The sequence below is a fragment of the Alteromonas sp. S015 genome, from assembly GCF_036864485.1.
Lineage (GTDB): Bacteria > Pseudomonadota > Gammaproteobacteria > Enterobacterales > Alteromonadaceae > Alteromonas.
In genome coordinates this window covers 288,356-346,026 of the sequence record NZ_JAZETO010000001.1, presented here as the reverse complement: position 1 = coordinate 346,026, position 57,671 = coordinate 288,356, and the positions used below count along the sequence as shown (strand labels likewise).

General features: G+C 44.4%; 50 protein-coding genes (2 of these 50 running past the window's edge). 25 read left to right on the top strand and 25 right to left on the bottom strand.

Annotated features, from left to right (window positions below):
• From thrS to V7R42_RS01415, 8 genes are all read left to right on the top strand, one after another.
• Window positions 1-1,249: the 3' portion of a threonine--tRNA ligase gene (thrS, locus tag V7R42_RS01450; protein WP_334018466.1), read on the top strand. 668 nt of this gene lie to the left of the window's left edge; only the last 1,249 of its 1,917 coding nucleotides appear in the window; its start codon lies beyond the left edge, outside the window; it ends in the stop codon at window positions 1,247-1,249.
• A gap of 111 nt (window positions 1,250-1,360) precedes the next feature.
• Entirely contained in the window at window positions 1,361-1,900 is a 540-nt protein-coding gene (infC, locus tag V7R42_RS01445; protein ID WP_334018941.1) for a translation initiation factor IF-3, read from the top strand.
• A gap of 118 nt (window positions 1,901-2,018) precedes the next feature.
• A complete protein-coding gene (gene rpmI / locus V7R42_RS01440; RefSeq protein ID WP_012518091.1) occupies window positions 2,019-2,216 on the top strand; it encodes a 50S ribosomal protein L35 in 198 nt (65 codons plus the stop codon).
• An 18-nt stretch (window positions 2,217-2,234) separates the two neighbouring features.
• A complete protein-coding gene (rplT, locus tag V7R42_RS01435) occupies window positions 2,235-2,591 on the top strand; it encodes a 50S ribosomal protein L20 (protein WP_012518092.1) in 357 nt (118 codons plus the stop codon).
• Between the two features lie 270 nt (window positions 2,592-2,861).
• Entirely contained in the window at window positions 2,862-3,842 is a 981-nt protein-coding gene (gene pheS, locus V7R42_RS01430) for a phenylalanine--tRNA ligase subunit alpha (protein WP_012518127.1), read from the top strand.
• A 14-nt stretch (window positions 3,843-3,856) separates the two neighbouring features.
• A complete protein-coding gene (gene pheT / locus V7R42_RS01425) occupies window positions 3,857-6,244 on the top strand; it encodes a phenylalanine--tRNA ligase subunit beta (RefSeq protein ID WP_334018465.1) in 2,388 nt (795 codons plus the stop codon).
• Window positions 6,245-6,247: 3 nt separating this feature from the next.
• Entirely contained in the window at window positions 6,248-6,547 is a 300-nt protein-coding gene (gene ihfA, locus V7R42_RS01420; protein WP_014949129.1) for an integration host factor subunit alpha, read from the top strand.
• 114 nt (window positions 6,548-6,661) lie between these two features.
• Window positions 6,662-7,207: a hypothetical protein gene (locus V7R42_RS01415; RefSeq protein ID WP_334018464.1), complete on the top strand. Its 546-nt coding sequence runs from the start codon at window positions 6,662-6,664 to the stop codon at window positions 7,205-7,207.
• A 28-nt stretch (window positions 7,208-7,235) separates the two neighbouring features.
• Here V7R42_RS01415 and ybaK read toward each other — a convergent pair whose 3' ends face one another.
• Window positions 7,236-7,706 carry a Cys-tRNA(Pro) deacylase gene (ybaK, locus tag V7R42_RS01410; protein ID WP_334018463.1) on the bottom strand — a complete coding sequence of 157 codons (471 nt, stop codon included), beginning with the start codon at window positions 7,704-7,706 and terminating at the stop codon, window positions 7,236-7,238.
• Complete coding sequence (locus tag V7R42_RS01405) at window positions 7,703-10,105, bottom strand: penicillin acylase family protein (protein WP_334018462.1); 2,403 nt, start codon at window positions 10,103-10,105, stop codon at window positions 7,703-7,705. Before V7R42_RS01405 ends, ybaK begins: the two co-directional genes overlap by 4 nt.
• Before the next feature lie 98 nt (window positions 10,106-10,203).
• Between V7R42_RS01405 and nagZ the strand changes: the two genes are divergently transcribed.
• A complete protein-coding gene (nagZ, locus tag V7R42_RS01400) occupies window positions 10,204-11,214 on the top strand; it encodes a beta-N-acetylhexosaminidase (RefSeq protein ID WP_334018940.1) in 1,011 nt (336 codons plus the stop codon).
• A gap of 29 nt (window positions 11,215-11,243) precedes the next feature.
• On the opposite strand, the gene V7R42_RS01395 is transcribed toward nagZ, so the two are convergent.
• The 4 genes from V7R42_RS01395 to V7R42_RS01380 all read right to left on the bottom strand — a co-directional run bounded on the left by V7R42_RS01395 (window position 11,244) and on the right by V7R42_RS01380 (window position 17,752).
• Window positions 11,244-11,759 (bottom strand): cob(I)yrinic acid a,c-diamide adenosyltransferase, encoded by a 516-nt coding sequence (locus tag V7R42_RS01395; protein ID WP_334018461.1) that lies wholly within the window; start codon window positions 11,757-11,759, stop codon window positions 11,244-11,246.
• Window positions 11,760-11,841: 82 nt separating this feature from the next.
• Window positions 11,842-13,593: a CsiV family protein gene (locus V7R42_RS01390; protein WP_334018460.1), complete on the bottom strand. Its 1,752-nt coding sequence runs from the start codon at window positions 13,591-13,593 to the stop codon at window positions 11,842-11,844.
• Between the two features lies 1 nt (window position 13,594).
• Window positions 13,595-17,092: a transcription-repair coupling factor gene (gene mfd, locus V7R42_RS01385; protein WP_334018459.1), complete on the bottom strand. Its 3,498-nt coding sequence runs from the start codon at window positions 17,090-17,092 to the stop codon at window positions 13,595-13,597.
• Window positions 17,093-17,149: 57 nt separating this feature from the next.
• Window positions 17,150-17,752: a PilZ domain-containing protein gene (locus tag V7R42_RS01380; protein ID WP_334018458.1), complete on the bottom strand. Its 603-nt coding sequence runs from the start codon at window positions 17,750-17,752 to the stop codon at window positions 17,150-17,152.
• 192 nt (window positions 17,753-17,944) lie between these two features.
• On the opposite strand from V7R42_RS01380, the gene V7R42_RS01375 reads away from it, so the two are divergent.
• Both V7R42_RS01375 and V7R42_RS01370 read left to right on the top strand, forming a co-directional pair.
• Window positions 17,945-19,255 (top strand): lipoprotein-releasing ABC transporter permease subunit, encoded by a 1,311-nt coding sequence (locus V7R42_RS01375; RefSeq protein ID WP_334018457.1) that lies wholly within the window; start codon window positions 17,945-17,947, stop codon window positions 19,253-19,255.
• Window positions 19,256-19,332: 77 nt separating this feature from the next.
• Window positions 19,333-19,896, top strand: coding sequence for a phosphoribosyltransferase (locus V7R42_RS01370; protein WP_334018456.1), 564 nt, complete (start codon window positions 19,333-19,335; stop codon window positions 19,894-19,896).
• Between the two features lie 24 nt (window positions 19,897-19,920).
• On the opposite strand, the gene V7R42_RS01365 is transcribed toward V7R42_RS01370, so the two are convergent.
• The 5 genes from V7R42_RS01365 to V7R42_RS01345 form a co-directional block, all read right to left on the bottom strand.
• Window positions 19,921-21,363, bottom strand: a complete 1,443-nt coding sequence (locus V7R42_RS01365; protein WP_334018455.1) for a sensor histidine kinase — start codon at window positions 21,361-21,363, stop codon at window positions 19,921-19,923.
• On the bottom strand, window positions 21,360-22,535 hold the full coding sequence (locus V7R42_RS01360; protein ID WP_334018454.1) for an FIST signal transduction protein: 1,176 nt from the start codon (window positions 22,533-22,535) through the stop codon (window positions 21,360-21,362). The genes V7R42_RS01365 and V7R42_RS01360 overlap by 4 nt, the downstream gene beginning before the upstream one ends.
• 112 nt (window positions 22,536-22,647) lie before the next feature.
• Complete coding sequence (locus V7R42_RS01355; protein ID WP_334018453.1) at window positions 22,648-23,289, bottom strand: energy-coupling factor ABC transporter permease; 642 nt, start codon at window positions 23,287-23,289, stop codon at window positions 22,648-22,650.
• Window positions 23,290-23,332: 43 nt separating this feature from the next.
• A complete protein-coding gene (xthA, locus tag V7R42_RS01350) occupies window positions 23,333-24,142 on the bottom strand; it encodes an exodeoxyribonuclease III (RefSeq protein ID WP_334018452.1) in 810 nt (269 codons plus the stop codon).
• 183 nt (window positions 24,143-24,325) lie between these two features.
• The gene (locus V7R42_RS01345) at window positions 24,326-25,057 is read right to left on the bottom strand and encodes a hypothetical protein (protein ID WP_334018451.1); all 732 of its coding nucleotides are present in this window, start codon (window positions 25,055-25,057) and stop codon (window positions 24,326-24,328) included.
• A 310-nt stretch (window positions 25,058-25,367) separates the two neighbouring features.
• Between V7R42_RS01345 and V7R42_RS01340 the strand changes: the two genes are divergently transcribed.
• Together V7R42_RS01340 and V7R42_RS01335 are read left to right on the top strand one after the other, a co-directional pair.
• On the top strand, window positions 25,368-25,763 hold the full coding sequence (locus tag V7R42_RS01340) for a DUF2750 domain-containing protein (RefSeq protein ID WP_334018450.1): 396 nt from the start codon (window positions 25,368-25,370) through the stop codon (window positions 25,761-25,763).
• A gap of 16 nt (window positions 25,764-25,779) precedes the next feature.
• Window positions 25,780-26,172: a SufE family protein gene (locus V7R42_RS01335; RefSeq protein WP_334018449.1), complete on the top strand. Its 393-nt coding sequence runs from the start codon at window positions 25,780-25,782 to the stop codon at window positions 26,170-26,172.
• Window positions 26,173-26,193: 21 nt separating this feature from the next.
• Here the strand turns inward: V7R42_RS01335 and V7R42_RS01330 are convergent, their stop codons facing one another.
• Complete coding sequence (locus V7R42_RS01330) at window positions 26,194-27,483, bottom strand: glycosyltransferase (protein ID WP_334018448.1); 1,290 nt, start codon at window positions 27,481-27,483, stop codon at window positions 26,194-26,196.
• Between the two features lie 488 nt (window positions 27,484-27,971).
• Between V7R42_RS01330 and V7R42_RS01325 the strand changes: the two genes are divergently transcribed.
• Window positions 27,972-28,817, top strand: a complete 846-nt coding sequence (locus V7R42_RS01325) for an HDOD domain-containing protein (protein ID WP_334018447.1) — start codon at window positions 27,972-27,974, stop codon at window positions 28,815-28,817.
• A gap of 38 nt (window positions 28,818-28,855) precedes the next feature.
• On the opposite strand, the gene V7R42_RS01320 is transcribed toward V7R42_RS01325, so the two are convergent.
• Entirely contained in the window at window positions 28,856-29,671 is an 816-nt protein-coding gene (locus V7R42_RS01320) for an acyl-CoA thioesterase (RefSeq protein WP_334018446.1), read from the bottom strand.
• Window positions 29,672-29,840: 169 nt separating this feature from the next.
• On the opposite strand from V7R42_RS01320, the gene V7R42_RS01315 reads away from it, so the two are divergent.
• Window positions 29,841-31,163, top strand: a complete 1,323-nt coding sequence (locus V7R42_RS01315) for a spinster family MFS transporter (RefSeq protein WP_334018445.1) — start codon at window positions 29,841-29,843, stop codon at window positions 31,161-31,163.
• A 70-nt stretch (window positions 31,164-31,233) separates the two neighbouring features.
• The gene (locus tag V7R42_RS01310; RefSeq protein ID WP_334018444.1) at window positions 31,234-32,046 is read left to right on the top strand and encodes an alpha/beta fold hydrolase; all 813 of its coding nucleotides are present in this window, start codon (window positions 31,234-31,236) and stop codon (window positions 32,044-32,046) included.
• Between the two features lie 69 nt (window positions 32,047-32,115).
• On the opposite strand, the gene glgC is transcribed toward V7R42_RS01310, so the two are convergent.
• Window positions 32,116-33,402, bottom strand: a complete 1,287-nt coding sequence (glgC, locus tag V7R42_RS01305) for a glucose-1-phosphate adenylyltransferase (protein WP_334018443.1) — start codon at window positions 33,400-33,402, stop codon at window positions 32,116-32,118.
• A 759-nt stretch (window positions 33,403-34,161) separates the two neighbouring features.
• Between glgC and V7R42_RS01300 the strand changes: the two genes are divergently transcribed.
• Window positions 34,162-34,695, top strand: coding sequence for an SRPBCC family protein (locus tag V7R42_RS01300; RefSeq protein ID WP_334018442.1), 534 nt, complete (start codon window positions 34,162-34,164; stop codon window positions 34,693-34,695).
• A 76-nt stretch (window positions 34,696-34,771) separates the two neighbouring features.
• Window positions 34,772-35,926, top strand: coding sequence for an MFS transporter (locus V7R42_RS01295; RefSeq protein ID WP_334018441.1), 1,155 nt, complete (start codon window positions 34,772-34,774; stop codon window positions 35,924-35,926).
• Here V7R42_RS01295 and V7R42_RS01290 read toward each other — a convergent pair.
• The 7 genes from V7R42_RS01290 to V7R42_RS01260 all read right to left on the bottom strand — a co-directional run bounded on the left by V7R42_RS01290 (window position 35,913) and on the right by V7R42_RS01260 (window position 44,441).
• Entirely contained in the window at window positions 35,913-36,911 is a 999-nt protein-coding gene (locus tag V7R42_RS01290) for a transposase (protein WP_334018440.1), read from the bottom strand. The two genes, V7R42_RS01295 and V7R42_RS01290, sit on opposite strands and share 14 nt — an antisense overlap.
• A 372-nt stretch (window positions 36,912-37,283) precedes the next feature.
• Entirely contained in the window at window positions 37,284-38,180 is an 897-nt protein-coding gene (locus V7R42_RS01285) for a hydroxymethylglutaryl-CoA lyase (RefSeq protein ID WP_334018439.1), read from the bottom strand.
• A 4-nt stretch (window positions 38,181-38,184) separates the two neighbouring features.
• Window positions 38,185-40,203: an acetyl/propionyl/methylcrotonyl-CoA carboxylase subunit alpha gene (locus tag V7R42_RS01280; RefSeq protein WP_334018438.1), complete on the bottom strand. Its 2,019-nt coding sequence runs from the start codon at window positions 40,201-40,203 to the stop codon at window positions 38,185-38,187.
• Entirely contained in the window at window positions 40,193-40,993 is an 801-nt protein-coding gene (locus tag V7R42_RS01275) for an enoyl-CoA hydratase/isomerase family protein (protein ID WP_334018437.1), read from the bottom strand. Before V7R42_RS01275 ends, V7R42_RS01280 begins: the two co-directional genes overlap by 11 nt.
• An 11-nt stretch (window positions 40,994-41,004) precedes the next feature.
• Window positions 41,005-42,612 carry a carboxyl transferase domain-containing protein gene (locus V7R42_RS01270; protein WP_334018436.1) on the bottom strand — a complete coding sequence of 536 codons (1,608 nt, stop codon included), beginning with the start codon at window positions 42,610-42,612 and terminating at the stop codon, window positions 41,005-41,007.
• Between the two features lie 255 nt (window positions 42,613-42,867).
• Window positions 42,868-44,037: an isovaleryl-CoA dehydrogenase gene (locus V7R42_RS01265; RefSeq protein ID WP_334018435.1), complete on the bottom strand. Its 1,170-nt coding sequence runs from the start codon at window positions 44,035-44,037 to the stop codon at window positions 42,868-42,870.
• A complete protein-coding gene (locus V7R42_RS01260) occupies window positions 44,034-44,441 on the bottom strand; it encodes a MerR family transcriptional regulator (protein WP_334018434.1) in 408 nt (135 codons plus the stop codon). Before V7R42_RS01260 ends, V7R42_RS01265 begins: the two co-directional genes overlap by 4 nt.
• 351 nt (window positions 44,442-44,792) lie before the next feature.
• On the opposite strand from V7R42_RS01260, the gene V7R42_RS01255 reads away from it, so the two are divergent.
• From V7R42_RS01255 to V7R42_RS01235, 5 genes are all read left to right on the top strand, one after another.
• The gene (locus tag V7R42_RS01255) at window positions 44,793-45,968 is read left to right on the top strand and encodes a thiolase family protein (protein ID WP_334018433.1); all 1,176 of its coding nucleotides are present in this window, start codon (window positions 44,793-44,795) and stop codon (window positions 45,966-45,968) included.
• A gap of 95 nt (window positions 45,969-46,063) precedes the next feature.
• Window positions 46,064-47,131, top strand: coding sequence for an alpha/beta hydrolase family protein (locus tag V7R42_RS01250; protein WP_334018432.1), 1,068 nt, complete (start codon window positions 46,064-46,066; stop codon window positions 47,129-47,131).
• The gene (kynU, locus tag V7R42_RS01245) at window positions 47,121-48,356 is read left to right on the top strand and encodes a kynureninase (RefSeq protein ID WP_334018431.1); all 1,236 of its coding nucleotides are present in this window, start codon (window positions 47,121-47,123) and stop codon (window positions 48,354-48,356) included. Before V7R42_RS01250 ends, kynU begins: the two co-directional genes overlap by 11 nt.
• Before the next feature lie 99 nt (window positions 48,357-48,455).
• Complete coding sequence (locus V7R42_RS01240; protein ID WP_334018430.1) at window positions 48,456-49,010, top strand: transporter substrate-binding domain-containing protein; 555 nt, start codon at window positions 48,456-48,458, stop codon at window positions 49,008-49,010.
• 36 nt (window positions 49,011-49,046) lie between these two features.
• Window positions 49,047-49,892 (top strand): transporter substrate-binding domain-containing diguanylate cyclase, encoded by an 846-nt coding sequence (locus V7R42_RS01235; protein ID WP_334018429.1) that lies wholly within the window; start codon window positions 49,047-49,049, stop codon window positions 49,890-49,892.
• Window positions 49,893-49,911: 19 nt separating this feature from the next.
• On the opposite strand, the gene V7R42_RS01230 is transcribed toward V7R42_RS01235, so the two are convergent.
• A complete protein-coding gene (locus V7R42_RS01230) occupies window positions 49,912-51,567 on the bottom strand; it encodes a DUF342 domain-containing protein (RefSeq protein WP_334018428.1) in 1,656 nt (551 codons plus the stop codon).
• Between the two features lie 127 nt (window positions 51,568-51,694).
• Window positions 51,695-53,125 carry an exodeoxyribonuclease I gene (sbcB, locus tag V7R42_RS01225; protein WP_334018427.1) on the bottom strand — a complete coding sequence of 477 codons (1,431 nt, stop codon included), beginning with the start codon at window positions 53,123-53,125 and terminating at the stop codon, window positions 51,695-51,697.
• A gap of 463 nt (window positions 53,126-53,588) precedes the next feature.
• On the opposite strand from sbcB, the gene V7R42_RS01220 reads away from it, so the two are divergent.
• Window positions 53,589-54,656, top strand: a complete 1,068-nt coding sequence (locus V7R42_RS01220) for an isoaspartyl peptidase/L-asparaginase family protein (RefSeq protein WP_334018426.1) — start codon at window positions 53,589-53,591, stop codon at window positions 54,654-54,656.
• 181 nt (window positions 54,657-54,837) lie between these two features.
• Window positions 54,838-55,257 (top strand): CBS domain-containing protein, encoded by a 420-nt coding sequence (locus tag V7R42_RS01215; RefSeq protein WP_334018425.1) that lies wholly within the window; start codon window positions 54,838-54,840, stop codon window positions 55,255-55,257.
• Between the two features lie 64 nt (window positions 55,258-55,321).
• Here V7R42_RS01215 and V7R42_RS01210 read toward each other — a convergent pair whose 3' ends face one another.
• Window positions 55,322-57,496 (bottom strand): phytase, encoded by a 2,175-nt coding sequence (locus tag V7R42_RS01210; protein ID WP_334018424.1) that lies wholly within the window; start codon window positions 57,494-57,496, stop codon window positions 55,322-55,324.
• An 8-nt stretch (window positions 57,497-57,504) separates the two neighbouring features.
• On the bottom strand, window positions 57,505-57,671 hold the end of the coding sequence (locus V7R42_RS01205) for a metallophosphoesterase (protein WP_334018423.1). 949 nt of this gene lie beyond the right edge of the window; only the last 167 of its 1,116 coding nucleotides appear in the window; its start codon lies beyond the right edge, outside the window — the gene reads right to left on this strand; it ends in the stop codon at window positions 57,505-57,507.

Here is a 57,671-nt window from a genome sequence, read left to right as displayed (position 1 = left end):
GGCAGATAAAAAGCAGCTTAAGTCTTACCTACAGCGCTTAGAAGAAGCTGAAAAGCGCGACCACCGTAAAATTGGTAAAGCACTTAATCTTTTCCATTGGCAAGAAGAAGCACCAGGTATGGTGTTTTGGCACAACGATGGTTGGTCAATTTATACCGAGCTAGAAAGCTACGTGCGAAAGAAGCTTCGTGAATATGGTTATGACGAAGTTAAAGGCCCATTAATGATGGACCGCTCGCTTTGGGAAAAATCAGGTCACTGGGACAAGTACGCTGAAAACATGTTCACTACTGAATCTGAAAAGCGTGAATATGCCGTTAAGCCAATGAACTGCCCAGGCCACGTACAGATCTTCAACCAAGGTTTAAAATCCTACCGCGATCTTCCTCTTCGTATGGCGGAGTTTGGCTGCTGTCACCGTAACGAACCATCGGGTGCACTACACGGCCTAATGCGTGTTCGTGGCTTTACGCAAGACGATGCTCACATTTTCTGTACTGAAGAACAGATCCTAGAAGAGGTGAGTGGCTGTATTAAGATGGTGTATGAGACATATGCTGCTTTTGGTTTCGAAAATATCAAGGTTAAGCTGTCTACTCGCCCAGAAAAGCGTGTAGGTGCTGACGAAATTTGGGACAAATCAGAAGCTGCGCTTGCAGAAGCACTTAAAGCCAATGGCATCGAGTTCGATTATCAGCCTGGAGAAGGTGCGTTCTACGGACCTAAAATTGAGTTTACGCTGCACGATTGTCTAGACCGTGCATGGCAGTGCGGGACTGTACAGCTAGACTTTTCGATGCCAGGTCGTTTGGGTTCTAGCTATGTTGCTGAAGATGGCGAACGTAAAGTGCCGGTAATGATTCACCGCGCTATTTTGGGGTCATTAGAACGCTTTATTGGTATTTTGACTGAGGAATTTGCAGGTTTCTTCCCACTTTGGTTGGCACCTCAGCAGGTTATAGTAATGAATATTACCGATAAACAAGCTGATTATGCTTCAGATTGTGTAAAAAAACTGCAGGATTTAGGTTTTAGAGCAAAGTCTGACTTGCGTAATGAGAAGATCGGCTTTAAAATCCGCGAGCACACTTTGAAGCGTATTCCGTATATGCTTGTTGTGGGCGATAAAGAAATGGAAGCGGGCGAAGTAGCAGTGCGCTCTCGTCGCGGCGACGACCTAGGCAAAATGCCTCTGGAAGACTTTATTGCCATGGCTCAACAAGAAGTTGTAGAAAAGACGATTAAATAGTTGAGCAATTTGTGTATAATGCACAATTAAGGTGTCTGCTTTAGGGTTTACTTTAGGTCAATCGACCTACCTGAAGCAGACAAAAGAATTAAATGTTTGGAGGAATAGCACATTAAAGGCGCTAACAACAAGGCTCAGGGCGATAAAGCCCGCATTAACGATGAGATTAAAGCCAGAGAAGTAAGACTAATTGGCAAAGACGGTGAACAGGTTGGTGTGGTTTCTTTAGTAGAAGCAACGCGTAACGCAGAAGAAGCGGGCCTAGATCTAGTAGAAATCAGTCCGAATGCCGAGCCGCCAGTCTGTAAAGTTATGGACTATGGCAAATTCCTCTTCGAAAAAAGTAAAGCTCAAAAAGAGCAGAAGAAAAAACAGAAGCAAATTCAGGTCAAGGAGATTAAATTTCGCCCTGGCACTGATGAAGGCGATTACCAGGTCAAACTGCGCAACCTGCGTCGCTTTCTTGAAGGTGGTGATAAAGCCAAAGTTACGATCCGCTTCCGCGGTCGTGAAATGGCGCACCAAGACATCGGTATCGATCTACTAAATCGCGTTAAAACTGATTTAGAAGATATCGCTACATGCGAGTCTTTCCCACGCCGTGTGGAAGGCCGCCAGATGATCATGGTGCTAGCCCCAAATAAGAAGTAGTAACGGTCTAAAGTTTCAAGGAATCTGCACCCTTGAACACCTTGCTGCTAAACATTAACCGGTATGAAGTGACTGCAACACGAAAAATACCGATATTAAACAATGCGGAGTTTTAGCAATGCCTAAAATGAAAACTGTAAGCGGTGCCGCCAAACGTTTTAAGAAAACGGGTTCTGGCCGCTTTAAAAGCAAACAGTCTCACTTACGTCACATTCTGACTAAGAAGAGCTCTAAGCGTAAACGTCACCTTCGTGGCAAAAAACTGGTTCATGACTCTGATACCAAATTGGTTCAGCGCATGTTGCCTTACGTATAAGACTTAGGAGACTGATTAATGGCTAGAGTAAAACGCGGCACTATCGCACGTGCTCGTCACAAAAAAGTCCTCAAGCAGGCAAAAGGTTATTACGGCGCACGTTCACGTGTATATCGCGTAGCGGTACAAGCTGTAACTAAAGCTGGTCAATATGCTTACCGTGACCGTCGTCAGCGCAAACGTCAATTCCGTCAACTATGGATTGCACGTATTAACGCTGCTGCTCGTCAAAATGGTATGTCATACAGCCGTTTCATTAACGGTTTGAAGAAAGCGTCTGTTGAAATCGATCGTAAGATCCTTGCCGACATCGCAGTACATGACAAAGCAGCTTTCAGCGCACTAGTCGAAGCGGCTAAAGGCGCATTAGCTTAATTATTAACTAATTAAGTTTAAGTTCTTTCGGAGAAAGGCGAGCAGGAAGCTCGCCTTTTTCTTTTCTATTTCCCCAAAGCTGCTTTGCAGGCACAATCCCACCTCTAAATTTCATTTTTTACTAGAAAATTTGTCAATATCAGTCATCTAGGCTAGCCCTTATATCAGTCACTCGTGTAAACTATCGCTTTTATTTCAGGCAAGCCTAAGCGCACAGAATACTTCTTCCTATGCTTTGGCCATGCAGTCATCATGTAAATTGAGGAAAACATGGAGCTTGACGCTATTATCAATCAGGCACAGAGTCAGATTGACGCTGCACAAGATGCAGCCACATTAGACCAAGTTAGGGTCGAATTCATGGGTAAGAAAGGTAAACTTACCGACTTACTTAAAGGGCTTGGAAAGTTATCGAACGAAGAACGTCCTGCCGCAGGCCAAAAGATTAACCAAGCTAAGCAAGTTATTCAGCAAGCTATATCTGCAAAAGGTGAATTTTTACGCACAGAAGAGCTAAACAAAAAGCTAGCAGAGGAAGCGGTAGATGTAACTTTGCCTGGTCGTACAGAAAAGCCAGGAAACTTACACCCGGTAAGCCGCACAATTGCGCGTATTGAATCTTTCTTTGGCGAGCTTGGCTTTTCAGTTAAAACGGGCCCTGAAATTGAAGATGGTTTTCACAACTTCGACGCTCTGAACATTCCTGCGAATCACCCAGCGCGTGCTGACCACGATACCTTTTACTTCAATCCAGATATGATGCTTCGAACGCAAACCTCTGGTGTTCAAATCCGCACCATGGAAGCAGAAAAACCGCCGCTACGTATTATCTCGCCAGGGCGCGTGTATCGTAACGACTACGACCAAACACACACGCCTATGTTCCACCAAGTGGAAGGTTTGATGGTTGATAAGAATGTTAGCTTTACCGATCTTAAAGGTATTTTGCACGACTTTTTACATCACTTCTTTGAAGAGTCACTGGAAATTCGCTTCCGTCCGTCTTATTTCCCGTTTACCGAGCCGTCAGCTGAAGTAGACGTAATGGGTAAAAACGGTCAGTGGCTCGAAGTATTGGGCTGCGGCATGGTGCACCCAAATGTACTTAAAGCTGTGGGCATTGACCCAGAAGAGTACACCGGTTTTGCCTTTGGTATGGGCGTAGAGCGCTTAACTATGCTTCGTTATGGTGTTAACGACTTGCGCGCGTTCTTTGAAAACGATCTTCGTTTCCTTAAGCAGTTCAACTAAGGCAGAGAGTACACATGAAATTCAGTGAAAAATGGTTAAGAGAGTGGGTTAACCCATCGCTGTCGGCACATGAGCTGTCTGAACAGTTGAGCATGGCTGGCCTTGAAGTAGACGGTGTTGAGCCAGTAGCAGGCGATTTTAAAGGCGTGTTAGTTGGTGAAGTGGTTGAGTGCGGTCAGCACCCTAACGCCGATAAACTACGCGTAACTAAAATAAACGTGGGTGGCGATGAACTACTTGATATCGTTTGTGGCGCGCCTAATTGTCGTCAGGGCATTAGAGTCGCAGTCGCTGTTGTTGGCGCTGTATTGCCGGGTGACTTTAAAATTAAAAAAGCGAAGCTGCGCGGTGAACCGTCATTCGGCATGCTATGTAGCTTCTCTGAGCTAGGCATTAGCGATGACCATGACGGTATAATCGAGCTTCCAGCCGATGCACCAATTGGCGCAGACATTCGCGATTACCTTGGTCTTGATGACAACGCCATCGAAGTAGACTTAACACCAAACCGCGCAGACTGCTTGGGTATTCGCGGTATTGCCCGAGAAGTTGGCGTTTTAAATAACCTTGACGTTTGCGAACCTGAAGTGGCAACGGTAGATGCGACTATTGATGACAAATTATCAATTACGTTAAGCGCTGACGGCGCATGCCCACGTTATTTGGGCCGTGTGGTTAAAGGCGTTAATGTTAAAGCGGCATCGCCGTTGTGGTTAGTTGAAAAGCTACGTCGTTGCGGTATTCGCAGCATAGACCCTATTGTAGATGTGACTAATTTTGTATTGCTAGAGCTTGGTCAGCCAATGCACGCGTTTAATCTTGCCAGCATTGAAGGCAACATTAACGTGCGTCTGGCGAACGATGGCGAAGCCCTAACGCTACTTGACGAAACCGAGGCTAAGTTGCAAAGCAATACTTTAGTTATTGCTGATGACAACAAAGCGTTAGCAATAGCGGGTATTTTCGGCGGCCTACACTCTGGTGTGACGACTGATACTCAAGACATTTTGCTTGAAAGTGCCTTCTTTAGCCGTGATGCGATTATGGGCCGTGCCCGTCAGTACGGTTTACATACCGATGCGTCGCACCGTTACGAGCGTGGTGTAGACCCACAGCTTCAGCGTAAAGCCATGGAGCGCGCTACTGCACTGGTTCTTGAAATTTGTGGTGGTGAAGCTGGCCCTGTTGTTGAAGCGGTGTCTGAAGACAAGCTACCTAAGCAAGCTACGGTTACGCTTCGTCGCGAACGTTTGTCTCGCGTACTAGGCATTAGCATTGATGATGCAAAAGTAACGGAAATGCTTAACCGCCTTGGTTTAGACGTAACGCAAACTGAAGCAGGCTGGGAAGCGGTTGCCCCAAGCTATCGTTTCGATATTTCAATTGAAGAAGATTTGATTGAAGAAATTGCGCGCGTATACGGCTACAACAATATTCCAAACGTGGCACCAAAAGCAACCTTGGCAATGCTTCCTTCGCAAGAAGCTAAGCTACCGTTAAACACTATGAAGTCGTTACTTCTTAGCCGTGGCTACAATGAAGCAATTACCTATTCGTTTGTTGACCCTAAAATTCAAAACGCATTATTCCCAGACGTAAAAGGTATGGTACTACCACACCCAATCTCATCTGATATGTCGGTAATGCGCGTAAGTTTATGGCCGGGTTTGCTAGGCGCGACTGCGTATAATCAGAAGCGTCAGCAACAACGTGTTCGCATGTTTGAAACCGGATTACGCTTTATTCCTCAACAAGATGCGCCAAATGGTGTATTGCAACAGCAAGTAATTGGTGGTGTAGTAGCAGGGCGTCGTAATGAAGAACACTGGGACTTGGGCGACAGCCCAGTTGATTTCTTCGATGCTAAAGCAGACGTTGAGGCGTTATTGGCACTTACGGGTAGGACCGGCGAGTTTCAATTCGTCACAGGGCAGCATAGTGCGCTACACCCTGGTATGACGGCAAAAATTTTGCTTAATGATGAAGAAGTTGGCTATATTGGTGCTATACACCCGCAGTTCACTAAACCGCTTGGTGTTAACGGCCGCGTATTTGTGTTCGAACTTGTGGTAGATGCCATTACCGACCGCAAACTACCGTCAGCTGTACCAGTATCGCGCTTCCCATCGAATCGCCGTGATATTGCTATTACGGTAAAAGATGAAGTGCGTGTAGGGAATGTTCTTTCTTACATAGAAAATATTGGCGTAAATCAACTAGTTGCTCTAAACTTGTTCGATGAGTACAAAGGCAAGGGAATTGAGCCTGGCTATAAGAGCCTTGCTTTGTCACTTCATTTACAAGATCCGGATAAAACCTTGGAAGAAGCTGAAATTCAGCAAGCTGTAGATACTGTGGTTAAAGGTCTGGAATCTGAGTTTGGGGCCGCGTTAAGAGAGTAAACTATGGCATTGACCAAAGCCGAGATGGCTGAACACCTATTCGAGAAACTAGGCATTAACAAGCGTGATGCGAAGGATCTGGTAGAGCTTTTTTTCGAAGAGATTAAAGGCGCTCTGGAATCTGGTGAGCAAGTAAAACTGTCAGGTTTTGGCAACTTTGACCTGCGTGATAAAAATGAACGTCCTGGCCGCAATCCAAAAACCGGTGAAGACATTCCAATTAAAGCACGTCGTGTGGTTACATTCCGCCCGGGTCAAAAATTGAAAAGCCGAGTTGAAAACTCAGCACCTGTCGACCAATAATCTTTAGGTCGCTACAATACTGAAAAAGAGCGGGTTCTCTCGCTCTTTTTGTATTGCCTCTTTTCTACAGTGTTTTCACACTGGTTTTCTAATGGCATTTCTTTGGAGGAAAGTGTGAAAAAAGCACTTGTCGTTCTTGCTTTTATTGTTGTCGCAACGTTTTCATGGTTTAGCTATTTATCGCTAGATGCAGACGAACGAGATCACGTCGCAGCGCAAGTTCCGTTAATTACAGTCATGGAAATTCTTCATGCAAGCGATTTACAGGAAGGCGTAAAGCAAGCTGTCGCAGAAGGAAAATTCGAAGCAGTGGATTCTTGGATGGCCCAAGCAATCGAAGTAGGGCAGGCCGGCAATCTATCAGCTGAAGACATGGACTACCTAGCTTCAGAAACCGCGAAGGATTACGTATTATTTAATGCTAAACGTCAGCTATATAATGAAGCATTTGAAGCGCGCTATTACTCGCTGGAAGAGGTAGAAACGCTTAAGGAGCAATACCCCGAAGCCAAAGACTTGTTTTCTCGCACTGATGCACTTATTGAAAAGCGTGATGCAATTATTCAACAAATCGCTGTAGCTATTGCGGGTAAAGAACAGCCTGATGAAGCCGCGCTAAAAGAAGCGCGCGAGCAGTGGTTAGCTCAGGCTAGCAAGTAGTCGAGCGGCGCACTATCTCATACGTTGTTCAATCTACGGAAATATCTGCAAACTTAGCGTTAGTAAGCGTAGCTAAATCAGCAGGCGCGAGTGCCACTTCCAAGCCTCGCTTTCCAGCGCTTACGTGCATAGTAGCAAGGTCTTCAGCGCTTTTATGAATTACGCTAGTTAACCGCTTTTTCTGCCCTAGCGGGCTTACACCACCAAGCACGTAGCCTGTTGCCACCATTACTGCATTTTCTTGCGCCATTTCTACCTTTTTTACACCTAGCGCTTTGGCCATTTTCTTTTCGCTAAGCTTAGTGTTTACAGGGACTACGGCCACGGCAAGCTTGTTATTGTCAGTACTTACTACTAAGGTTTTAAACACGCTATCCGCGTCAAGGTTAAGCTTTTCAACAGCCTCTAGTCCGTAAGACACAGCGTTCGCGTCGTGTTCATATTTCAAGACGCTATGAGCTACACGCTTTTTAGTAAGTAACGTAATTGCAGGCGTCATTCGGCCTCTTTTTTGTAAAATGTTCGGCTATATATCGGCTCACTGGGTAGCAAAGGTGTCGCTGCGTGTGTCGCATAGTCGTCGAAACCCGCTGCAAAAAACGTTGAAAGTGGGTGGCCAGATTGTCCACCAGGTAGCGTTAAAATGGCATCCTCTAAATGACCCGGGCTGACGAAAAATCGCTCAGAGGCGCCGAAGCTAGGTGCCTGTACGGCGGGCATATACGTATCGCCAAATCCTTCGACTTGCTGCATCTTTAACATGTTACCAACAAGCGGAATTTGATCAGCAAAAGGATGTTTAACAGAAAGTGCGTTCACCTTGCCCCAGGCTAATGTTTCCATATTAGCTTCCACTGGTGAATATTCGTCTAGTAACTGGTGTTTGGCGCGCCTGTAGGCGTCTACAAGTAACTCGTCGAAGCTTTCAGTATCGCTAGGTAGCCAAGAGTCAGGCTGGCTATGGATAAGTTGCCACACAGCAGGTTCAATGCCACGTAAGAGTGAACGGCTGTTTACACCTTGATGGTCTAACGCTGAAAGTACGCCGCCAAATAAAGTTTGTACCACTTCCTGCCTAAAATATTTTACCAAGGTGTAGCCAACTGAATCTTCACAAGCGCATTCCCCCCAAGTGTTTAAATAAGCAAGGTCCGGCTTAAATTCGATATCTTGCATGTTGAGCAGCCCATACAAAAGGTGCTGCCAAGGAATAAGAAAACGGGCATGATTGTCTAACTGAACGGCGTAAAAGTCAGTTTCACTAAAGGTGTCCTTTTCGAATAAGCGGTCTCTTATTTGTTGTCCGCGAGCACCGAGCGCATAACCACCGTCACCCCAGACTTTGAAGTCCTCAGCCGAAATTACTCTGGCATTTGCAGTCCATATTCTTCCCATATCGGGGTTTAAAACCATGGGGAGCTTTAATGCACGCTCTGGCGGTCTATTCACTGCTTCTTTCTCTTTTATGGCAGTAAATGAAGCCTGTTGTCTTTCCATAACCGCACCACCAGGAAGCCATACAGCGTTACCGCTTTCATCAACAATAACGAGGTTTTGCGTTGGGATAGCTATGCGTTGTCCTATCTTTATTGCTGTTTGAACATTTTTGGCAGTGCCGAAATTGATAATGTTTAAATTGGCGGCAAACGGATGATGCGCTACCCAATTAAGTGCATAGCGCCTTCCATTAAGTTCTTTAACTGGCCCATACTTGCTTACTTCAAACTCATTCGTGTGTTCACCTTCAGGTAAAGGAATACGCTCAGTTACCGTGCTTGTGGGCGTTGTTTCGTCTAACTCAATCCAATCCACATTGTCTAAATTTGCATTGGTAAAACCCCAAGCGATATGGCCGTTGGTGCCTACTACTATGCCAGGAATGCCCGGTAAGGAAACCCCGGTTACTTGCAAATTGCTGCCCGATTCCTGATAGTTTAGCTGAGCGCGGTACCAGATGATGGGAACTCGCAAGCCCAAATGCATGTCGTTCGCTAACAGGCCTGCGCCTGTCGCAGTGTGATCCCCGGTCACCGCCCAGTTATTGCTACCTATATCAGGAAGTTCAATACCGTTATATTGTGCACGGGTAATCGCTGTATTGTTGCTATCGTTTACGTGTTTTGTTGTCGTGTTCTCAGGCTCTTGCTCTAAACTTTCGTCGTTACTATCTTCTGGTGAATGAGTAACTGAACGCAGCGATACAGGGTAGTCTGGAATAGGTGCTTCAAGCTGCGGTATCTCGCTGGCATCTAACGCTGCCTGATAATTGCTTGGCTGAGTAATGAAGCGGTAAACATCGTTCCCAAACGTTGAAAGCAGCGCTTCTCTTGCTAAATCAAGCTCTATTTGGCTACCTTGCAAATCCAAATACATGCTGTAAATAACAAGAATACTGTCGGTGGGTCGCCATTGTTTTATATCGACGCCTGTAGCTAGGTATTCAAAAGGTGGCAATGTAAACTCAGATAATGCGTCATTTACGCCATGAGCGTAGCGCACTAATAACTCTTGCTGTTTTGATGGAAGGTTGTTAAATGCGGCTTTTGCACGTTTTTCGAATTGGTGAAAGCGGGCTTTTTTATCAACATCCAGAGCAATGTCACCTACCCATTGTGATAAACTGCCTGATGCAGCGCGGCGCTGAAGATCCATTTGAAAGAAACGATCTTGCGCATGGGCAAAGCCTAATGCATAGGCTGCATCAAAAATATCATTTGCTTTTATGACAGCGTGTCCTAATTGGTCACGACTTAATTCAGTGGGCGAATTTACGTGATAGGTGGCGCTATTTCCGTCAAGTGCGGGCAAACTCATACGAAGCGAGGTGTACAATCCTAGTACCGTCAAAAAAAGCAGTGCTAAAACACTTAAAACCAACCACTTGAACCAATTTATCACGTGTAAAACTCCCTATTTTTCTCTATCCTAACCATAGAACATGCAAATTTGAAGTGATGTTTTATGACACATACTAAGGCGGTACCGTGGGGCCACTAATGTTGGATTGTCAGGCCGAAGAACTTCTGCCTGAAGAAAAGGAAAAGTTAACGCACCCAGTGGTGGGTGGCGTCATCTTATTTAGCCGCAACTATCATGATAAACGTCAGCTTTCTGCGCTCATTCAAGAGATCAGACGCTTTGCTAAGCGCCCAGTTTTGGTCGCTGTCGATCATGAAGGCGGCCGTGTTCAGCGCTTTCGTGAAGGCTTTACTGCCATACCAGCAATGGGCGATATTTTAAAGCAGGCAGAGGGTCAGAGTGAAAGTGCCGCGTATGCGAAGGCCTGTGGGCTGGTATTAGCGTATGAACTTAAATCCTTAAACATTGATTTTAGCTTTGCGCCGGTACTTGATATTAATGGGTTTTCTCAAGTTATTGGCGACAGGGCGTTTGCTGACAACGCAAGCGAAGTCATACGCCTTGCTACCCACCTTATTCAAGGGTTAAAAGCCGTAAATATGCCAGCTATTGGAAAACACTTTCCCGGGCATGGTAGCGTGGCACCAGATTCACACATAGCTCTACCAGTGGACGAGCGCGATTTCGATGACATACGCAGTACCGATATGGTGGTGTTTGAGCGCTTAATTGAGCGTGCATTGCTTGACGGCGTTATGCCTGCCCATGTTATTTATAATCAGGTGTGCGATAAGCCCTCGGGTTTCTCAATTAAATGGCTGCAGAATATACTTAAACAGGATTTAGGCTTCGGCGGCGCAGTATTTTCTGATGACTTGTCTATGTACGGCGCAAGTGTTGCAGGGAGTTACGTTGAACGTGCTGAGGCAGCGTTGGAAGCAGGTTGCGATATGGTGCTTGCTTGCAACAACCCACAGGGGACTGAGAGTATTCTTGATGGATTGGAGACGCGCTTTGCTAACCCAGTTATCAACGATTTACAAAAGCAGGAGCGCGTTATGGCGCTTTACGGGCATAGTATGCCAATAGGGCTCAATGATAAATACAACAGTGCAGTTGAGCTGGTGAAGCGATTAAGCGAACGGTAGTTTTTATTACTTTCGTTTTCATATAGGTTTTATACGGGGGGTTCTTCTACGCCGGCTTCTACATTCATGAGGCGCGCAAAAGTGAAAAGAAAATCGCTCAAGCGATTTAAGTAAGCATGGATTACTTCTGGCACGTCATAATGTTTAGATAGGCTAATGACCGCACGCTCAGCCCGGCGGCATACAGCGCGACAAACATGAGCCTGCGCAGAAGCTTTGCTCCCGCCAGGTAGTACAAACGACGTATTCGGCGGCATTTGAAGGGTAATATCGTCAATCAGGCGTTCTAGGGTCTCGATATCCGTTTGTGTCAGCGTTGAGCTTGCTGAAATAGCAAAGCCAGCTTGAAACAGGTTGCGCTGAATGTCATGAAGTATGGGCTTATGTTTAGTTGCTACATACGCCGCCAGTAAACCAATGTGGCTATTGAGTTCGTCCATATCGCCGTAGCTCTTTACCACTAAATCGTCTTTATCAACACGTACGGCTTTGTCAGCGTAAATTTGCGTGCTGCCCTTGTCACCAGTTCGAGTGTAAATCTTCATAAAAACCTAAATCTCTCTATCAATCGCAAATGTTGTTTTTTGTATTTAAAACCAAAGCACTTACACTAAGCGTTTACTCAAATCACTCGCTAACGTCAGGGCGGCTGTAGCGACGAATTTGTACTACAAAACCAAACAGCGGGTGGTCGAAATAATGCAGTTGCGTACTGATTACACGTCTTTGCTCAGCTAACGGAACTGAAACCAGTTTGTACTCTGTCGATGGCGTCATACGGGGCGTAGCAGCATTACCAGAGCTATCATCTTCGCTGCTAAAGTAGCTTAGTGGCACAGGCTGGCGAAAAAACATCTCACCATCGACATGAAGGTAGGGCACGCGGTTGATATATTTGAGAAACACTTTGATAGTGCCGTCAATTTCCCAAATAGGTGTTCTTAACGAAACATCGGTAGTGTCATCTTCACCTTGATCTACAATCATTGGTGTGTCTAGCGCTTTGAATGCGCCATATTCTATAGCTTGCGGATTCGACAGTCGGCGGTCCAAATCGGCAAAAACATCTGAAACAGCAATAAATTGGTTAGCGCCTTGCGTTGCAGCTTTATCAGCTTCAAAGGCAGTACTTACATCACTTAGGCTGTTTTCATCTTTGCTCGATGTATTTTTATAGGCATCATTATCAGTAAGAGCGGAGGTGGAGCCGTAACCAAACTCTGGAGCGGAATCGTCAGTTTCATTGTTTACATTATCAACGTGTTTTGGAGCTCGCATATCACCGTTCAAGTCAAACTGCTGCGCGTAGTTTTGCCCACCATAAAGACGCACGTTGAAAGCTTTGTTCTTACCAAACATAACTGGCTGACGCCAGGTTGCGTGAAACAAACGTTCTAGCTCGCGATTAGAACGTATTTGGCGAGAAATAGAAGACAGTGCTTGTTGATCACTGGTAAGCAGATGCGCTTTTGAAGCCATCGGCCAGTCGTGCCCCTCAATAATAATAGGTAAACTTACTGGAGTGGGTAGCCTGTTATCAGGCTTATCCACCTTCCATACGATTACCGGCTGAAGCGCGCTGTTTCTAGACTTAATTTCGCTTGCCGAAACGTCTGATTTTAGTTTGTCGTCACTTGGACCAACAATATTCATTGCAGTGGTTACTTCTGCGCTAAGCCACGGCTTGGCTTCTTCACAGTACTTAAATGCAGGCACCGTGACAGGGGATGTGTCTTTTACGCCAAAGAATGACGTCCAATAGCTGGCGATGGTTGCAGCATCAGGAGCGGAAGTGACGTCGTCAGTAATACTCTCTTCATTTGCGTAGCCAAGGCTATCGCTATAGTCGGAGCCTGTTGAAGAATAAGTAGCGCCATACTCATCGCCATTAATGATTTCGTTTTGTGCCTGACTCGCTACGTCTGGTGCAGGAGGTGGCTCATTGGCTGTTAAACCAGATGTTTCATTATATCCATAGCCCGCTTCTTCAGAGTAAGAGCTAGGAGACATGTCACCGTACTGCGCACTGTTATCTTTAGGCAGCGACAAAAAATCTACATCCTTTGCGGGCACGTTTAAAAGCGCGTTGCTAGGCCACTTAACCGATGTATCTGTGCCGCAAACGGCTAACCCTTGCTTTAAATAGCTGATATCGGGCGCGATAATGTCGCTGATGATGTCTGCCTGAGCGCGAGGGGCCGACAAGTCGTCAGCCAATGAAAACTGCTCTTCTAACTCAGTTAGTGCCACGTTGCGCTTAAACGCAATAACTTCCACATCGAACCACCAGTTGTCATTGGCGTTAGCTGCAGTTGAAATTGTCGTTAAGAAAACGGCGCTTATTGATGCAACTAACGGGCACCAGCGAGATAACTTCATGTTACCGCGACTCCTTTGCAAAATCGGCAATAATATCGCTAATAAACGCGATACGCTCTTTAGCTGTTTCGGTCTTTTTCACCAAACGCAGTTTTTGGCTTCCTTCAAACTTGAAGGTGTTTGGTTTGGTCTGGACCAGACTGATAATATAGCCAGGGTTGACCTTCGTGGTTTCTTTAAACTCTATGGTACCGCCTTGTGCCGACAAGTCTACTTTCCCAATGCCTAATTCTTGAGCTTTTATTTTAATTTCAGCTACTTCAATCAAATTTTTAGCGGGCTCAGGTAACAGACCAAAGCGGTCAATGCATTCTACCTGGAATTCATCAATGTCGTCTTGCGACGTGCAGCTTGCCAGACGTTTATATAGCGATAGGCGAGTGTTAACGTCGGCAATATAGTCTTCAGGCAATAGGGCTGGAATACGCAGTTCAACCTCGGTATGGCCCGATGTCGCATCGTCTAATGAAGGCTCTCTACCTTCTTTAAGCGCGTTAACTGCTTTATCGAGCATATCCATGTACAAACTGAAACCAATACTTGCGATTTGCCCGGATTGGTCGTCGCCTAACAGTTCGCCGGCACCACGAATTTCTAAATCGTGGGTAGCAAGCGCAAAACCTGCCCCTAAATCTTCAAGCTGCGATATTGCTTCTAAACGTTTTACTGCATCTTTGGTCATGCGCTTTGGATGTGGTGTTAATAAGTAGGCGTAAGCTTGGTGATGCGAACGACCCACACGGCCTCGTAGCTGGTGTAGCTGCGCTAAACCTAAATGATCGGCTCTATCCATGATAATGGTGTTTGCACTTGGTACGTCGATACCCGTTTCAATGATGGTGGTACACACAAGTACGTTGTAGCGCTGGTGATAGAAGTCGCTCATCACGCCCTCAAGCTCGCGCTCTCGCATTTGGCCGTGGCCCACAGCTATACGGGCTTCGGGAACAATTTCGGCAATTTCTTCAGCCGTTCGCGCAATACTATCCACTTCATTGTGGAGGAAGTAAACCTGACCACCGCGCAGAATCTCACGCATTATGGCCTCGCGAATAACGGCCTTGTTGCGTTGCTGTACAAAGGTTTTAATTGATAAGCGACGGGCAGGTGCTGTAGCAATAATAGATAAATCACGCATGCCTGATAACGCCATATTAAGCGTACGAGGAATAGGCGTAGCGGTGAGCGTAAGAATATCAACATCAGCTCGTAAGGACTTAAGTTTTTCTTTCTGACGTACGCCAAAGCGATGTTCTTCGTCAATGATCACAAGCCCCAAATCTTTGTATTTAATATCGCTAGACAGCAGCTTGTGTGTACCTACTACGATATCTACTTTCCCTTCGCCAATGCGATCGACCACAGACTTCTGTGCTTTGCCACTTACAAAGCGACTCATCACTTCTATTTCAAACGGCCATGCAGCGAAACGATCCTTAAAATTCTCGTAATGTTGCTGAGCCAGTAGAGTGGTGGGTACGAGTATAGCCACCTGTTTACCAGCATTGGCAGCAAGGAATGCCGCTCGCATAGCAACCTCTGTTTTACCGAAGCCTACGTCGCCACACACGAGGCGGTCCATAGCCGATGGACTGCCCATGTCGTGCATAACCGCAGCAATGGCCTGTGCTTGGTCGGGCGTTTCTTCAAATGGGAAGCTGTCTGAAAACGCTTGGTAGTCGTCCCAGTTGATCTTATAAGCAAAGCCTGGCTTAGCCGCGCGGCGGGCGTACACATCTAACAGTTCAGCGGCTACGTCACGTACTTTTTCAGCAGCTTTTTGCTTGGCTTTTGTCCACGCATCAGAGCCCAATGCGCTAACTGGTGCGCTGTCGGCATCACCACCTGTATAGCGTGAAATTAAGTGAAGCGATGCCACAGGCACGTAGAGCTTAGATTGCTTAGCATACTCGATGCACAAATACTCGGTTGCTACGCCGCCCGCGTCGAGCGTTTGCAGGCCCAAATAACGGCCAACACCATGGTCGAGGTGCACCACCGGTTGACCGATAGAAAGTTCGGCCAAGTTGCGGATAATTGCGCTTTCATCTGTAGCGGTGCGTTTGTCACGAAGACGACGCTGACTTACTTTCTGGCCTAGTAGTTCGGTTTCCGTAATAAATAACAGTTCGCCTTCCTGGGTTTGCCAACGGAAACTGTTATCAACCATGCCCACAGTAATGCCAATGTTGTCGTGACTTGCGATAAAATCGCTAAAGCTATCAACAATCTTTGGCTTGATTCCCGCTTTGGCAAGTACCGTAAGCAAGCCCTCTCGGCGACCTTGGGTTTCAGCACAGAACAGTACTTTAGCCCCGTTGTCAGTGGCTTGATTTACCGTTTTAATGAGTCGCTCAGCAGGTACTTTTTTCTGCGAGTTAATCGCGATGTCATCAAGCTTTTCGCACTGAAGGTTGCTAGTACCTGATTTTTCTTCAAGTACCTTGCTAGAAAGAGATGCACGAGGCCACTGCTTTATGGCACCAAATAACTCATTTATAGGTAAGAATAGCTCGTCTGGTGCAAGCAGTGGACGTGCTAAGTTATAGCGATATTGCTCGTAACGTTCTTGAACGTCGGCCCAGAAAAACTCGCTGGCGTCTTGCACATCTCCGTGAAGTAATAGCAGGCTTTTGGGGTGAAGATAGTCAAAAAGCGTAGCGGTTTTTTCAAAGAAGAGGGGAAGATAATATTCCACACCGCTCGGCATGGTGCCTTTGCTTACTTGAGAAAATACGCTTTCAGATGCATTGTTTGCGTCAAATTTTTGTAAAAACTGCTGGCGGAAAAGCGTTATTGCCTCTTTGTCTGTGGGGAATTCTCGTGCCGGTAGCAAGCGAATTTCGTTAACAGCCTCGCCAGAGCGCTGGGTTTCAGTATCGAAATAGCGGATGGAGTCGATTTCGTCATCAAACAAGTCTATTCGAAATGGCTGGTCGCTTCCCATCGGAAAAAGGTCGATGATGCTGCCGCGCACCGAGAATTCGCTGTGGCTCATTACCTGACTAACATGCAGGTAGCCGGCTTGTTCGAGGTTACGTCTAAACTGATCTCTATCTAAGGTTTCGCCCTTATTTAGCATAAGCAGATACTTTGCTAAATAATCGGTAGGGGCTAAACGCTGCATTAACGTGTTAACAGGCACAATGAATATGCCTTCGCCTTGCTGTGTAAAGCGGAACAGGGTTTCTAATCGCTGAGAAACAATGTCTTGATGGGGAGAAAACGAATCGTAGGGCAATGTTTCCCAATCTGGAAACAGGGTAATAGGTATATGTTTTGTATTATCACTTAAAAAGAACGCTATTTCTTTTTCAAGCTTCATTGCCGATGGCGTATCGGCGGTAATCAGTACAATAGGGCCCTTATATTGGCCGAGTGCTTGGCTGATGCAAAGCGCGGCACTGCTACCCTGGAGTTGACCCCAGTGTTTGTGATCTTGTGATGAGGCTTCTTTTTTAGGCGCAGGTAATGGAAGCGATAATAAAGTGGCTGTCATGACGTCCTGTTTTTTAGTGCAAGATGATTTTTACGGCTTATATACTGATGTTAGGGTCTATTCAGATCCCGCTTTTTTATCTTTTGCCCGCTTTCTTAGCTGTTGGGTTTGAATATGTAAACTCGCGCGAACTAAAAGCTCCTGATCTTGCTCTCGAATGGTGTTAAAAATGAAGGCAATATGGTAACTATCTTCAACTTGCTCGCAAGTAATTACTTCGCCAAAACAAAAAATTGCTGCTGCTTCGGCATCCAAGAAGAGTTTAAGTTCCGCTTTAGCGCCCACACCTAGCGCTTCTTTCGATTCAATGATAACGCCGCCACCACCCAGCTTTACAGTCTTAAAGCGAAACTCTGGCTCGTCTTGTTGGTGCAAAACGAATGACATCATCAAGTCGATTTTTCGTGCCTGATGGTTCAAATAGTCAGCCAGCGACTCGGCGTGGTCGCTTAGGTTGCGAAGCGGACGAATTGCCTGTGCTTCTATAGCGGCCATTTCGCTGGCAATGCGAAATGCATAGGGCATCGACTCTTCTAAATTCTCTTCATCAGGTACTATTTCGTCCGAGTCTAACGTGCGCACATTGGCGTTTATGCGATGTGCGATAGAAAAATACTCATCGAATTGGGCTTTTTTTTGTTCTAGGCTAAGTTCGCTCACATCATTCCTCTGCCACTAATTCTTGTGCAGCTAGTAACTTATAAGTAGTATACCGTTCACATGTAGTATACCCACTTTACTATTTTGGGGTTAACCCGTCATCTCGTCTTTGGGCTATTTATCTGAATTATTCATTCATTAAGCATAGCTAAATATAAGGCGGATTACCGTATTACTGAAAAGCAAGGCGCTATGTTTTATCCTCTTTCTGCATTCATTGCTTATCGTTATGCCAAGTCTAACAAAGCAAGCCAAACCAGTTTTGTTTCATTTATTAATCGATTTTCAGTGGCCGGCATTGCCCTGGGCTTAATGGCGCTTATTATCGTTGTATCGGTAATGAACGGTTTAGAAGGACAACTAAAGCAGCGCATATTGGGCATTGTTCCCCATATCGAAATTACAGAGACACCCATCATAAGCGAGAATTCTAGCAGGACATCCAACGCAAACGAAGTGACAGAGATACCCACGCAAACTGCAGAAAAAACACAGGCAGTTACTTTAAAAGAAATTAGCGAGACACCCATTGAAGGCGTTGTTGCCACTATGGCTTATAGGGAAGCCGAAGCAGTAGTGCAGTCTCGCTCGGGCTTGCGTGGCGTTCAGGTTCACGGTGTTCAACCTGATGTAATGGTTGAGCACACTTTGGTCGCAAACCACATGGAGCAGGGGCGATTTAGCGATTTAAGTGAGGGAAGCTTTGCAGCCATTATTGGGCGCTCACTTGCCATTAAACTTGAAACACGGATAGGAGACCGATTGCGGGTTATGGTGGCAGGCGCAAGCGTATATACACCTTTTGGAAGAATGCCAAGTCAACGGCTTGTAACCGTAGTGGGGGTCTTCGATATGGGCTCGCAGATGGATGACAAAGTGATGTATATGAACCTTGAGGATGTGAACCGCTTAATGCGAGACCCTAAAGGTAGCGAACAATCGCTTCGGCTCTTTTTAAATGACGCTTTTAACTACCAGGCAGTTGTTAGTGCGCTAACCGATAGGGTGGGTGTCTCTGTAAATAATACGAGGACTTGGCGCGAACGTCAGGGGCCGCTATTTGACGCAGTTAAAATGGAAAAGAACATGATGACACTTATGCTGCTGCTTATTATAGCCGTGGCTGCGTTCAATATCGTATCGGCACTGGTGATGGTGGTAACGGAAAAGCAAGGTGATATTGCAGTACTCCAAACCCAAGGTATGTTACCAAGTTCGGTAATGTGGATTTTTGTGTTAAATGGTTTGTTCAATGGTATTAAAGGCGCTGGTATTGGCCTAGCTTTGGGCGTAGTGATTACGCTTCAACTTAATAACATTTTAGACCTTATTGGGTCGCCGTTAGCCTTGGCGGCAGATGGTAGAGGATTGCCCATTGAAATGGATGTTGCGCAAATAGCGGGTATTACTATGTTGTCTCTGCTACTGTGTGTTTTAGCAAGCGTATACCCAGCGCGGAAAGCGATGAAAATTGCTCCCTCTGAAGCGCTTCAACACGAATAAATCGCTGAATTTACCGTGCAAATTAGTGCAAAATTCACTATACTCGCGGTCTTTTAAATTTTGCCCAGTGAGACGTCATGAACAAGAATTTTATCACCTCGCAATCGCTTCTACAGGATTCCTTTCGCCTAGCGGCAAAGGTGTATGAAGACGGCTTTCGCCCTGACTTTATTATTGGTATCTGGCGTGGTGGTGCTCCCATTGGTATCGCGGTTCAGGAATTCTTTGAATTTAAGAATACGTCAACCGACCATATCGCAGTACGTACATCGTCTTACTATGGAATAAACAAGCAATCAAAAGAAATCCGTGTTCATGGGTTGCACTACTTGGTGGAAAACGCGAATGCGGATGACAAGCTGTTGATTGTTGACGATGTTTTTGATTCAGGCCGCAGTGTTGATGCACTTATCAAGCAAATCAACAAATTGATGCGCTTGAACATGCCAAAAGATATCCGTATTGCATGTCCGTGGTATAAGCCTCAAAACAACACGACAGACATCGTGCCAGATTATTACGTTAATGAAAGTGATGAATGGCTAGTGTTCCCACACGAAATTGCGGGATTGTCGGAAGAAGAAATTCGTGAAGGCAAAAGCGAACTGGCTGACGTCATGGATATTTTGTTCGAAAAGTAGTTAGTCCATGCTTCATATAGGCGACTACGAGTTGCTGTCAAAGGTATCCAAACCGCACGCTTGTGCGGTTTTTTTGTCTGTTAAATTTGTGGGAAAAGATAGGGTAAATGTGGTGCCTACATTCACTTCACTTTCAACGCCAATGGTTCCACCCATCGCCTCAACGATGGAAAAAGAGATATAGAGCCCTAATCCGGTGCCTTTGCCGGTAGGTTTAGTGGTATAAAAAGGTTCAAAGAGCTTTTGAAGGGCGTGCTTTTCAATACCACAGCCCGTATCTTTTACCAAAATAACAGTGTGATCTTTTTCTTCGAATGTAGAGACAGTCAATTTATCCCCGTCTTCCATTGCTTGAGCTGCATTCACAAATAAATTAACTAATACTTGGTTTAATTTTCCTGTTTTTCCTCTTATTAAAGGCACCTCGGACAAGTGTTGTTGAATCTTTATTCGGTGCTTCAATTCACTGTTCACTAATCGCAACGCATGAGCAATACAGTCGTTCACGTTTACGGTTTCGTCATCGGGAATATCTGCATCATGGGAAAATGAACGAAGGCTGGTGATGATGTCTGTAACTCTGTTCAGGCCTTCCTCAGATTCTCTGCAGATATCTGCAATTTCATCGCTTAACGAATCAATCTTATTTTCAAACTTCCACTTTTTCGCTTCCTCAGCTACTTTCAGTCTGTCATCGTCGGTTGTGCTACCCGCCAATTGTAAAACGATGTCCTGCATTTGCGATAGCGCAGGCAGCACGTTTCGTAAAAAATGAATGTTGCTATTAATGAAAGCAACAGGGTTATTAATTTCATGGGCAACACCAGCGGCCAGTAAACCTAGTGAGGCCATTTTTTCTGAATCGATAAGGCTCTTTTCTACAATTGCTTTTTCTTCTTTCAATCTCACCGTTTCAAGCGCCATTAGCTTAGCCTGCATCCCCATGGCCATTTGCTCAGTGAAGGTGCGGTATCTGTTAGCCATATCTACGTATTCTTGAGTGTAATACCCCAAAGATTGATGGCAAAACACGATAACTGCGTGTTGCTGATGTACTTTAAATGGGCAATAAAGTACAGAGGTAACAGGGGTGTCAAATAAAGGCAGGTGGCGTTGCCATGTTGCCTGCTGCTTAACATTGAATAGAGCTATGGGTTCGCTTTTAACCGCGCGGGAGAGCGTGTCATCGATTTGCCATACGGTATTAAGAAGCGGTGGGTGGGTGCTATTAATACACCTCATTTTACCTGCGCTTTCATTTTCAAGAACAAAGCAAACTTGATAATTGTACAATGCTTTGAACACACTAAACATTTTCTTATAAAGGTCTTGTTCGTCCTCCGCGGTAAGCAATACGCGTGTGCCCTCTAGTAAAGCATCGCTTTCCTTTTTATGTGCTTCGGCTTGCTGTTTAAGCCTGTAAACAAGCGCTAGATCTTCTAAAACATTTTCGTAATCTCTATTCATTGGGAAAACACTACCGCCGATATCATAAGGTTGCCGTGTCTGTTCTTGCCATCTAAAAAGCGTCCTTGCTCGCCAAAAGTAAATGGGCCGCAAATCGGTAATGTGTGAAATTTTTCTCGCAGCGAATTTAGCATAAAATTAATTTCGTCCCCAACCATTAAGCGACATCCTGCACAGTAAATCATCAGTACACCAACAGGCTTTCTGTTTTCGGGTAGTAACATTACCGCGTTGTTTATTACTCGTTCTGCGCGAGAGGTAAGGCTAGCAATGCTACCTTCCATTAACACCAACTCTTCGCCTTCTTCTACTTCTGAAAAAACATGCAGCGCACCATTTTCATCGACAGAATCTGGATGGCACAGAAGATAATTTATCGTACCGTTGTCTAAGTCTACGGGTCTGCCTAGTGGTGCTGATGATGTGAGTCCTAAAATTTGGCCGCCAAATAACTGTCTGGCAATAAGGTTGTTAGTCGCTTTGTTATAGACAGTGCTTGCACAGCTATTATTAAGCGCTTGAACTTTGCGTCCATTCGCTTCTGTTACCTTGAAAGTGGTATCGGTTGGCTTGTACCCTGAGCTATAACTTAGGCCTAGTGGAGTAGAGGGATACAGAACTGCAACGGTCACAGTTTGTGGACCGTATATATCTTTTGTAACTGTCGACCAGTTGCCCGAAACCGTGTTGTCTGCCATCGAACCGCCGAAGATAGGAACTTGAGTTCCTATAACACTGGCAAAACCTTCAAGTATTCTTTCTTCTTCTCCTGGCGGCAATGCGCACCAAACTAACGCTGGGCTTTCATAGGGCCTTCCAGCATTGTCCAAGGCATTTTGTAGTGCCAGGGCGCCCGCTTCAAATGCGCAGCAGCAGGAAGAGTCTGCACACCCAACGCCATAAGCACCATTATCGTCGTACACACAAAAAAGCGCTAATTGGCACCTCGCGTTAATGGTGCTGCCGTCACAAAGTAACGCTCCTAAACAAGAACTGGAAATGAAAGAGGGAGCTGAAAGCGCACGAAGGCCCTGTTGAAGTTCGTGAAAAGATAAGTCTGCATTGCCGTAGCCAATAACGAGGGAAGGTTTATTTTCACTAAATAATCTATCTATTTCGGATGTTACGCTAGGTGCTTCGCTACACTCCAGCGAAAGTGTTTGTATATGCATACGGCCTTTACCACTCAATCATACTCTTTAATAATAGATTGAAATTAGGAAAAGCTTATTAAACATTAGTTGAACAGTACCATGAGGCGAAGACACTTTGGTATTAGGTTATTCAATTATCGAGGTAAAACTTGTCGTGGAAGGTATAAACCCAGGTTGGTTGGTAGATAACCAATAAAGTGATTGCCATGCCATTTAATAACGCTTCAGGAAAGACTAACAGTGGGATAAGTAGAACATAATTGTTAAAGATAATATCCCACGGATACGTACCCTCAACATAATAAAATGCGCCGAGCGTTAGCGTCTTTAATGCAATAGACAGAGCAGCAGGGAAAAAGGCACAAATAAAAATATACACGAAGAGTTGTCGAGGAATATGGTGAAAAGAAAGCATATAAAATAGATAGGTTATGCTAATAGGTAGAACGGTGCCGAGTAGCCCGTTAACGCCAAAGTTTTCCCAATTTCCGTAGCCGACTACGTTTGCGCCTAGCAGCGCTATAAAGGACGCAATAATAGCGTTTCTAAAACCAAGCATTAGTGTCAAAACTGAAAGGCCTAGAAAGTGAACATCTAGGCCTTCGAAGATGCCTGCTTTAAACAACCAGAGAACGAAAAGCGAAGCAGCAGTACCAAAAATAAGGTGTTGCTGCTGCTTGTTGCTCGCAAAATTAGTAAAGTCCACGTGCCTGACCGCACCGAGTAATAATACACCGTAAATCAGCAATGCTAGCAGTTGTAGTGAACTCACTTTTACTCCTTACTTAATGGCGGGGAGCAGTATTTAGTACTGTTTACCCTTTATACTCGGCCCAAATAGGCGCGTGATCGGACGGCTTTTCAGTGCCTCTTAGCTCATAATCAATACCGGCATCATGTAGCTTTGCGTGAAGCGGTCTTGTCGCCAAAATCAAGTCAATGCGAAGGCCTCGATTGTCGTTGAACCCTTTCGAGCGGTAATCGAACCACGAAAATTTGTCGTTTGTCTCTGGGTTGAGCGTTCGAAAACTATCTTCAAAGCCCCAGTCGATTACTGTGTTCAACCACTCACGCTCCTCCGGCAAAAAGCTGCATTTTCCGGTTTTTAGCCAACGCTTGCGGTTGTCTTCACCAATGCCAATGTCCAAATCCGTGTGTGAGATGTTGACATCACCCATAACGATGACGTTTTCGTCTGGCGTATGGTTATCATCCAAATAAGTCATTAAGTCTTTGTAAAACTTGCGCTTAGCTGGGTACTTGGTTTCATGCTTTTCGTTTTCACCTTGAGGGAAATAACCATTTAAAACGGTAACGGGGTCGCCAGCATCATCGGTGGTTTTTATAATAATCATGCGACGTTGGGCGTCCTCCTCATCAGTTGGGAAACCCATCGACACAGAAAGCGGCTCTTTCTTCGCCAAAAAAGCAACGCCGTAGTGGCTTTTCTGTCCGTGGAAATAGACGTGATAGCCCATGGCTTCAACGGCTTCTACCGGAAATTGTTCGTTGTGAACTTTAATTTCCTGTAAACCAATGATATCGGGTTGGTGTGCGTCGATAACGGCCTGAAGTTGATGTAGACGAGCGCGAATACCGTTTATGTTAAATGAGATTACTTTCATACTTTTTAGTGGTTGCTTCGAATTTGGCTAGAGTCTACCAGAAACCGCACAGCCGCTTAACGATGATTTACCACTATATTAATGCATTCAGTCGATTGACTAGATTAAGTTTATTTATAGCTACTGAAGAAATGGTTATGTGTAGAAAACTCTTCAGTAGCATAAAAATTGGCTACCCCTTTATCAGACAGTGACTTTAGGGAAGGGCATGTCGCTTAATGCAGTGCGTTTACCGAGTGATATCAAAAACTGAAACCAAGCATTTGCGTCGTGCACCGCGTTCGTAACAAAGCACTCATTGTCCAGATCGAGCTCTGGTAAAAGCCTTTCTACCTCTTGCTTGAATGACACCCATGCTTTGGCACATCCTGACATTGCTTGATAGTACTCAGTCGGAATATTTATCGTCATGGCTTCCAACCTTCTAACGATAATGTTGGCGCCCATTGATGAACCTAACCATACATAAATAGCAGCAATGGCTTGACTAATGGTTGAGTTGAAACTTGGAATTAATTGCTCGGTTGCTTTGACGTTTAAGAAAAGCATTTCTTCGTTTCTGACTTTTGTAGACGATGTGAGCTTGTCAACGGTGTTAGTATGGGTGTCTTTGTAACGTGATTGAGTTGACAATGGCGTATACGACAACGCGTGGGTGTCATTGTTAAGTGCTAGTAGAACAACCTCGCTATTGATCATTGATGCTACTGGCCTCAGTGAAGGCGTTTGTAGCACCGCCTGTTTTACCGCTTCTTCAGTATTTTGGTGAAATACTTTCATAATGTTGAGGATGGCAAGGTAGGCCTCATCGTTAAACTCACTATCTTTTTGATACATTGAGAAGGGAAAGGTATTTTCCAAAATAGCGTGGTTAGCATGGGTGTCTTGCTTCAAAGCAGTAAATAGATTGCGCATGAGGTAAAGTTCTTTTCGTTTAAGCTTTTGTTGTGTTAGATGATTTGTTCTAATTTATCATGGGTGTCTTCGCAACGGGTGAAAAATGTCAATGTTAATAATGTAGTGGTTGATTAAGTAAAAATGGATAGGTGATTTCCAAAACTTTATGGGCAAATGTGGATGTCATCTCAATACTGGTTATTAGGAGTAGATACGCATGGGTGTCTTTATAAGTGTTCACCGAGCGGGGCTTTTCTAGCGCTTTTTGCATTGCGCCTATTACTAAGGCAGGTATACTTGCCGCAAAATTTGAGATAGGTGAAATAACGTGTTTCCAGAAACAGTTGCAGACAAGTTAAGTGATGTGGTTATCGAGCAAGCAATGAAGCTTAGTGCAGAAGACCGACAAGAGCTTGTAGTAAGCTACATTGTAAAAGCAAATGAAATTTGGTTGGTGCAAGGTGGCGAAGGCTTCGTAATGTTTGAAGGTGGTGAGAGCGTTCAGCTACCGGTGTTCCCTCATCGTGATTTGGCTCAAAAGTTTGTAGATATAAACGAAATTGAAGGTCAATGTGTGAATATTACTCTGGATGACTTTACGCAAACTTGGTTGCCAGGTCTTAATAAAAACGGCGTTGAGCTAGTGATGTTTCCCACTACTAGTGACGTTGAAAACCTAGTTATGACCGCCGATGATTTAGCTTCAGAGCTAAGCGGAAATTAAGCAAGGAACTGAGATCATGAGTACTCTCGACACTTTGCTTCCTCTGGCTTCATCTTTAGCTAATGCCAAAGGATGGGACGATTTTACTCGCACACTCATGCTTGCGGGTAAAGCGCTCGTTCCGCTACCAATGGAAAAACGTTCGGCTGAAACAGAAGTGGAAGGTTGCGAAAGTCCAGTATGGTTAGCAGTTTCTGATGAACAGGGCAGTTTGATGGCCTACTCACCTAGTAAGGTTATTCGCGGCGTGCTTGCAGTATTATTAGAAAAAGCTAACGCGTTATCTGCACAACAGCGCAGTGGATTCGACTTTGAGAGCTACTTGTCACGTTGTCAGCTAGAGCGCTATTTAAGTCAGTCCCGTGGAAACGGGATTAAGTCTGTAATAGCCAAATTGAAAAGCACCTAGCGGTCAAACTGGCGATTCCCCTTATTTGTTCTTTGCTTCAATCCACTGGCCCATGTACTTGCTTGCCGTTAGGGTGTGATGCCACATCAAACTTTGCATAAATAGACGACTCCTATGGCCGTGAAGCGACTGTTTCAACGCAATCATTTGTTCGACAAGTGGCACTTCTGGCTGTTCGCTCTCAAATGAATTGAGCATAGCCACTGCTAAGTTACTTGCACGAACCCATGTCGTTTTATCATCATACAGTGCCACAGCGTGCCGCACATATTCTTGAACAACTGCCGGCTCAGTTGTATTTGTGCTGCAAATCGCACCGGGCCATTGCGCTAGGTGCTGAGGTTCAACGGCTTCTTCTTCATTAATACCAGCCGTCACTTTATCGCTTGGAATGATACCTTCTGCGCCAATCCACGTTGTGATATTAGGCGTGGCACAGCGCATTGCATCAAGCAGTTTACCTTTAATGCCTGCGCCAAATCGCAAAGGAGCAATCAGCACCTTGGCGTTCATCATTACAGACTCCACATTTTCAGTCCAACCTTTTACTAGGAAGCCTTGTTTTTCATTGTGAAGTTGTGTGGCCTTTCTAGGTGGATAAGCCCCGTAAATATGCAACTCAGCTTTGGGTAGCGCCTTTTTTATTGCAGGCCATATGCTTTGCTTTAATTGTAGCACCGCGTCCCAATTCGGGGCATGGCGAAAGTTTCCAATGTGAATAAAGTGCGCTCGCTGCTCATACGGAAGTGTGGTAGATATTGTTTTTCCTACTACAAGTGGGTGATATTGAAGCTGCGCGAGTGGCACGCCGTAATATGCCTTTAGCAGAGCCATTTCCCGCTTCGAGATTACCAAGGTAAGGTCGCATCTAAATATGGAAGCAATTTCTCGTTGCGCCAGTTCGCTATTTAATTTTGCAAGGCTGGCATCATTGTATTGTTTTACTGCTTCATACCGGGCTTGACGCAAGCTATGTAAATCTTCGGTATTTAACACTCGAAGTGCATCGGGACATGCTTCTTTTACTCGCCAAGAAAACTGCTCTTCTGTCATATAGCGGTCGAATATTACAACGTCTGGGTTTATATGCGCTATAAGGCTATTGAACGAGCTGCAATTCAGCGAAACGGGGTGTACTTTAACGCCCAACGCCGTAAGATCTTCTTTGTGTTCGCTATCATTGGCGGCAGTCAAAAATGTCACCTTGAAATTGGCAGACAAACAACGGGTAATGATAGATAACATATTTTGGCCAGCAGCCGAGGAGTTTGGCTCAGGCCAGACATAACCGATAACAGCGATATTTAACATGAAATGGATTACAACTTCTGCTTAAAGAACCTTGCCACAAGGCAGTGTGAATAAGCTATGAATGCTACCATAAATTTCAATGAGTTATTACAAAAGCATGTGTTCCTTAGAAAATCTAATTCTAATTGGTTATTACCCTGAGTTTTTCTGCTTATGAAAATTATTAGTATGTAAAAAGAGTTGAAACGCTATAATACACGCCTTTTAGAGATGCGCTGAATATGTCAAGGGAGTATTTTTCAGCGGCGTTGTGTGAACTGTTAATATTTAGTGAAAATATGTGTTGTGTATCAAAGATGTACAAGCGCGATATACAGGCTTCAGGTGGATTTGGGTTAACTTTTTGATTAGTAAGGAAATCATACTTTTTTACTAATTGATATTTATTGACCAACTACATTTTTGTGCCTATATCTTAAAGGAAGTAAGGCGAACGGAGGTGCCTTAAATGCTATATTGACAAAAGCGGCATTAAAGAGAGTGCACGAATGAATTTAGATGAACTAGTTTCGAAAGCGGAAAACCTTTTTGTTTTACCTGATTCGGTAACTCGACTTAAAGCGTGTATGGATGATGAAGCTTCAAGCATTGATGACATCGGCGATATCATTGCTTTCGACCCGTCATTGGCAACTCAATTGCTAAGGGTATCAAACTCAGCGCTCTATCGTTTTCCCAATAAAATAGACACAGTGACTAAGGCCATTCAGGTAGTAGGGACGCGCTCTACCTATGATCTAGCGCTTGCTTATGGTGTTAGCCAAGCTTTCAAAGATGTAGACGGCCAATGTATTGATCTGGACAAGTTTTGGGAGCAAAGCGTTTCATGTGGACTTCTGGCAAAATATTTTGCCGATATGCGCAATATTCGAGAGCCAGAGCGACTTTTCGTTTCAGGACTGCTTCACAATATAGGCGAGTTAGTGACAGTTTCGATTTTGCCTGAATCAGCACACCGTTGTCAGGCGTTTAACACGAGAGTGAGTCCTGCTGAACTTCAGTTTGGCGTGCTAGGATTTACCTACGCGGAGTTGTCCGCAAGGCTAATTGAAAAGTGGAATATTCCAAGCTCGATTTACTCGCCTATTGCAAATGTTCACAAAGGCGAAGAAGCAGCGTCTTCTATAGATGAAAAGATTGTGCAACTCTCGTATGTACTAGCACTTGATAATGTGAATCCAGAAATTTACCCCAGCTATCATAACTTGAAACCAGAGTTACATGAGGCTTTATCGCTTAATCGCGAAGATTTAGAAGACGCGCTAGATATAACCAACCTGCAGTGTATTTCGGTGATTTCCCTGTTTAATCCTAACGCGTTTATGCTTTATTAATTTAACGTATTGTGTGCGCTTTCCTTTTGCCGTAGCGATCAGTCAAAAATTGCTACGGTTTGCCTACTGATGGCAATCACTTCATTATCCTTATCCCAAATTGTCGCCTCAGTATGGCCATAACCATCGGCAGCTTGTCTGGTGTGAGCTTTATAAGCAAACCAATCTGTCGGGCTTACTGGCTTGTGCGGATGAATGAATTCTAAGTTCCAACTTACTGTACTGGCAGGCGCCGGAAGCTTCATCATTTGTAAGAGTGTGGGCGGCCATGCGTCGATCATAGTGATGATATGTGCATCGGTGATGGCTTCTGGGGGCTGTTTAAACCGCATGAAGCCATGGTAGTGGCTTGTTTTTCTTCGCGTAAATGGAATGCCTCCATCCTCAATTGCTAAATCAAAGTAACGTAAGAATTTCGGCGTAACTTTAGGAATTTGCGGGATAAACTTCGCTTTATTTGGTGGAGGCATGTCGTGCATATCTGCATTGTCGACGGCAATACCTGACTGACGTGCAACACCAAAACAGGCTTGCGAAAAAACACAGCTTTTGCCGTCTTGAATAGCATGAGCGGTAAACTGAGAGACATTTTTCCCCGTTCTGAGCAACGTAACTTCAATAGAGAAAGGGGTTTCAAGAGATAGAGGGCCAACAAAGTTGGTGGTAAAAGAGCGCAGCACGCGTTTATCAGTGACTTGCTGCTTTACTGCGGTGTAAAGCATACCGGCAGAAATTCCTCCAAACGCAGTTCGTCCTTGTCCCCACGTCTTAGGGATAGCGAGTCCATCAACTTTCCATATGTTTTCCGAAGTTTGAGATAATTGAGGAATATTGAGCAATTCATCTACTGTCATGTTTGCTTGTCTGGTCTGATGAGTTAAGTATTTGTCATCGTACCTTAAGCGCTATAGAACGAAAAGCCTCAGTTAGTAATTTTCTTTATGTTAACAAATAAGTAACAATTAGTTGTTTATTTTTTTGCCTAATGCATAGACTGAGCTATTGTTACTTAAAAGGACTGTTATGGCCCATACTAACGTTGAAGGTATTCCCGCTGCAGAAGCAGGAGCATCTAGAAGTTACCGGAATTATGTTCTATTTATACTAACCTTGGTGTATGCCTTTAACTTTATAGACAGGCAAATCATCGGGATTTTATCTCCCTTTATCAAAGCCGATTTGGGGTTAGATGATGCCCAGCTTGGATGGCTTAAAGGCATTTATTTTGCGTTACTTTATACCGTGATGGGAATTCCTATCGCTTGGCTTGCCGACAGGTACAGTCGCGTGAATATAATTGCTATTTCTTTAACGCTTTGGAGTGGCTTTACCGCCGCATCTGGGCTGGCTGCTAATTACATGCAACTTGCCATTGCACGTATTGGCGTTGGTATTGGTGAAGCGGGTGGTAGCCCACCATCCCACAGTATTATTTCCGACCTATTTCCCAAAGAAAAACGTGCGGGCGCGCTCGCAATATACTCTTTAGGTATTCCTTTTGGCGTTATGCTAGCGTTCTTTGCTTCAGCGTTCTTTCTACAGGGCGGTTCTGCTGACTGGCGGACCGTGATGTACAGCGTAGGTGTCCCAGGTGTGTTACTCGCAATTTTACTTAAGTTCACGGTTAAGGAGCCAGCGAGAACAACCTCTTCGCCAAGCGCAGATGAAGCAAATAAGCCAAGTGTAAAATCATCGCTTAAGATGTTGCTGAAAATTCCGACGTGGTGGGGAATGGCGCTGGGAATTTCCTTTGGTTCATTCGGCAACTATGCCATTTCGACATGGGTAATTGATTACTACGTTCGCGCCTTTGCGGGTTTAGATATTACACAGTTGCTAATCGTATTTGGAATTATCAACGGAACCGCCTATGCGCTAGGAGTATGGCTTGGAGGGTATATTGCTGATAGATGGGGTAAGCACAATAAAAAAGCTTATGCGCTCTTGCCCGCTATCGCACTTATTATTGGTGTGCCGGCATTCTATGCATCGTTACAAGTGCAAGATTTGTGGTTGTCAGTAGCGCTTATGGCCCTGTTGTTATTTACTAGTGGCTCTTACCTAGGCCCAAGCTTTGCAATGGCACAAACTCTTGCTCCGATAAATGTAAGAGCCATGTCGACAGCGTTATTTTTCTTTGTATTGAACATTATTGCATTAGGCGGTGGCCCAACACTTACTGGTATTATTAGCCAAGCGCTGGTGCCGTCTTTAGGCGAAACGGAGGCATTGAGGCAGGCACTTATCTACCTTGTAGTTCCTTACGCGCTTTCTATTGCCGTGTTCTTATGGACAAGCACAAAGATCGTTAAAGATTGGGAAATGGCAGAAGCTAGAGGCTTGTAGTATTATCAAACTTTAATGCTAAGGGGCTGATTTAAAGCCCCTTTATTGTTTGAGTGAAAGGAGTGTATTGGTGACGTCGTCAGAGTTGAGTTTTCATTTTGCCCATGCAAATGGATTTCCTGCAGGTAGTTATAATGCGATGTTTTCTGGGCTACCTGATCACTTTCACCGATTGCATGTTGAGCGCTTTGGGCACGATCCTCAGCTCCCTGTGAATGGAAACTGGCGCAATCAAGTGCAAGAACTTATCAAGCACTTAAAAAAAGAGAACAAGGACCCGCGAGGTGTGTTTGGTGTAGGGCATTCATTTGGAGCTGTAATTACTTACATGGCGGCATGCGAAGCACCAGAGCTTTTCAGGGGCATTATTTTGCTTGACCCGCCGCTTGTTGTCGGCCCGTTAAGTTACTTCTTTAGATTCGCGAAACATACGCCTCTAATAAATAAGCTAACGCCGGCGAAACTAGCACAAACACGCAACACCAATTGGCCGGCCAATACAGATATGGTGGCGTACTTTCACGGGAAGACGTTGTTTAAAAATATGGATAAACGGTGTGTACGTGATTATGTGAAGTCTGTGACAGCCCTGAAAGGGAGCAATATTTCACTCACATTTCGAGCGGAAGTAGAAGCAGAGTTGTTTCGCAATATTCCCCATAATTTGGGGAAATATAAAGGGAAGCTCAAGTGTCCAGCCATATTGGCAACAGGAAGCAAAAGTAACGTGTGTAAACCAGAAATGTACTCGCGGCTAATGAAGCACAACCTTATTGAGCATACAGTAATCGACGGCGGGCATATGTTTCCGTTAGAGCACCCCGAGCTCGTTGCAAGCTTTATTGAGCGTACGTTAGTGCAGTGGAGTGAAGACGCTAATTGAGAGATGCAGAGATTGAATTGAACGCTGATACGCTAAAATCAATCTCTGCACCGACCTATAAGAAATGGGTTAACCCTGCTTTCTAGACTTACTTAGACCGCCCACGGGCTGTCCTAACATTTCCCTTGTTACTAGCACCACGCCTTTTTCAGATACACGGAAACCACGGGCTTTGTCTTGCTCGTGGTCATAACCGATTGTGGTTCCTTCTGGTATGATACAACCGCGATCGATAATTACTTTTTTCAACTTACAGTGACGTTTAATTTCCACGTCGGGAAGAATTACAGCGTCTTCAATAAGGCCGTAAGAATGAACGCGTACATTGGAAAAGCAAATAGATGACCGAAGTGTAGATCCTGAAATAATGCAGCCTCCGGAAACTACAGAGTTAATCGCTTCGCCGCGTCTGTCGTGGTCTTCCCAAACAAATTTTGCAGGTGGGAGTTGCTCTTGGTACGTCCATATAGGCCATTTTCTATCGTATAAATTCAATTGAGGTACAGGAGCAACCATCTCCATATTGGCTTCCCAAAATGAATCAATAGTACCTACATCGCGCCAATAGGCATTGTCTCCGCCACTTTTCTCAAAAGGGTAGGCATATACTGGGTGGTCGGCAATGATTGATGGGATAATGTCTTTACCAAAATCTCGCTGCGAGCCCATGTTCTCAGCATCAACACGTAATTGCTCGAACAGAAACTCTGTATCAAACACATAGTTGCCCATAGATGCTAAGCAGCGGGATGGATCATTAGGCAGGGGACTAGGATTAGCCGGTTTCTCTTCAAACCCGTTAATGCGGTAGTTTTCATCGACAGACATCACGCCAAACGCGCCCGCTGCTTCCTCCAGCGGCACCGACATACAGGAAACGGTCATTTTCGCACCAGACTCTGTGTGCTTAGCCAACATATCACCGTAGTCCATACGATAGATGTGATCGCCTGAAAGTATCATCACATATTTTGGGAGTTCATCACGAATGATATCAATGTTTTGGAAAACTGCATCTGCCGTTCCTTCATACCAACTGTCAGAGAAACGTTGTGAAGCGGGAAGAATTTCTACAGATTCGCCAAGTTCTTTTTTAAAGTGACCCCAACCTCTGACTAAGTGACGAATGAGGGAATGGGACTTGTATTGGGTAACCACGCCTATTCGGCGTATGCCTGAATTTACACAATTTGATAGTGGAAAATCGATAATTCTAAATTTACCGCCGAAATAAAGTGCCGGTTTGGCTCGCCAATTCGTGAGCTCGTGTAGTCTTGAACCTTTACCACCCGCGAGGATAAGCGCATATGTATCGCGAGTAAGGTTACTGATGTAACGAGAACTTTGATCTGCCATTTCCTATAAACTCCTGTAATAAAGCGACAACTGTGTATCGATAGAAATATAAAAAGAAAACGAAGTGGTGCGATTGACTGCGCAATACATGATAGACCTGAATTAACAGGCTCTCTAGATAACTTAAATCCATATTACACAAGATAATTTAGAATGACAGTGCGATTTTCATGCATTGTGATAAAAAGGTAAATGTTTTTAAAAGGTTGTTGATTTGGAGACGCTGATGCTTTTACGAATGCCGTTACGAAGACATCCATCCTAAACGCTTATTCTTTTGTAGATACACTCAACGAGAGACTTTTTAAATTAAAGCTTTAGCAAGAGGTGCTTTAGCAAGACACCCACCCCAATTATAGGGTAGTCACCAAGTAAACGTAAGGTAGAAAACGTTACAGAGACATCCATCGCAACCTCATTATGTTCATCCTGAAAAGTCTTTTAACAAAGTAAGTCATTGTTTAAATGCTTATTTTTAAAATTTAAAGTGTTAGTCTACACTTTGTTCGATAACCGATATGCTTACGTAGTACATAACGAGTTTTTAGCGGTGTATCTTTTTCAGGTTTTTTATTCCTCCTTGGGTAAGACGAAACATTGGGCTCATGATAATTATTGAAACATAAAATGCTTTTAACTCCTTTAATCATGTTGGAAAGAGTGTCTATCTACGAAAAAAATTGAGCGAAGAAGGTCTTTAAGTGACAAATGTTAATTTAATGTTATATTTTGTAAGTCGGTTCTTTTATGGAGTCTCAGATGGGAGCGTTAAAAAAACTTTTAATGGTTTTAAGTGGTGTAATCGTATTATTTGTTGCGACTAGCTTTTTTATTTCTAAAGATTACAGCGTTGAACGAACAATTAATATTGATGCTCATCCATCAGAAATATACCCCTATATTGTTGATTTGAAAGAGTGGAAGAAGTGGGGTGTATGGTTCAAGCGTGACCCTGATATGAAACTTGATTATTCAGGGCCTGATAGGGCTATAGGAATGCGTTCGGAGTGGTCAAGCGACACCGAGGGTAATGGCGAAATTGAAATTACGCAACTAGAGCATAATAGACGTGTGATGTACCGACTGTATTTTCCCGATTTCGAGATGGGCTCGTCAGGCATTGTAGAGATTGAACCCAAAGAGAATGGCTCGCTCGTAACCTGGCGAGATGAAGGCTCAGTAGGCAATAATCCTATAAACAAATATTTCGCTTTGATGATGGATAGCATGATTGGCCCGGATTTCGAAACGGGCCTAGAGAATCTTAAAGTACTCGCTGAAAATGCTGGGTAGGGGGCACAACTTTCTGATCTGACTGGATAAAAGCACCGTACTTAACGAATAGAATTGTGGTGTATGCTTATCGTCCATGAAACAAAAAAATTTGCTTATTACAGGCCTTTCACTAAATAAACTAGCAGACCTTCTTATCTCTGCTAAAACAACGTTGACCGCACTACTAATTAGCATCGGAGCGCCAGTTTGGATGGTAGGCTGGCTTGTCCCAATCAGAGAGTCGGGCGCTCTTCTTCCTCAAGTGCTTATTAGCATCTATCTTCGAAAACATACTCAGCGGCACATCGTTTGGCGTATCGGTATGCTCACACAAACACTTTCAGTTTTGGGTATGCTACTAGCGGTTATTTCATTTTCTGGTTTCCTAGCCGGTATGTTGGTCCTCATCTCTCTTGTACTCCTCAGTCTAGGTCGTTCAGCCTGCTCACTTACTGTAAAAGATATGGAGGCTGATGTAGCTAAGAAAGGCGAGCGGGGTAGTCTAATCGGGATTGCGTCTACTGTTTCAGGGGTGGTAACCCTTGTTATTGCCATACCCTTGGTGATTTATGATGGCTCGCTGACTTCGAACGTACTGCTAACAGTCTTGTGTAGTAGTATTTTATCTTTTGTTCTGACGCTTATATGTGTTTGGCCTATTAAAACAACGGTAGATTTGGGTGATGAAGCGAAGAAGGTATTTAGTGTCGACTTCGATGCCACGATTTATAAATTCATTTTTGTAAGAGGACTTTTCGTCCACTCAGCATTGGTAGCTCCTTATTTCATGATAGAGAAAAATGGAGATGTAAAAGCGCTGCTTCCTATTTACATTGGGGCCGAAGCAACAGCTGCGCTTTTATCATCAATTATTTGGGGCAAGATTGCAGATAGAAGCGCAAAATTAACACTTCGAATTTCAGGTGCACTCGCGCTAATTTCGTGTGTAGGCTTACTTATGGTGCAAACCACAACGGTTGTCATTTCTGCACTGTTATTTTTCTTGTTGTCGGTAGCCCACGCTGGTGTGAGAACAGGGCGAAAGACATATAGTTTAGATGTTAAAGATGGACATGAAAGAACCGAACTGGTCGGTTTTTCAAATACGGCGATAGGGTTGATTCTGTTAGCATTTGGTGCTCTTTACGCCGTATTGACTCCTGTTTTATCTTTTTCAGTAGTCTATATCATGGCTGGTATGCTCTTACTAGCAATTATCACTACCGTCATCCTACCTAATGAGAAATAGTGGTAGTTGCAACAGAGTATAGCAATCCTGAAGATATTTTAGCCATTCGCTTTCTTTTGGTATTTTCTTTAAATTTTCGCATAGAGATACAGTCTCCTGCTGCAAAAGAAAATATATTCTCGAAATCACTAATAAATTTGTGCCAATGATGATGGCTTACATCGAGAGATTTCATATATTGAATGGACCGCGTTGGAGCAGTTGTTGAGCTGGTGTCACGCAATAGTTCAATTGAATGATTAAGAAGAGCGCAATAGTCATTCAGCGTAATATTTATGCCACGATAGTTTCTGCAACGTAAATGATTTTTCAGCGGCATTAAGCCTTTTATCGGTTTGTTTCTTGGACTATCGTACTTCAACCTTTTATTGATACTTGTATGGTATGAGTCTTGTAGCCCTGTCGCAATCTTTGCGCGTACTGGGTTTAGGTCAACGTATGCCATACATGAAAGAAGAGCCTTCTCTGTCAGCAGTGCCTGTGAGCGGAAGCGACCTTCCCAAAATCTGCCAGTGCAATCGTCTTCATTATTTGCTTTTCTAGCAATATACTCGTTTAAATTTCTCATAAACCAGCTAATGTCGTAGAGCCTTTTTCTATATACTTCAGCAGTACTTTTCACTGCCTTGTATTCGATGTCGCTCAATATCTCGCCCTTCAGATATTTCTGTGTGAGTTCGGTTCCTTTATGCATCTTATGCCATTGACGCAATACGGTGCGCATTGACCATGAGGCGGCGGCTTCTTTATTAACGCACAAAATAATATGGACATGGTTACTCATTACGGCGTAAGCAGAAATATCTATTGCAAATATCTTACTTAAAAATAACAGACGTTTCTCTACCCATGTCTTTCTGTGCTCGTAACAAACATTACTGGTTCGATCATAGCCGCAGAGGTAGCTACGACGCACGCAGCGAGATATACAATGATAATAGGGGGTATCTTGGAGACTGATAAGGGACTTTCTGCTTTGAGCCATGTTTCGGTAGCTGCAAGGTAATTTATAATAGTTCGACTTTAGCATTTGCAATGCTGGGGTGTGACCTGGCTAATGGGTTTGTTTTGTGTTTCGATAATTCTTTGCAAAAACACCCAATGAAAAATTTGCCGTCAAAAATTTATAGATAATCGTTTACGAGGACAGCCACCTTAAACTTTTTTCGATCCTCAAAATACAATAAGTGTTTGGCTTCATCCCCTTTGGCTACAAGTGAAAAATCAAGATAGAGGGAAATTGCAATGGTTGTATTTGAATGTATTTGAAAAACATCCATTGTATAAAGGCGACACATGGCGCAATTACAGAGTTAGGGGGACCCCTTTAGGAAAAGGGGCATGTATATCTACCTTATTATTTTGCTAGAAGTGCGTTTGCTGTTTTCGACACGGGAGAGCGCCCTAAAAGTTTTGAAATGTAAGAAGAAGCTTCTAGCAACTTTTCCATGTCTATACCTGTAGATATTCCCATACCATTCAACATATACAGGACGTCCTCAGTTGCAACATTTCCACTTGCACCTTTGGCATAAGGGCAGCCGCCAAGACCTGCAACAGCTGAATCAATGGATGAGATGCCATATCCAAGGGCAGTGTATAAGTTCACTAGTGCTTGTCCATAAGTATCATGGAAATGAGCGGCAACTTTGGTGACATGAATCTCTTTCAAGACGTCATCTAATAGCAGTTTTGTAGACATTGGCGTACCCACACCGATGGTATCGCCAAGAGATACTTCGTAACATCCCATGTCAACGAGTTCCTTACTTACCCGTTTAACGGCAACAGGTGAAATTTCACCTTCATAAGGACAGCCCATTACACATGAAACATAGCCCCTAACTTTTATGCTGTTTTCGCTGGCCATGTTAAACACGGCCTCGAAACGCTTCAAACTTTCGCTAATAGAACAGTTAATGTTCTTTTGAGAAAAGGACTCAGAGGCAGCGCCAAATACAGCAACCTCTTTTACACCAACCTCAATAGCAGCTTCCAAGCCTTTAAGGTTAGGGGTCAACGCAGAATAATGAATTTTTGTATTAGGGTTGAGCGCCCTAAGAACCTCATCAGAGTTCGCCATTTGTGGCACCCACTTTGGTGATACAAAGCTACCGGCTTCTATACGCTGAACCCCTGTATTTGAAAGAAGGTTAATAAACTCGATTTTCTGCGCAGCACTTAACGTCTGTTCTTCATTTTGAAGACCGTCTCGCGGGCCAACTTCAACAATACTTACTTCTTGTGAAAACATTACATCAGACCTCTGAAGTTTCTTTTGCTGAAAATGCTAAAAGTGTGGCGCCACCGTCAACTAATTCACCTGGATTGAAAAAGAACTCTTTTACTGAACCGTCGTGTGGGGCGATGATGCTGTGCTCCATTTTCATCGCTTCCATGACTAAGATGGGTTCCCCTTTCTTAACCTGCTGACTTTTTTCAACTAAATGCGCAACTATTGTCCCATTCATAGGAGCACTGAAATTGGCATCATCACCATCGCTGTTATCATCACCAAGAGATGCTGAGATTACGCTGAACTTAGCATGGGTGTCTTTGTTAAAAAGGGTACACTCATTATCATTGTCTGAAAATGTAAATGTTGATTTGTATCCATTAATCGTTGCTTGCAAAGTATTACCTACAAGCTTGCCCTCTACGTTATAGGAATTCTCGCCTATAGATAGCTCCCAAGCATCTCCACTACTACGACGCAGGTGCTTGACATCAACATGCACTTCGTCTTGATTGCAAAGTAGGCTTAGGGTTTCTGTATGATTTGCGTTAGCGCGCCACGCACCAACAGTTGACCACACTGATGGGGTCTTGTTACTTGTGGAAACTTTTCTATTTAACAGTGAAAGCAATGCCATTGCAGGAATGGTAGCTTGGGTGTCATCGTTAGCAGCATCCTCACTTATCGCGCTAAACAAAGAATTATGGTGCTTCTCTACAAATGTAGTTGTTAGCTCAGCAGCAACGAATGAAGGGTGGGTAGCGACACGCTTTAGGAAGTCTATATTTGTGCTTACACCGTCAATGTAGTAGTCACCCAATGCACTAATTAGGCGCTTGAGCGCTATCTCCCGGTTCTCTCCCCAAACCACAAGCTTGGCAATCATAGGGTCGTAAAAAACGCTTACCTCATCACCTTCAACAACACCTGTGTCAACGCGAACTACGTCATTTTCTTTTGGTGTGTGCAACAGGCACAGCGTGCCGGTAGAAGGTAGAAATTCGTTGTTTGGATCTTCAGCGTAAATGCGTGCTTCGAATGCGTGTCCTGTTAACGTGAGCTCATTTTGCTGCTTAGGAAGAGGCTTGCCTTCAGCAATAGTTAGTTGCCATTGAACTAAATCCTCACGGGTGATCATTTCTGTCACAGGATGTTCTACTTGCAAGCGCGTATTCATTTCCATGAAGTAAAATGAATCGTCTTCATCAAGTAAAAACTCAACCGTTCCCGCACCGACGTAGTTAATGGCCTTCGCTGCGAGAATCGCCGCCTCTCCCATGTTTTCTCTCACTGACTGAGACATATTTGGGGCTGGGGCTTCTTCAATAATCTTTTGGTGGCGGCGTTGAACCGAACAATCACGCTCGAATAGATATACGCCATTGCCATGAGTGTCACAGAAAACTTGAATTTCAACGTGACGAGGGCGCGTGAGGTACTTTTCAACTAGCATATGGTCGTCGCCAAAGCTCGCCATAGATTCACGTTTAGCTGCATTTAATGCTTGAGAAAACTCGTTTTCACTCCAAACTTGTCGCATGCCTTTTCCGCCACCGCCAGCAGCGGCTTTTAATAGGACTGGGTAGCCCATTTCATCGGCAGCGCCTTTTAATACAGCTTCACTTTGATCGTCGCCGTGATAGCCCGGTACCAAAGGAACACCTGCTTGTTCCATAATGTGTTTTGCGGCAGACTTAGACCCCATTGCTTCGATTGCAGATGCTGGTGGACCTACGAAGATAATATTGTTTTTGGCGCATAGACTCGCAAACTCAGCATTTTCCGAGAGAAAGCCGTAACCTGGGTGAATAGCGTCTACACCAAGTTCTTTAGATTTCTCAATAATGAGTTCACCTCGTAAGTAACTTTCCTTTGACGGAGATGGTCCTAGATAAACTGCTTCGTCAGCCATTTCTACATGAAGGGCATGTTCATCGGCGTCTGAATAAACTGCTACCGTCTTTATACCTTGAGCGTTGGCTGTCTTAATAACGCGGCATGCAATTTCGCCACGGTTTGCAATTAGTAATTTATTTATCATTTTGAACCTCCACCCATGACGCACTGCGCTTTTCTAAAAAGGCTGACAGACCTTCTTGACCTTCATCAGAGGTTCTAACTTGAGCAATAAGTTTGCTCGTTCTTGTGAGAAGAGCATCATCAATTTCTTGCGTAGACACCCATTGCACTAACTCTTTTGCTTTCGCCACTGCTAGGGGACCATTTTTCAGTACACTAGATAAAATAGTGTCGATAGTGCTATCGAGTTCGTCTTCGGTAACAGACTCGCTCAACAGCCCTAAACGTCTTGCTCTGCGTGCAGAAAATACTTCGGCGGTCTGGAAGTAGCGTCGGCATACTTGTGCGCCCATTGCTTCAATAACGTAGGGGCTGATGGTTGCTGGAATAAGGCCAATTTTAACTTCGCTTAAGCAAAATTTACTCAGTTTGCTGCCAATAGCAATGTCGCAACATGCAATTAAACCAACAGCGCCGCCAAAAGCTGCGCCTTGTACTCTTGCTATTGTGGGCTTCGGCATTTTATAAAGCGTCTGCAGCATGGTTGCTAATGCATGTGCATCACTTTCATTTTGTGCTTCGGTGTAACTGGCCATTTTTTTCATCCAGTTCAGGTCGGCCCCAGCACTGAAACTTTTGCCTTCTGCTCTTAGAATTAGAGCCCTAACGCTTTTATCTTCACCCGCTTTTTTAAATAGGCGAGTCAGTTCGTTTATCATTTCGTCGTCAAAGGCGTTATGTTTCTCAGCTCTGTTTAAGGAAACAGTGGCAATGTTTCTTTCATCTACGCTGTAAATCACTGATTGTTCCATTACCTGCACTCCTACATTCTAAATATGCCAAATTGGGTGTCTTCAATAGGTTTGTTAAGTGACACTGAAAGCGATAGGCCAAGCACTAATCGCGTATCCGCTGGGTCAATAACGCCATCATCCCAAAGCCTTGCAGATGCATAGTATGGATGTCCTTGTTTTTCGTAAGTGTCGATGACAGGTTGTTTAAAGGCCTTTTCTTCTTCTGCAGACCATGACTCACCTGAGCGCTCTTTCTGGTCGCGCTTAACTTGGGCGAGAACGCCAGCAGCTTGTTCACCACCCATTACAGAGATTCGAGCGTTTGGCCACATGAAAAGGAAGCGTGGGTCATAGGCTCTACCGCACATGCCATAGTTACCTGCACCGAAACTTCCGCCGATAAGCACAGTGAGCTTTGGTACATTCGCACAGGCTACGGCGGTTACCATTTTTGCACCGTGTTTTGCGATACCACCATGCTCGTATTGCTTACCGACCATAAAGCCTGTGATGTTTTGTAAAAACACAAGAGGGATTTTTCGCATGGCACATAGTTCGACAAAATGAGCACCTTTAAGTGCGCTTTCACCGAAAAGTATGCCGTTGTTAGCCACAATGCCTACAGGGAAACCGAAAATGCGTGCAAAACCACAAACTAAGGTTGTGCCGTAAAGCGGTTTGAATTCATCAAAATCTGAATCATCCACAATACGCGCAATGATTTCTCTTACATCGTATGTCTGACGACTATCGGCAGGCACAATGCCGTAAATGTCTTTGGTGTCGTAGCGCGGAGGTTTTACCTCGGCCACGTCAATGCATTCTGGCTTCTTTCTGTTTAGTCTGGAGACAGCATTTCGCGCCAATGAAAGTGCGTGATGGTCATTGTTGGCGAGATGGTCGGCAACGCCCGAAATTCGAGTATGAACGTCACCACCGCCAAGCTCTTCTGCGGTAACCACTTCACCTGTTGCGGCCTTAACAAGCGGTGGGCCGCCTAGAAAAATAGTCGCTTGTTCTTTGACGATAATGCTTTCATCAGCCATGGCGGGAACATAAGCCCCCCCAGCAGTGCAGGAGCCCATTACTACTGCAATTTGAGGGATATTCTTAGCAGACATATTCGCTTGATTAAAAAAGATGCGACCAAAGTGCTCTCTGTCTGGGAATACGTCATCTTGACGGGGCAAGTTAGCACCACCTGAATCTACTAGATAAATACAAGGTAGGTTATTTTGCTCTGCAATTGTTTGCGCTCTAAGGTGCTTTTTAACGGTTAGAGGGTAGTATGTACCGCCCTTGACGGTGGCATCGTTAGCTACAATCATACATTCGATACCAGCAACAATACCTATACCGGCAACAACACCAGCACAGGGGACATAGTCTTCATACACTTCCCATGCAGCTAGCTGGCCTATTTCCAGAAAAGGCGTGTCTGGGTCAATCAGTGCATTGATTCGGTCGCGAGGTAGAAGTTTTCCCCGTGACACGTGGCGCTCAGCCGCTTTCTCACCGCCACCTTGGCAAATTTGTTCTATTTTTTCGACTAAATCATTTACCTGAGCCTGCATGTGCTCGGCGTTAGCGATAAATGTTTCAGATTTCGTATTTATACTTGAGCGAAGAACGGGCATAACCCCTCCTTGTGTTGGGCATAGGCGACGGCTGTCGCGTTAACCACTAGTTAGCAAGATAATTAGCAAGACATCCATGCTAAGCCCTTTCGCTGCGTTGGGCGTCTTTGCAATTCATTAGCCTGTTAATAAAGTTCAGCTTTCGTAAACCCACTTAATAGGGAGAAGGGGGGGGGCTTTCTAACTTCCGTGACACTAGGAATGCCTAAGCTTTCCCTGTTGCAAACGAAATTATTTTCCACCCAGAACTCCTTATTATTTAGATTCGTTAAATAGCTCGCGGCCTATAAGCATTCGGCGAATTTCAGACGTTCCCGCGCCAATTTCATAAAGCTTGGCATCACGTAATAAGCGGCCCGTCGGGTATTCGTTGATGTAGCCATTACCACCAAGTAGTTGAATGGCATCTAATGCCATTTTGGTTGCTAGCTCTGCTGAGTAAAGGATAGCGCCAGCAGCATCTTTTCGCGTTGTTTCACCGCGATCGCATGACTGTGCAACGGTGTAAACATAAGCGCGTGCAGCATTCATTTGTGTATACATGTCTGCTACTTTGCCTTGTACTAGTTGGAATTGACCAATTGATTGGCCAAACTGCTGACGGTCGTGAATGTAAGGTACTACGATATCCATGCACGACTGCATAATGCCTAGCGGGCCACCTGATAAAACAAGGCGCTCATAATCCAAGCCACTCATAAGTACGCGAACACCTTCGCCTTCTTTGCCTAGAATATTCTCCGCAGGCACTTCGCAATCTTCGAAAACTAATTCGCAGGTATTAGATGAGCGCATACCAAGTTTGTCGAGTTTCTGTGCGCGGCTAAAGCCAGGGAAGTCGCGTTCTACAATAAACGCTGTGATCCCTTTTGGACCCGCGTTAGGCTCGGTTTTTGCATAGATAACAAAGGTATGTGCATCAGGACCGTTTGTTATCCACATCTTGTTTCCATTAAGGATGTATTTATCACCGCGCTTTTCAGCTTTTAATTTCATGCTAACGACATCAGAACCTGCGTTAGGCTCACTCATTGCTAACGCGCCGATGTGTTCACCGCTTACTAACTTAGGCAGATACTTTTCACGCTGGGCACCATTACCGTTTTTAAAGATCTGATTAACACAAAGATTCGAATGTGCGCCATAGCTCAAACCAATACCACCTGATGCGCGACTAACTTCTTCCATAGCGATCGTATGCGCAAGGTAGCCCATATCAGAGCCACCGTATTGCTCTGAAACAGTAACGCCCAATAGGCCCATAGCGCCAAGTTTTTTCCACAATTGGTTTGGGAATTGGTTATCTGCGTCTGCTTGTTCAGCAAGAGGAGCAATCTCATTTCGTGCAAATTGATAGACCTGATTACGTAACATCTCGATGTCTTCGCTAAGTCCAAAATTTAGAGTAGGGTAGGAGGTATTCATGCGATATTTCCTCGTTTTAATTCTGCGAGTTCTTCACGGCAACGTGCTTCAACATCATCCAGTTCAGTCATCAACATCTGGATATCCTCTAGTTGCTGTTTTAGCACCGCTCTTTTTTGTTCAGTCATTTCAAGCATGGCTTCTAACTGAATTGCCGAATTCGGATTAGTGTCGTACATGTCGAACAGTGTTTTGACCTCAGCGAGGGAAAATCCTAGTCGTTTTCCTCGCAAGATTAGCTTTAAGCGCACTCTATCCTTGTTGAGATAAATGCGATTTTGCCCCGTTCTTGAAGGCGACATCAGCCCTTGCTCTTCGTAAAAACGAATTGAACGAGGAGTAATGTCAAACTCTCGGGCGAGTTCGCCTATTGCATATGTTGTTTCGTCATCGTACTTGCTCATTACACGTACCTTGTATTTCAGCGCTGTTTAACACCTTTGTTTAAACGTGGGTGTCTTGTAATTAATTTTTCTGTAGTAGGTTGGGTGTCTTTGCAATAGCACTATCGTTTTAAGGTAGATGCTTTTATATATCACTATATTAAAACGTAGTGTTTGGTTGACACATACTTAGTACAGGTTTACGTTAACGTTAATTACATTTTACGTTAAGGTAAAGTAACATTTTGCTAACGTCAATTTTTCATGGTGAAGGCAAGACGTTGTAGCTGTTAGGGGTGTTTACTTTTGTATACATCTACGTGGTTTTCTTCACTTAACTCTATAATTTAACTGAATTTTAAGGGCACGGTTATGAGTAACGAATCAGTAGTTATTGTCGCGGCTAAGCGCACACCAATGGGTGGTTTCAACGGTAATTTGTCTTCGCTTGCTGCGACTAAACTTGGAGAAGTTGCGATTAAAGCAGCCTGTGAAGAGATGGATGTCTCTGCAATTGACGAAGTCATTATGGGGTGTGTATTACCTGCTGGTCTTGGTCAATCTCCTGCGCGCCAAGCGTCGTTGGGAGCGGGGCTTCCATTAAGCGCTGGCGTGACAACTATCAACAAAGTGTGTGGCTCGGGCTTGAAAGCGGTAATGATGGCGCACGACTTGGTTAAAGCAGGCAGTGCGACAGTAGTAGTAGCGGGCGGAATGGAAAGCATGAGCAATGCGCCTTATATGTTGCCTAAAGCTAGATCGGGATATCGTATGGGCCATGGCCAAGTGCTTGATCATATGATGCTAGACGGTTTAGAAAATGCCTATGACGGCAAAGCAATGGGCTGCTTCGCGCAGGATACTGCTGATGAAGAAAAAATTTCTCGCGGCGAAATGGATGAGTTTGCATTGAGCTCGCTTTCCAAGGCACATGAAGCAATAAACAGCGGAACTTTCGTCGATGAAATAGTACCTGTTAAAGTGTCTTCTAGAAAAGGCGATAATGTTGTTGATACCGATGAAGGCCCGAGTTCCGCTCGCCCTGAAAAAGTTCCCACACTGAGACCTGCTTTTAAAAAAGACGGTACGGTCACCGCTGCGAACTCAAGTTCAATCTCTGACGGTGCAGCGGCTCTGGTTGTAATGAGCGAAAGCAAAGCAAAAGAACTTGGTCTAGCACCGCTTGCACGCGTGGTAGCTCACGCAACAAATTCTATTGAACCTGAAAACTTCACCGTTGCACCTGTTGGCGCTATGGAAAAAGTGCTGGATAAAGCAGGTTGGACGAAAGAAGAGGTCGATCTTTTCGAAATTAACGAAGCGTTCGCTATGGTTACCATGCTGGCAATTAAAAAGCTTGGACTTGACAAAAGTAAGGTGAACGTTAAGGGCGGCGCTTGTGCATTGGGTCACCCAATTGGTGCATCGGGTGCGCGTATATTGGTAACTCTTCTTCACGCGCTTAAGCAACGCGGGGGGCGCAAAGGTATCGCATCTTTATGTATCGGCGGCGGTGAGGGTGTGGCGCTAGCTGTTGAAATGATGTAAACATTGATGAATAGCTAACATGTAAAATTTTTAATCACGGAGTGTGAACACATTTGTTCCGCTCTGTGGTTCAATATCAATAAAAATACCAAAGCATGAAGACTGTTATTTACGTTATCTATTCCACAATATTTGTGTTTGCGCTATTCACTTTACCGCTTGTCGTTAAAGGCCAGACAAACTCATTCTTACATACAAAATTCACTTACGATGACATCCAAGTTAATGAAGTCGTTTATCGCGTTTACGAAGACACCCACGTTAACTTAACTCAGCCTGAGCCTCTTGAAGCTCAATCATCTATAGATGTTTCGGACGATACTGCTTCTGATGACACCCATGCCAACAGTGAATTGTCGTCCGACTACACCAAGAAAAAAAGCAAGATACCTTATTCAGCATTGGGTGTCTTGCCAACAAGTATAGCTGATGAAGAATTTAGCTACGGCGATGACCCGCTACAAATGGTATATGCCTGGCATGGCCGTTCGTTTGCTAACGAAACCTTTGGGGATAAAGCGTTAATCTTTATTCATGGCGGTTGCTGGCTTAATGCTTACGGATATGATCATGCGAAGGGGATGTATCATGCTTTAGCAGAGCTTGGAATGGGTGTCTACGCAATCGAGTATCGGCGAGTAGGTGATGAAGGTGGTGGCTGGCCTGGTAGTTTAGACGACGTAACACGGGCAACAAATATAGCCGTAAAGCGAATTGAAGAAGAGGGGCGCTACACGAACATTTACATTGCAGGGCACTCTGCCGGTGGGCATTTAGCCGTGCTGGCCGCGCAACGCCTGTCATCAGTTCTAGACTTGTCAAACGCAAATATTAATCACGTAATCGGGTTAGCAGCAATAACGGATATCCAGTCCTATGCCATGGGCCATAACAGCTGCCAGTCGGCTACAGCGAAATTCATGAAGGGTACGCCTGAAAATGTCCCAACCGCGTATCAAAAGGCGACCCCAACGCCTACCCTTAGTATTTTTCCAGTTACGCTTCTACAAGGTGACGCTGACTCTATTGTACCAGCGCATCACGCCGAACTATCAGGCGCCAGTAAACAAATAATTAAAGATGGTGGCCATTTCGATTGGCTTCACCCTGAATCAACATCCTTTGATGCTTTACTTGAGGTTATTAGTGAACATGATGAATAAGGTTTTTTCAGCTGAACAACTTGATATTAAAGATCCACTTCGCGACAAGGCTCAGGCATTTTCGCTTCCTGAGAACACGATCTATTTAGACGGTAATTCGCTTGGGCCTTTGCCTAAGCTTGCTAGACAACGCGCTGATGAAGTTGTTAATACACAGTGGGGCAAGGGGCTCATTACAAGCTGGAATAAGCATCAGTGGATCCATCTACCTCAAATAGTGGGTGATAAAATTGGAGGCTTGATTGGCGCTACGAATGGCCAAGTTATTTGCTGTGATTCTATTTCTATTAACCTATTTAAAGTACTTAGTGCGGCGTTAAAAATGCACCCGGAACGCAAGGTGATAGCGACTACCCGTGATAATTTCCCTACTGATATATATATGGTGCAGGGACTGCTCGAATTACTGGGCAGTGAATACAGTATTCGCTACGTGGATGAAGCACGCATTGAGTCACAATTAACCGATGATATTGCCGTTTTGATGCTGACACAGGTTAATTTCAGAAGTGGCAATAAGCTCGATATGCAAACCATTACCGAGCAAGCGCATCAAAAGGGTATTTTAACGTTGTGGGATTTAGCGCACAGTGCTGGGGCGTTTCCTGTCAGTCTAGACGCATGTAATGTGGATTTTGCCGTTGGCTGTACATACAAGTACTTAAATGGCGGGCCTGGCGCGCCAGCGTTTATCTATGTAGCCAAACGGCACCAAGCACAATATCACCAACCTTTATCTGGTTGGATGGGGCATACCTCGCCTTTCGCATTTTCGCCTGATTATTCCGGCGACAACTCCATAAAGCAAAACTTGTGCGGTACGCCGGGAATTATTGGCATGAGTGTTTTAGACGCGGCATTAGATGTATTTGAAGATGTGTCGCTTAGAGCTATCGATGAAAAGTCCAAAAAACTACAGGCATTTTTCATCGCTGAAGCCAAACGTGCAGGCCTTCTGGACATGTTTTCTATTGAAAGCCCCTCTATTGGTAATCGAGGCAGTCAGCTTGCTTTCGCTCACGACCAAGCGTACGCCATTTGCCAAGCGTGGATTGCTGATGGCGTTATTGCAGATTTCCGGGCACCGAATATTCTGCGAATAGGTTTTGCTCCGCTGTATATAAGCTTCGCAGATATAGAAAAAGCGGTCGCAAGTCTCGCGAAGATTATGAATGAAAAGCGCTATGAAAACGAAAAATTCCAGCAAAGGCAGAGCGTTACCTAATGACAAAACGAGATTGTCAGCTAAATAATTGCAATTTTTTAATTTACGCTTAATACTTCGCGATTGTCATTGATAGCTTAATATGTTCTGGGTGTGCAGTTGAAAATAATAAGAAACTATCTGCTTTGTACCATGTCGTTAGTAGTAGCAAGTTGTTTGAGCATCCCCCTACAAGCAGAGAATGGGCAAAAAGCGGCATCTGAACAATCGAATAACGTAACATATTGTGTAGATCCTAACTGGGCGCCATACGAAGCAATCAGAAACGGTATCCATGTGGGGATTTCTGCCCAATATTTACATCTTATCGCTGAAATATCTGGTTTAACGTTTACTCTCATACCCACAGAAAGCTGGCAGCAAAGTCTAGAATACGTCGAACAGGGGAAATGCCAAGTTATCCCCATGCTAAATACTTCCGATTATCGCAAGCAGTTTCTCGACTTTAGCCTACCTTATTTTGAAGCGCCTAATGTATTGGTGGCGAAGTCAGGAGTGCCAATGATACAAGGCTACACGGGAGTCGGAAGTCGCGTCGTAGGTATAGTTCAGGAATACCGCCAAGTGGAATACATATCTCGTCATTATCCGGGGTTGCGCTTGAAGCTTATTCCATCAGAAGAAGAAGGTCTTAAGCGGCTTGCGAATGAGTAGTTTGATGTAATGGTCGGCTCATTAATGAGCGTAAATATGCACATTAATAATTTAAAACTGAAAGATCTCCATATCGTTGGTTATGCCGAGCCCTTCGATTCATTAGCTTTTGGTGTGAACAAATCTTATGGACACTTGGTCGACAAGCTAAATTACGCCATTGAACGTATTCCAGAGGCTAGAAAGGTAGAAATTTACAAGCGCTGGAACAATGTTCAAGTTCGTTATAGTCGCAATTACGTCGTTATGGTTCTGAGCACCATAATTGTAGTTTTAATTTTCTTACTTTTAGTTTTTAGAAATAGAAACGTTAGCGGCTATAAACGTATAATTAACCAAAAAAATGAGGAAATAGGTGCGCTGCAGGCAACCTTGTTAGAGGCGAACAAGACACTCGCTTTCTTGTCAGCCCACGACACTGTGACGGGGCTATATAATCGCAACCATATGATCCAGCGTGCCGAAGAAGAAATCTCACGTTTTCATCGATTCCACACTACAGCCTCGTTAATTGTGATCGAATTAACACCGTTACATGACGATGGCGATCCAATTAAATCTCCGGCAAAAGAAGGCGTGCTCAAAACGGTGGCAACGAATTGTCTGAATACTGTTAGAGAGGTCGACGTTGTCTCGCGTTTTAGTGCAGAGCAATTTATTATTCTGTGTCCTCAAACCAAATTAAATGCGGCCAAAATTCTTGCAGATAGATTACTAGACTGTCTATCTACGCACTATACGTTGAGTGAGAACTTTAAAACCGCTATGGGTATCTCTGAGCTTAAAGTGTCTGAGGAGTTTTCAGAATGGTTCGAACGAACCATAAAGGCACTTCACAACTCAAAGCGCCAAGGGTGTGGAAACGTGTCAGTGGCGCAGTAATATTAGCAAATCAGGTGCGTTAAATTAATGGGTCGTAATGCCATTGGTGCGAATCATAACTAATTTGCGCTCTGTCGTATTCCCGTTCTGAGCGCCAGTTACGACTGTTGAGCTTGGCTGATACCCCGGGATAGAGACGCTTGTTTGCGATAAGTTTTATATCAGACTGGTAGTTTTCTTTGGCAGCGTCGACGTCATTCGCTTTATTTTCAAGCCACTCCAACAACGCGCTTTCGTTATTAAAAAGCTCTAAAGCCTCGGCTACTTTGCGTTGGAGTTCTTTAGGTACCTTTTTATTTTGTATTAGGTTTATCTTTTCCCTGTGTTTAAGGTTGTTTTCGCGAATTTGCTTTAGTAGTTCATCTAAAGACTCTTTGCGCTCTAACAATTGATTAAAGCCTGGGCTGAAATCGACTTTTAATGTACTACCAGAAACTGCGCCTAATGTACCAGCCTCAACGCGGTCTTGGCTGATAATATCGCACGCAAACAGATTCCCCATGGGCTTATCAATTTGTCCAACTATAACGGCGCCGCCGCAACGCAGACGACTATAAGCCAGTTGGCGACCAACCGTTATATTACCGCCACATTGGATATCAATGCCTTGACCGTGCTGAACGTGGATACTGCCAGCAGCGACTAATTGGCACTGGAACTCGCCTTGGGTATCGTTAACTTTGCCCATTGCCCCTTCAGTAATGATAATATCGCCACCTGACTCTATATATGCCGACTCAACAAAACCGTTAACCGTTACATCGCCAGCAGCTTTGATTTGCATATTCTCTGTAACGTCGCCGTTAACCAATACTGCCCCTTCGTAGTTAACATGCCCAGAACCGACGTTTACGCCGTTACAAATAAAAGTATCGTCAACGTTCATTGTCTGGTCTTGGTACTTCGGCATACCAGAAATTGAAGACATCAATAAGTTGGCGTCACTGTCGGACACTACGGTACCGCTGCCCATTTTAAAATCAACCCACTCTCCCGCAACAGCTGGAATTTTATTCCCTTTTACATCGAAGCCAGAACGTCCCTGAGTAGGTTCAGTCCTTCTTAATACTGGCGTATTTACTTTAACGCATATAATTTCGCCTAAATTACGCATATCCACGCGTTCGCCGTCACCAGTTTGGGGTTTCAACACTCTTTCAAGTGCGTTTGGCACTAAAGGAATAAATCTAGAATTTTTACCATTTCTAGCGGGTAAGCCTTTTGCAACAACGTGCTCGTGTACTGTACCAGGAGGCGATTGCCTTACTTGGTTGAGCATAGATTCAATGATTTTGGTGCTTAAGCCACGTACAATTTTATTTTTTGCAGCAAGCGCTTTAACGGCACTTAAAGAAGGCACTTTACCGCCATAAGGCGAGGTCATTACAAGGCTTGCCTGCATTCCATCCTCGGGAATGCGAAATTCGATTTCAGCGTTTTTGCGCTCCCCAATGCGGTCCTGAACTACAGTGCTATCGCCAGTCTTAAAATAATGATTAGCCGTGTCACAGGCCGACTTTAACGCTTTTTCAGAAATATAAAGCCGCTTAGTTTCACCGCTATCTAGTTGCTTTCTTATTTCTCTATTATCAACTTCTGAAGTGAATTCAGAAGGTGTTAATTGCAAGTTGATATAGGTTCTTGATTTATCGAAGCTTATTGTTACGCCATTCATAACTTCTTTATTTCCTTGCGCGCGTGTCTTGTTTTATCGGCGGCTTCTATCGATTACTTGACGTTGTCTTATTCTTAGTCTGCCTACTTTTTATTATTCACTAATTTAAGGCGTTCTAAAACGTCCGTCAAAGGTTTTCGGCATATTGGTAAAGTGCGCGCAATATGGCCTGTTTTTCGGGATTATCACTATGTTCATGAGCCAGTGATTCCAACTGCACCAAATAATTCTCTAATGTGATAGAACCATGAAAAGCTGAGTCAGTCAGGCGGGCTTGCCGATGATGCTGCCATCTAGCCATTTCATCTGCGGTTAGCGTGTTAGGATAATTTCTAGCACGATAGCGAAACAATTGCTTTCTAAGCCCTTCGTGCTGCGTTTTTTCACTCAGCGTAACTAAATCATCGGGCTGAGCGTTGATTACACGCTCGCACCATCTTCGGTCTTCGTCGCTAAGGAATCCACCGCTATACAGCGCGTGATCAATATCCAGCTCACCACCGTGAATCTCGTCATCGTAAACACCTACAATTTTATCGGCGAGCCTAGGTATACTGGCGAGTACTTTGTAGTTCTCTAAGCAGCGTTTACGGTCTAGCCCTAGTCTTGCGGCATTGTCTTCTGTCATTGCTTTAGCCGTGGTAATAAACGGCGAGCGGTTGACATGAATGAGTTTAAGCCCAGGTCTTTCTAGCACATCATCAAATGTATCTGACGGAGCGTAAAGCGCCTGCCGTATCTCTTCTGGTGTATCATTCACTAAGCTGTCGATGTCGTGCGACAGATCTACAGCGATAAATGCATTACTATTGGTTGGATGCTTTGCCACAGGCATAACCCAAGTACAACAACCTTGGGAAGCGGGTAATTTGGATGAGATATGAAGCAATACGGATGGTTTACTGAGATCTATCTGCTGCATAACCGTGTGTTTGCTACGTAATGACAGCGCATAATCGAAAAGGCGAGGCTGCTTTTCTTTTATCAGTTTAGCAAGTGCGATTGTGGCGTAAACGTCACTCAATGCATCGTGCGCGTTTTCGTGGCCAATATTATTGGCAGCAGTTAACGCCTCAAGTTTAAAGCTTGGTGCACCATCTTCTCGGCGTGGCCAATTAATACCATCGGGTCTCAGTGCATAGCACGCTCGCGCTAAATCGATTATATCCCAACGGCTATTGCCATTTCGCCATTCACGTGAATATGGGTCGTAAAAGTTTCTATAAAACAGGTAGCGGGAAACTTCATCGTCAAATCGGATACTATTAAAGCCCACACTACAGGTATTTGGCGTCGACATTTCCTGATAAATTCGCGCGGCGAAGTCAGCTTCGTTAGAACCGTCGCGAATGGTTTGCTGCGGTGTTATGCCGGTCACCAAACACGCTTCTGGATGTGGTAAATAATCATTCGCAATGGCGCTCATGATATTTATGGGTTTACCAATCACATTTAAATCCATATCAGTTCTTACTGCAGCGAATTGGCAGGGGAGATCTTTTTGTGGGCTGGTGCCAAAGGTTTCAAAATCGTGCCACAAAAATGTAGGTGCGTGCATAACCACTATTGCGATGTTGGAGAAATATTGATGGCAGTGTACACCGCGAGAAATTGAATACCAAATGCTGGCGTTAATATGAACAGTGATTTATTTGCTAGCCATCGCCAGGCCCTAAAAAAACGCGTTAATCATTGTCTTTTTTTGAACATTTTGTGTTTTGATGTATTGCGCGAAACTTGCGCAGTAACAAAATGAAGACTAGCTTTAAGTTATCAAAATTTATACGGATATTGCCCTGTTTGTCGTTATACAAATCCAGTTCATTCATCATTGATGACCTTTGTACTGTCTTAGCGGTCATCGAGGCAGCCTAGCTTACCTATGCTAATTGTGTCATCTTACGTCTAACATCGCGTAAAAATCTTATCAATAGCGTGCTCTGAATTGGTTCTAGGGATTTATACTCAAACTATCTTACAGGTTGCGCGCGCATATAACATCGCTACTAGGAGTAAAGCTTTTGAACCCATCTCGCATTTTTCGCCAGCCCCATAACGTGCGACATGCACTGTATGCTATGGGAGCGCTAGCAGCGTCTATAGCCTTCATGAGTGCTAATGTATTAGCGGCTAATTCCCAACAACTAGAAAATCCGCGTGTAGCTATCGCCATTCATGGCGGTGCAGGTACAATTTTAAAATCATCGATGACGCCAGAGAAAGAAGCAGGCTACAAGAGAGTCTTAACCGAAGCGGTGCAACATGGTTACGCACTGTTACAAAAAGGCCAAAAAGGTGAAGTTGCGGTAGTAGAAACCATCAAAATTCTTGAAAGTTCGCCGTTGTTTAATGCTGGCATTGGTGCTGTGTATACCTTCGATGGTGAACACGAACTCGATGCGTCGATAATGCACGGTGGCAGTAAAAATGCAGGCGCCGTTGCGGGCGTGAAAACAATTAGAAGCCCAATAGAAGCAGCGTTACTGGTTATGAATGCGTCTCCCCACGTAATGCTCTCTGGAACAGGTGCCGAAGAATATGCAAAAGAATACGGCCTTGAGCAGGTAGACAACACGGTTTTTGATACCGAGTTTCGCAAGCAAGCTTTAGATAAAGCGAAGGCACGTATGCAGCAGGTCTCTAATGGTTATGGTTCACAGCAAGGCAGTGAGCGCTTTGGCACCGTAGGGGCGGTGGTATTGGATAGTGAGGGGAACATTGTTGCTGGAACATCAACAGGGGGGATGACCGCCAAACGATACGGACGCATTGGAGATTCGCCCGTTATTGGAGCAGGCACCTATGCGGATAATGAAAGTTGTGCTGTATCGGCCACTGGGCATGGCGAGTATTTTATTCGATATAACGTGGCAGCCGATATTTGTGCGCGAATGAAATACCAAGGTTTAACGTTAAACGATGCTGCCAATACCGTAGTGAACGACGTACTGGTTAAAGCCGGAGGCGATGGCGGCGTAATTGCAATTGACGCTAAAGGTAATGTAGCAATGCCGTTTAATTCTGCAGGGATGTATCGCGCTAGTGTTGACATAAATGGTAAAGTGAAAGTGGCAATCTATAAAGACTAATCACGTAAAAATTATTTGTTATTTTAATGTTAAATGTGCTGGCTTGTATGCAGCGAAACGTCTAACCTTAAAGTGTGGGGGGAAATTGCTTTCACATGTGGTTAAAAATAATTGAAGTGCCGTAACGCCAAATAACTCGCAGTATCGGTCACACTGAGGCGCCACGGCTGGAGAATTGAAAATGGAATCGTTGCAAGTCAGTGATTATATGAATACTCACCCAGTGAAGCTTAATGTTGATATGCCCGTTGCGCAGGCTGTTGAGGTGCTGTTAGCCAGTGGGCAAAGTGGTGGTCCGGTTCTCGATAACAAAGGCAGAGTGGTAGGCTTTTTGTCAGAGCAAGACTGTATCGCTCAAATGATTGCGTCAAGCTACTATCGCGAACAAATTTGTAGGGTGGGGGAAATCATGAAAACGCCTGTGGTTTCGGTAAAGCCCTACATGTCGGTAATTGAATTGGCGCAGCTTTTGTTAAAAGAAAAGCCCCGGGTTTATCCTGTAGTCGATGACGATGGCGTACTTTTAGGCTGTATCAATCGAACGGCAGTGTTGCGGGCTATAGATGTTCAATTAAACGACGGATATCGTCGCGCAGGCTGATAGCGGCTGTAAATACGTAGACAAGAAAGAGTGAACTCGATCTTGTCTACGTTATTTACGCGTGCTAATTGTTTAGTGCATTTGTGTCGTTTGCTAGCTGTCTGATTGCTTTTTTCAAGGTTGCGCCAGAGACCAGCTTAAAGTTTTGTGTCTCTGATGGCATAACATTTCTGCCGTCTTGAACTACCCATAGACCTTCGCTGTAAATACCACCTAAGTTAGCATTGGTTGCTTCCAGTCCATCGGTTTCGGATACGCCATCAATTCTATTATTGATATCGGCAGTAATTTGAATAACCCCTATAAGTGTAAGTTGGTCGACGTTTTCTTTGTTAATATCGTAAATTGCATAGCTGTTATTCCCTTGGCTAGATGCGATCAGATATTTTTGTTCATCAACGGTAAATAGAGCTAACCCCTCGATATCAGCCTCTACTGGCGGTGCTATTGCTGAAATAAATGTAGGTGCATTATCGGTTGAGCCGACATCTAGTGCCCAAATGCCAGTAGCTTCCTCACCAAGATAAGCAGTACGGGTTTGCGTATCTACCACGCAGCCTTCAGGTTGTGAAGGAAGGGAAAACGCTTGGCTTAACTTTCCAATCACTGCTTTATTCTCGTTGATTGATAATTCATATCGTTCGAAGTGGCCACTGGTATCATTCGCAAATACATGGGCTATACCATCATTGACAAAGAGGCACATGCCGTAAATGTCGCTAAGCGTTGTTTTAATCTCGCCTAAATGGGTAACGTTACCGTTTTTATCTATATCAAAAACAGACAAACTATTGTGTGAGCGGTTTGAAGCAACAGCAATGTCGGTAAACCTTTTAACGCCATTGCTGTTCACACTGTTTACGGCAACCTTGTATCCAACGTCGACGTTATTGACTCTCCCCACTGCTAGGCTTTGACGTTGCTTACCTAAAAGATCGTAAGTATTCAATGCGCCTTTTTTGTCGGTGCCTACTATGCGGCTTTGTGAAGGGGCCTGTTCATTCACCCAAATAGCAGGGTCGTCAGCCGCGTCACCATAGTTTTGCACAGGCTGCGTTTCAGCTGATGGTAAAACACTAGCTCTAGAATGCATGGAAAAGTCACTATCTTTGCTTGCACCTGTTTCGTTTTCATTAGAAAGACACCCATCGTTAAAATAAGCAGCAGACAAATTAAGAGGCAGTTCTGCCGAATAAACATTGCCCGATGCGTCATCGTCAACGATTAGCGAAATACGTGGCCCTTTCTGACGTGAAGAAATAGCCAAGTGGAGAAATTCAGGCTCGATGGTTTCAGCTATTCCACCTACGTCTTGCATCAAAGTTACGAACTCAGCGTGACATTGATTTTGTACCCATACGCCACTTTTGTTCGGGCTAACCCAGCCAACAATGCTGCTGTTTAAATGTAAGGTGTCGTTCGACACAGTGCTCACGCCTTCAACCGGAGTATCTGCGTCATGAAAAATAAGCGTTTTTTCTAGCTCACTTTCAATGCGGGCATCAATCTTCCAAACCCCGGCGAACTCATCCGCCAAATAGATGTTTTGTGTCTTAACGTCGACACTACAGCTTTTTATTCCTGGACCTATGGCGAAATTACGAAGCGGTAAAAACTGGTTATTGTGCAGTTCATACTGGTTGAGGGTGCCAGTGGCATCAATATTTACAATGTGGGGCGACCCGTTAGCATTCATCGCTGCGCATAATGCTTCTGAGCCTTTAGTAGGTTGGCTAAGTAGTTGATGCTCATCCAAGGTATCAACAGACAGGCGATATACTTCAATATGTTGAGTGTTGTTGTTAAACGCTACCAAAGACACCCATTGTTTGTTTTCTAATGAAACTACTTCAGCTTGTGCAAGCGCGTAGCTTCCTGCGATAAACTGCGTTTTACCTAGGCTGTTGGTTATCGAAATGCCTTTATGCTCGTCTATTCGAAGGCTAACAGCATGGGTGCCCTCGTAAGAGTGACTTTTTTCTGAGGGCGATACTTTAAGCGTGTGGCGGCCATGGGTGTCTTTATAAGCGTTAGCTTGATCATTGTTTTGGTAATAAAGTGTTTGCTCAAAACCTTTTTCAAGATGTACAAGCTTAAGTACAGTGCCTGTGGGCTCGCTTTCCATTTTCGCGGCTGTCGTATTATGCGCTGCGCAGCTAAACAGTGTAGCCAGAGCACCGGTAAAAACTGCGGCTTTTGCTACTGCGCAGTGTAGCGCTTTTAATTTTTGATTATCCATTGTCATTATTAATCCTGAATCGTGGTCGGCGAAGAATTTGTGCTGGCGTTATTCATTGTGTGGGTGTAAATCGTCTTCCCATTGTGATCGATATAATTAAGGAAGATGTTGTTAGCTGTCATGCTCACACTGACAAAGCCGCCTGTCGATTTTGCAAATTTTGTAAAGTCGTAGT

Coding starts and splice junctions, on each gene's coding strand:
- V7R42_RS01320 (WP_334018446.1), bottom strand. CDS start 29,671: ATGACAGTAGATGAATTGCTCAATATTCCTCAATTATCTCAAACTTCG.
- nagZ (WP_334018940.1), top strand. CDS start 10,204: ATGTTGGATTGTCAGGCCGAAGAACTTCTGCCTGAAGAAAAGGAAAAG.
- V7R42_RS01280 (WP_334018438.1), bottom strand. CDS start 40,203: ATGATAAATAAATTACTAATTGCAAACCGTGGCGAAATTGCATGCCGC.
- V7R42_RS01290 (WP_334018440.1), bottom strand. CDS start 36,911: ATGGCTCAAAGCAGAAAGTCCCTTATCAGTCTCCAAGATACCCCCTAT.
- V7R42_RS01395 (WP_334018461.1), bottom strand. CDS start 11,759: ATGAAGATTTACACTCGAACTGGTGACAAGGGCAGCACGCAAATTTAC.
- V7R42_RS01295 (WP_334018441.1), top strand. CDS start 34,772: ATGAAACAAAAAAATTTGCTTATTACAGGCCTTTCACTAAATAAACTA.
- V7R42_RS01365 (WP_334018455.1), bottom strand. CDS start 21,363: ATGAATAGAGATTACGAAAATGTTTTAGAAGATCTAGCGCTTGTTTAC.
- V7R42_RS01265 (WP_334018435.1), bottom strand. CDS start 44,037: ATGAATACCTCCTACCCTACTCTAAATTTTGGACTTAGCGAAGACATC.
- rpmI (WP_012518091.1), top strand. CDS start 2,019: ATGCCTAAAATGAAAACTGTAAGCGGTGCCGCCAAACGTTTTAAGAAA.
- glgC (WP_334018443.1), bottom strand. CDS start 33,402: ATGGCAGATCAAAGTTCTCGTTACATCAGTAACCTTACTCGCGATACA.
- V7R42_RS01255 (WP_334018433.1), top strand. CDS start 44,793: ATGAGTAACGAATCAGTAGTTATTGTCGCGGCTAAGCGCACACCAATG.
- V7R42_RS01260 (WP_334018434.1), bottom strand. CDS start 44,441: ATGAGCAAGTACGATGACGAAACAACATATGCAATAGGCGAACTCGCC.
- pheT (WP_334018465.1), top strand. CDS start 3,857: ATGAAATTCAGTGAAAAATGGTTAAGAGAGTGGGTTAACCCATCGCTG.
- V7R42_RS01375 (WP_334018457.1), top strand. CDS start 17,945: ATGTTTTATCCTCTTTCTGCATTCATTGCTTATCGTTATGCCAAGTCT.
- sbcB (WP_334018427.1), bottom strand. CDS start 53,125: ATGCACGCACCTACATTTTTGTGGCACGATTTTGAAACCTTTGGCACC.
- V7R42_RS01300 (WP_334018442.1), top strand. CDS start 34,162: ATGGGAGCGTTAAAAAAACTTTTAATGGTTTTAAGTGGTGTAATCGTA.
- V7R42_RS01210 (WP_334018424.1), bottom strand. CDS start 57,496: ATGGATAATCAAAAATTAAAAGCGCTACACTGCGCAGTAGCAAAAGCC.
- V7R42_RS01360 (WP_334018454.1), bottom strand. CDS start 22,535: ATGCATATACAAACACTTTCGCTGGAGTGTAGCGAAGCACCTAGCGTA.
- V7R42_RS01335 (WP_334018449.1), top strand. CDS start 25,780: ATGAGTACTCTCGACACTTTGCTTCCTCTGGCTTCATCTTTAGCTAAT.
- V7R42_RS01250 (WP_334018432.1), top strand. CDS start 46,064: ATGAAGACTGTTATTTACGTTATCTATTCCACAATATTTGTGTTTGCG.
- V7R42_RS01285 (WP_334018439.1), bottom strand. CDS start 38,180: ATGTTTTCACAAGAAGTAAGTATTGTTGAAGTTGGCCCGCGAGACGGT.
- V7R42_RS01270 (WP_334018436.1), bottom strand. CDS start 42,612: ATGCCCGTTCTTCGCTCAAGTATAAATACGAAATCTGAAACATTTATC.
- V7R42_RS01275 (WP_334018437.1), bottom strand. CDS start 40,993: ATGGAACAATCAGTGATTTACAGCGTAGATGAAAGAAACATTGCCACT.
- kynU (WP_334018431.1), top strand. CDS start 47,121: ATGATGAATAAGGTTTTTTCAGCTGAACAACTTGATATTAAAGATCCA.
- V7R42_RS01330 (WP_334018448.1), bottom strand. CDS start 27,483: ATGTTAAATATCGCTGTTATCGGTTATGTCTGGCCTGAGCCAAACTCC.
- V7R42_RS01215 (WP_334018425.1), top strand. CDS start 54,838: ATGGAATCGTTGCAAGTCAGTGATTATATGAATACTCACCCAGTGAAG.
- V7R42_RS01230 (WP_334018428.1), bottom strand. CDS start 51,567: ATGAATGGCGTAACAATAAGCTTCGATAAATCAAGAACCTATATCAAC.
- mfd (WP_334018459.1), bottom strand. CDS start 17,092: ATGACAGCCACTTTATTATCGCTTCCATTACCTGCGCCTAAAAAAGAA.
- V7R42_RS01235 (WP_334018429.1), top strand. CDS start 49,047: ATGCACATTAATAATTTAAAACTGAAAGATCTCCATATCGTTGGTTAT.
- ihfA (WP_014949129.1), top strand. CDS start 6,248: ATGGCATTGACCAAAGCCGAGATGGCTGAACACCTATTCGAGAAACTA.
- V7R42_RS01390 (WP_334018460.1), bottom strand. CDS start 13,593: ATGAAGTTATCTCGCTGGTGCCCGTTAGTTGCATCAATAAGCGCCGTT.
- V7R42_RS01345 (WP_334018451.1), bottom strand. CDS start 25,057: ATGCGCAATCTATTTACTGCTTTGAAGCAAGACACCCATGCTAACCAC.
- ybaK (WP_334018463.1), bottom strand. CDS start 7,706: ATGACGCCTGCAATTACGTTACTTACTAAAAAGCGTGTAGCTCATAGC.
- V7R42_RS01315 (WP_334018445.1), top strand. CDS start 29,841: ATGGCCCATACTAACGTTGAAGGTATTCCCGCTGCAGAAGCAGGAGCA.
- pheS (WP_012518127.1), top strand. CDS start 2,862: ATGGAGCTTGACGCTATTATCAATCAGGCACAGAGTCAGATTGACGCT.
- rplT (WP_012518092.1), top strand. CDS start 2,235: ATGGCTAGAGTAAAACGCGGCACTATCGCACGTGCTCGTCACAAAAAA.
- V7R42_RS01370 (WP_334018456.1), top strand. CDS start 19,333: ATGAACAAGAATTTTATCACCTCGCAATCGCTTCTACAGGATTCCTTT.
- V7R42_RS01325 (WP_334018447.1), top strand. CDS start 27,972: ATGAATTTAGATGAACTAGTTTCGAAAGCGGAAAACCTTTTTGTTTTA.
- xthA (WP_334018452.1), bottom strand. CDS start 24,142: ATGAAAGTAATCTCATTTAACATAAACGGTATTCGCGCTCGTCTACAT.